Genomic DNA, 45,347 nt, shown 5'->3' with positions numbered 1-45,347 from the left:
TTGATCCCGCCCTCGCGGTAGTGCAGGTCGGTGTGGCAGACCCCGCACGCCTGGATGTCGACGACCGCCTCACCCGGGCCGGGGTCGGGCACGATGATCGTCTCGACGGTGACCGGAGCACCCTTGCCGCGGGCGACGACGCCCCTCACCTGGTGGGCCATGGTGATCTCCTCTCGTGGGGGTGTGCGGACGGGGCGCAGCGGCCTGTCTGAAGGGCCCGCCGCGGGCCGGTGCGCGGTGCGGCAGCGAGGTCCTCCCGCGGCACCCCTTGACCCTGTCCCGCGCCAACCCTACGGTGTTGCACGACTGATATACCAGTCTTAGTCACTGTTTCATGACAGAAGGGACTGCGGCATGGTCCTCCAGGTTGACCGGGCCCCTGTGGCCCCCGTCGCGGACCGCGTGCTCGACCGGTCGCTGGCCGACACCGACCCGGAGGTGTCCGCCGCGATCTCCGCCGAGCTGACCCGGCAGCAGACCACGCTGGAGATGATCGCCAGCGAGAACTCCGCGCCGGTGGCCGTCATGCAGGCCCAGGGTTCGGTGTTGACCAACAAGTACGCCGAGGGCTACCCGGGTCGGCGCTACTACGGCGGCTGCGAGCACGTCGACGTCGTGGAGCAGCTGGCCATCGACCGGCTCAAGGCGCTGTTCGGCGCCGAGTACGCCAACGTGCAGCCGCACTCGGGCGCGCAGGCCAACGCCGCGGCGATGTCGGCCCTGCTGGAGCCCGGCGACACCATCCTGGGGCTCGACCTGGCCCACGGGGGTCACCTGACCCACGGGATGAAGCTCAACTTCTCCGGCAAGCTCTACGACGTCGCCGCCTACCACGTGGGCCGTGAGGACCACCGGGTCGACATGGCCGAGGTGGAGGAGCTGGCGCGGGAACGGCGGCCCAAGCTCATCGTCGCCGGCTGGTCGGCCTACCCCCGCCACCTGGACTTCCCCGAGTTCCGCCGGATCGCCGACGAGGTCGGGGCCCACCTGATGGTGGACATGGCGCACTTCGCCGGACTCGTCGCCGCCGGGCTGCACCCCTCGCCGGTGCCGCACGCGCACGTGGTCACCTCCACCACTCACAAGACCCTGGGCGGACCGCGCGGTGGGGTCATCCTGGCCACCGCGGACCTGGCGAAGAAGTTCAACTCGTCGGTCTTCCCGGGCCAGCAGGGGGGACCCCTGGAGCACGTGATCGCCGCCAAGGCGGTGGCCTTCAAGCTGGCCGGGGAGCCGGCCTTCCGCGAGCGCCAGGAGCGCACCCTCGCCGGCGCCAGGATCCTGGCCGACCGGTTGCTGGCCGCCGACTCCCGCGCGGCGGGCATCGACGTGGTCAGTGGCGGGACCGACGTCCACCTCGTCCTGGTGGACCTGCGGGAGTCGGCGCTCGACGGCCGGCAGGCCGAGGACCGGCTGCACTCGATCGGCATCACCGTCAACCGCAACGCCGTGCCCTTCGACCCGCGCCCGCCGATGGTCAGCTCCGGGGTGCGCATCGGTACGCCTGCGCTGGCCGCGCGTGGCTTCGACCTCGACGACTTCGCCGAGGTGTCCGACGTGATCGCGGCCGCGCTGCGGCCCACGGCGGCCGACGAGGAGCTCGCCGGACTCCGCGCGCGGGTGACCCGGCTGGCCGCCCGGCACCCGCTCTACCCCGACCTGACGGAGGACCTGCGATGAGCCCCCGCACGCCCGGCGCGGACCTGCCGGAGCACCCGGACGCCCTGTGGCGCGACGCCGAGCCGAAGCGCTCCTACGACGTGGTGATCGTCGGCGGCGGCGGGCACGGCCTGGCCACCGCGCACTACCTCGCCAAGAACCACGGCATCACCGACGTCGCGGTGCTGGAGAAGGGCTGGCTGGCCGGAGGCAACATGGCCCGCAACACCACGATCATCCGGTCCAACTACCTGTGGGACGAGAGCTCGGCCATCTACGAGCACGCGCTGAAGCTGTGGGAGGGGCTCGAGGAGGACCTCGGCTACCCGATCCTGTTCAGCCAGCGCGGCGTGCTCAACCTCGCCCACACGCTGCAGGACGTCCGCGACAGCGTGCGCAGGGTCGAGGCCAACAAGCTCAACGGCGTCGACGCCGAGTGGCTGGAGCCCGACGAGGTCCGCAAGATCTGCCCGGTCGTCAACACGTCGACCGACATCCGCTACCCCGTCCTGGGGGCGACGTACCAGCCGCGGGCCGGCATCGCCAAGCACGACTACGTGGCCTGGGGCTTCGCCCGCCGGGCCGACGAGGCCGGCATCGACCTCATCCAGGACTGCGAGGTCACGGGGTTCGTCACCGACGGCAACCGGGTCACCGGGGTGCAGACCACCCGCGGCACCATCGGCGCCGGCCGGGTCGCCCTGTGCGCGGCCGGCCACACCTCCGTGCTCACCGATCTGCTCGGCATCCGCGTGCCGGTGCAGAGCCACCCGCTGCAGGCGCTGGTCTCCGAACTGCTCGAGCCGGTGCACCCGACCGTGGTCATGTCCAACGCCGTGCACGTGTACGTCTCCCAGGCGCACAAGGGCGAGCTGGTCATGGGCGCCGGTGTCGACTCCTACAACGGCTACGGCCAGCGCGGCGCCTTCCACGTCATCGAGCGTCAGATGGCCGCCGCCGTCGAACTGTTCCCGGTGTTCGCGCGGGCGCACCTGTTGCGCACGTGGGGCGGCATCGTCGACGTCAGCCCCGACGCCTCGCCGATCGTGGGCCGCACGCCCTACGACAACCTCTACCTCAACTGCGGCTGGGGCACCGGTGGCTTCAAGGCCACGCCCGGCATCGGCTGGGCCCTCGCGCACACCATCGCCCACGACGAGCCCCACCCGTCCGTGGCGCCCTTCACCCTCGACCGCTTCGTCACCGGCGCGCTCGTCGACGAGCACGGCGCGGCCGCCGTGGCCCACTGAGACCCGGGGAGTCCTCCGTGCAACTCATCGCATGCCCGTGGTGCGGCCCCCGCGAGGAGGTCGAGTTCTCCTACGGCGGCCAGGCCCACGTCGCCTACCCGGACGACCCCGGGGCCCTCTCCGACGAGGAGTGGGCGCACTACGTCTTCTTCCGCGAGAACCCCAGGGGCCGCTTCGCCGAGCGCTGGAACCACAGTGCCGGCTGCCGCCGCTGGTTCAACGCGATCCGGGACACCGCCACCTACCGCTTCGAGCGCGTCTACCGCCTCGACGACCCCAAGCCGGGCGTGACCGAGCTCGCGCGGTCGCGCGAGGAGAGGACAGCCCCGTGACGAGCACCTCCCGCACGGCCGAGGGCGGCCGCATCGACCGCGCCACCCTCCTCGAGTTCACCTTCGACGGGCAGGCCCTCACCGGCCACCCCGGTGACACCCTGGCCTCGGCGCTGCTCGCCAACGGCCGGCACCAGGTCGCCACCAGCATCAAGCTGGGCCGGCCCCGCGGCATCGCCGCGGCCTGGGCCGAGGACCCGGGCGGCCTCGTGCAGGTCGAGGAGCCCTTCCCCGAGCCGATGCTGCTGGCCAGCACGCTGGAGCTGTACGACGGGCTGGTCGCCCACGGGCTGCCGGGGCAGGGCCGCCTCGCCGACGTCCCCGACTCCGCCCGCTACGACGCGGTCCACTCCCACGTCGACGTGCTGGTCGTCGGCGCCGGTCCCACGGGGCTGGCCGCCGCACTCACCGCTGCCCGCGCCGGGGCCCGCGTCGCGCTCGTGGACGAGCAGTCCGAGGCCGGCGGCTCCCTGCTGTCTGGCACCGATCGGCTCGACGGCGCCCCGGCGCCGGACTGGGTCGCCGCGGCGGTCGCCGAGCTGGCCGGCTCCCCGGAGGTGCTGCACCTGCAGCGCACCACCGCCTTCGGCAGCTACGACGACGGCTTCGTCCTGGCCCTCGAGCGCCGGACCGACCACCTCGGCACGGCCGCGCCCAAGCACCTGTCCCGCCAGCGGGTGTGGCGGTTCCGAGCCCGCTCGGTCGTCGTCGCGACGGGGGCGCACGAGCGCCCGGTCGTCTTCGCCGACAACGACCGTCCGGGCACCATGCTCGCCGGTGCCGCCCGGACGTTCCTGAACCGCTACGGCGTGCTGCCCGGCCGCGAGGCGGTCGTCTTCACCACCAACGACAGCGCCTACGACGCCGCGCTCGACCTGTCCCGCGCGGGCGTGCGGGTGCAGGCGGTCGTCGACGCCCGGCCGGAGGGCTCGCCGCGCCGGCGCGAGGAGTGCGAGCAGGCAGGCATCCGCGTCCTGTCCGGTGCCGTCGTGACCGGCACGCAGGGCGTCGACCGGGTCACGCACGCCCTCGTCGCCCCGTTCGCGGACGGCGAGGTCGGCGCCGCCAGCGCGATCGGCTGCGACCTGCTCCTGGTCAGCGGGGGCTGGAACCCCGCGGTGCACCTGTTCAGCCAGTCCCGCGGCCGGCTTCGCTACGACGAGACGCTGGGGGCCTTCCTGCCCGGTGAGGAGCTCGAGGGCCTGTCGGTCGCCGGCTCCGCCGCGGGCGTGCTCGACCTGGCCGGGTGCCTCGCCGACGGGCAGCGCGTGGCCCGAGCGGCGCTGTCGGCCCTGGGGATCGAGCCGGCGGGCGAGGACCGGCTGCCCTCCGCGCCGGCGCCCGCCGCCCTCGCCGCGCCGCTGGTGCTGTGGCGGGTGCCGGACACCACCGGCGCCGAGGGGAGCACCTCCTTCGTCGACCTGCAGCGCGACGCGACGGTCGCCGACATCGTCCGCGCGGTCGGCGCCGGCCTGCGCTCGATCGAGCACGTCAAGCGGTACACGACGATCGGGACGGCGCATGACCAGGGCAGGACCTCGGGCGTCCTCACCTCGGGGATCGTCGCCGAGCTGCTCGGCGTCCCGGTGCAGGACACCGGGACGACGACGTTCCGGCCGCCCTACACCCCGGTCGCCTTCGCCGCGCTGGCCGGCCGGGACCGCGGTCGGCTCTTCGACCCCGAGCGGGTCACCGCCCTGCACGACTGGCACGCAGCGGCGGGGGCGGTCTTCGAGGACGTCGGACAGTGGAAGCGGCCCCGCTACTACCCGCAGCCCGGGGAGGACATGGAGGCCGCCGTCCTCCGGGAGTGCGCTGCGGCCCGGACCGGCGTCGGGATCCTCGACGGCTCCACCCTCGGCAAGATCGACGTCCAGGGCCCGGACGCCGCCGTCCTCCTGGACCGGCTCTACACCAACCTGATGAGCAGCCTGAAGGTCGGCTCGGTCCGCTACGGCGTCATGTGCGGCGTCGACGGCATGGTCATCGACGACGGCACCGTGCTGCGCCTGGCCGAGGACCGCTTCCTCGTCCTCACCACCACCGGCGGCGCGGCGAAGGTCCTCGACTGGATGGAGGAGTGGGCCCAGACCGAGTGGCCGGACCTGCGGGTCCACTGCACCTCGGTCACCGAGCAGTGGGTCACCTTCCCCGTCGTCGGTCCCCGCTCCCGCGACGTCGTCGGCGCCGTGTTCCCCGGCGTGGACGTCACCAACGAGGCCTTCCCGTTCATGACCTGGCGGGACACCACCCTCGAGGGCGTGCCCGTCCGGCTGGCGCGGATCAGCTTCTCCGGCGAGCTGGCCTTCGAGGTCTACGTCAACCCCTGGTACGCGGTCGCGGTGTGGGAGCGGCTGCTCGAGGCCGGCCGCCCGTACGGCATCACGCCCTACGGCACGGAGACCATGCACGTCCTCCGCGCCGAGAAGGGCTACCCGATCATCGGGCAGGACACCGACGGCACGGTCACCCCGCACGACCTCGGCATGGCCTGGGCGGTGTCGAAGAAGAAGCCGGACTTCGTCGGCAAGCGGAGCTTCTCGCGGCAGGCCAACGCCGACCCGCTGCGCAAGCAGCTGGTCGGGCTGCTGCCCCTGGACCGGCAGACCGTGCTGCCGGAGGGCTCGCAGATCGTCGAGTTCCGCGCCGACGGCCAGCTGCCACCGCCGCCGGTCCCGATGCTCGGCCACGTCACCTCCAGCTACCGCAGCGCCGAGCTCGAGCGCCCGTTCGCCCTCGCCCTGGTCAAGGGCGGCCGGGAGCGCATCGGCCAGACCGTCCACGTCCCCGTCAACGGCACCCTCGTCCCGGTCGAGGTCACCGGCTCGGTGCTGGTCGATCCGGAAGGAGCCCGTCGCGATGGCTGAGCTGCTGCGCACGCACCCGCTCGAGGCGTGGAGCAGCGCCTTCGAGCGCCTGCCCGACACCGTCGGCATCGCCGCCGAACCGTTCGTCGCGATGGTCGACGTCCGGCTCGGCACCGTCGGCGCCGAGGCGGCGGCGGCGCTGGGCGTCGACCTGCCGACGGCTCCCAACACCTGGGTGCCGACCGGTACCGGGCGCGCCGTCTGGCTCGGCCCCGACGAGTGGCTGCTCACCAGCACCACCGAGTCCCCGGAGGACCTCGAGGCCCGGGTCCGCGCCGCCGTCCGGCCGCTCGGTGGGTCCGCGACCGACGTCTCCGCGCAGCGGATCGGCCTCCGGCTGACCGGTGCCCGGGTGCGCGACGTCCTGGCCAAGGGCTGCTCGATCGACCTGCACCCGCGGGTGTTCGGCCGGGGGAGCAGCGCGCAGACCACGCTGGGCCAGGCGGGCGTCGTCCTGCTGGGCCTGTCCGACACCGGCGACGACCTCGTCGTCCTCGTCCGTTCGTCCTTCGCCGGCTACCTCGCCGACTGGCTGCTCGACGCGGCCCTCGAGTTCACGACCACCCCCACCCACGACCGCTGATGAAGGACCCCTCTGCCCCCCCGCCCCTCACAGGCTCGCGGCGGGACCCTGCAGAGGGGCCGACCGTGATCTTCTAGCAGTCAGGAGCAGAGCAATGTCCAGCACCCCTCGTGTGGTCATCATCGGAGCGGGGATCGTCGGCGCCAACCTGGCCGACGAGCTGACCGCCCGTGGCTGGGACCGCGTCACCGTGGTCGACCAGGGGCCCCTCCCGCTGACCGGGGGGTCCACGTCGCACGCGCCCGGGCTGGTCTTCCAGACCAACCCCTCCAAGACGATGACCGCCTTCGCGAGCTACACCGTCGAGAAGCTGCTGAGCATCGACGTCGACGGCGCCTGGTGCTTCAACCAGGTCGGCGGCCTCGAGGTGGCCACCACGCCGGAGCGGCTCGCCGACCTGCACCGCAAGCAGGGCTGGGCCACCTCCTGGGGTGTCGAGGCGCAGGTGGTCGACGTCGACGAGTGCGTGCGTCTGCACCCCCTGGTCGACCGTGACCGGATCCTCGGCGGCCTGCACATCCCCTCCGACGGCCTGGCCAAGGCGTCCCGGGCGGTCGTCGCCCTGGCCCGCCGCGCCGAGGCGCGGGGCGCCCGCTTCCAGGGCTCGACCCGGGTGACCGGCATCGAGGAGGCCGGCGGCCGGGTCACCGGCGTCCGCACCCCGGACGGCGTCATCCCCGCCGACCTCGTCGTCTCCTGCGCCGGTTTCTGGGGCCAGGAGCTCGGCGCCATGGTCGGGATGGACGTCCCCCTGCTCCCGCTGGCCCACCAGTTCGTCTGGACCGGCCAGGTGCCCGACCTCGTCGGCCGCAACGACGAGCTCAGCGAGGCGAGCTTGCCCATCCTGCGTCACCAGGACCAGGACCTCTACTACCGGGAGCGCGCCGACCGCCTCGGGATCGGCTCCTACGCCCACCGGCCGATGCCCGTGGACCTGCGCGAGCTGCCCCAGGGCGACGGCGTCCGGGAGTCGTCGATGCCCTCCATGCTGCCCTTCACCGAGGAGGACTTCGCGCCGGCCTGGGAGCAGAGCCAGCTGCTGCTGCCCTCGCTGCGCTCGTCGAAGATCGACAACGGCTTCAACGGGGTCTTCTCGTTCACGCCGGACGGCGGCCCGCTGATCGGGGAGTCGCGGGACGTGGCCGGCTTCTGGATCGCCGAGGCGGTCTGGGTGACCCACTCGGCCGGGGTGGCCCGCTCGGTGGCCCAGCTCCTCGTCGACGGCCGCAGCGAGGTCGACCTGCACGGCTGCGACGTGCACCGCTTCGAGGACGTCCAGCTCGCGCCGGAGTACGTCAGGGAGACCTCGCAGCAGAACTTCGTCGAGGTCTACGACGTGGTCCACCCGCTGCAGCCGCGGCTGTCCCCGCGCGACCTGCGGGTCAGCCCCTTCCACGCGCGGCAGCAGGAACTCGGCGCGGTCTTCCTCGAGGCCGCCGGCTGGGAGCGGCCGCACTGGTACGAGGCCAACGCCGCCCTGGTGGACGAGCTGCCCGCGGAGTGGGTGCCGCCGGAGCGCGACGCGTGGGCCGGGCAGTTCTGGTCCCCGATCGCGGCGGCCGAGGCGTGGCGGACCCGCACCGCCGTGGCCCTGTACGACATGACGCCGCTCAAGCGGCTCGAGGTCAGCGGCCCCGGGGCCCTCGACCTCCTGCAGCGGCTGACGACGGGCGAGATGGACAAGTCGGTCGGGTCGGTGACCTACACGCTGGCCCTCGACGAGGCCGGCGGCATCCGCAGCGACCTCACCGTCGCCCGGCTGGGCGAGCAGCTGTTCCAGATCGGGGCCAACGGTCCGCTCGACCTCGACCACCTCCTCCGCGAGGCGCCGGACGACGGCAGCGTGCAGGTCCGCGACGTCACCGGCGGCACCTGCTGCATCGGCCTGTGGGGCCCGCGGGCCCGCGACCTGGTGCAGCGGGTCAGCGCCGACGACTTCACCAACGACGGGCTGAGGTACTTCCGCGCCAAGCGCGCCCGGATCGGCGGCGTGCCGGTGACGGCGATGCGGCTGTCCTACGTCGGCGAGCTCGGCTGGGAGATCTACACCAGCGCCGACAACGGCCGGCGGCTGTGGGACGTGCTGTGGCGCGCCGGCCAGGACCTCGGCGTCATCGCCGCGGGCCGAGCCGCCTTCAACAGCCTCCGGCTGGAGAAGGGCTACCGCGCCTGGGGTCACGACATGACCACCGAGCACGACCCCTACGAGGCCGGTCTCGGCTTCGCCGTCCGCAGGCAGAAGGCGGCCGACTTCGTCGGGAGAGAGGCCCTCGCCGGGAAGGGGGAGGACACGGTGGACCGCCGGCTGTCCTGCCTGACGATCGACGACGGGCGCAGCGTCGTCCTCGGCCACGAGCCGGTCCTCGTCGACGGCCGTCCGGCCGGATACGTGACCAGCGCGGCCTTCGGGCACACCGTCGGCCGGCCGGTCGCCTACGCCTGGCTGCCGGCCTCGGCGACCGTCGGGACGAGGGTCGAGATCGAGTACTTCGGCACCCGCATCCCCGCCACCGTCGCCGCCGAACCGCTCGTCGACCCCGAGATGACCCGGATCCGAGGCTGAGGTGCCGGTGGACCGCCGCGGCCGTCCCCGCGCTCCTGCAGCACACGGTCGCCTCCGCGCGCGGTCGGTGGGTCGGAGGACCCGATGACGGGCACGGCGGTGGCGGCCCCCACGATCGCGGGCAGCGGCCACTCGACCCACCCCCTCAACCGGGTCCTCCGCGCCGGCCGGCCCCTGGTCTGCGGCATCCTCAACGTCACGCCTGACTCCTTCTCCGACGGGGGGCTGTTCGACGACCTCGAACGGGCCGTCGAGCACGGCCGCCGGCTGGCGGCCGAGGGCGCCGACCTCATCGACGTCGGCGGCGAGTCGACCCGGCCGGGGTCGCGTCCGCCGACCCTCGCCGAGGAGCTCGACCGCGTCGTCCCGGTGGTCGAGGCCCTCACGCGGCAGGTCCCCGTGCCGCTGTCGGTGGACACCTCCCGGCCGGAGGTGATGAGAGCGGCGGTGGCCGCCGGCGCGAGCATGGTCAACGACGTCCGAGCGCTCCGGCGGCCGGGTGCCCTGGAGGCCGCGGCGCGGCTGGGCGTACCGGTGTGCCTCATGCACATGCAGCGCTCGCCGGAGACCATGCAGGCGGACCCGCGCTACCGGGACGTCGTCCCCGAGGTGCGCGCCTTCCTCGCCGCCCGCATCGCTGCCTGTCTCGACGCCGGCGTCCGCCCCGAGCACGTCGTGGTCGACCCGGGGTTCGGGTTCGGCAAGACGCTGGCGCACAACGTCGCGCTGCTCGCGTCGCTCGACGCGTTCACCGGCCTGGGGGTGCCGGTCATGGTGGGGCTGTCCCGCAAGTCGGTGCTCGGCCAGCTGACCGGACGGAGCGTGGGGGACCGGCTGCCCGGCTCACTGGCCGCGGCGCTCGTCGCGGTCCAGCGCGGAGCGTCCGTGCTGCGCGTGCACGACGTCGCGGCCACGCGCGACGTCCTGGCGGTCCTGGACGCCGTCGACGCGGCCTGCCGGCCCTGAGGGGGTCCCCTAGATCACCTCGCGGATCGTCCTCTCGAAGCCGAGGACGTGCTCGCGGGCGAGGTCGTCGGCCCGGTCGGCGTCGCCGGCGGCGATCGCCCGCAGCAGCTCCACGTGTTCCCGGACGTGCACGTCGACCGTGGGGAGCCGATCGAGGAACAGGCAGAAGATCCGCGTCGCCAGGTTGTCGTAGCGGATCAAGACGTCCTCCAGGTGCGGGTTCCCCGCGGCCCGGTAGATCGCCCGGTGCACGGCGAGGTCCCAGCGCATGAGCTCGGTCCGGTCGACCCGGGTGACGTCGAGCTGCTCGATGTGCGCGGCCAGCTCCTCGAGGTCCGGCTGCGCCGTCCGGGGAGCGCGTTCGGCGGCCCGGCGGGCGGCCAGCGGCTCCAGCTGGGCGCGGATGTCGGAGATGTGCGCCAGGTCGGAGATGTCCATGCCCGTGGCGAACGTGCCGCGCCGCGGGTAGGACACCACGAGCCGGTCGCCCTCCAGCCGCTTGAGCGCCTCGCGGACCGGTGTCCGGCCCACGCCCAGGTCCTTGGCCAGCTCGTCGTCGTCGATCGGGTCGCCCGGACGGATGTCGAGCATGATCAGCCGGTCCCTGATCGCCACGTAGGCCCTGTCCGCCAGGGACGTGGCGGCCGACGGGTCGAGGTCCAGGGGAGCGAGGGTCACCAACAGATCGTACGGGTTGGTGGCCAACAGGTCTTGCCTCGTCAGAGGGATCGACATACCGTCACCATACATCTGATATACCAATCGTGTACCTCGTTCGCCGTTGGCGTGCGACCCGGCAGCGGGAGAGGGAGGCACCGGTGACCATCAGCGCCTTCGACCTGTTCACGGTGGGCATCGGCCCGTCCAGCTCCCACACCGTCGGGCCCATGCGGGCCGCCGCTTGCTTCGTCACGCGACTGTCCGAGGAGGGGCTGCTCGGGCAGGTGGCCGGCGTCCGGTGCGAGCTGTTCGGCTCGCTCGGTGCGACCGGGCGCGGCCACGGCAGCGTCCCGGCCGTCGTCCTCGGCCTGGAGGGGGAGCAGCCCGACGTCGTCGACCCGCTCGCGGCCCGGCCGCGGGTCGAGGCCATCCGCCGGGAGGGCGAGCTGCGACTGGCCGGCGAGCACCCGATCGCCTTCTCGGTGGACGACGACGTCGTGCTCCACCGGCGCAGACGGCTGCAGTTCCACAGCAATGGGATGCTCTTCACGGCGCTCGACCCCGACGGTGCCGAACTGCGCCGCCGCAAGTACTACTCGGTGGGCGGCGGCTTCGTCCTCGACGAGGACGAGGCCGGCACCCCGGTGGTCGTCGAGGACCCCACGCCGGTGCGCCACCCCTTCCGCACCGGCGAGGAGTTGCTGGCCCGCACCCGCGAGACCGGGCTGCGGATCAGCGACGTGATGCTGGCCAACGAGCTCGCGTGGCGCAGCGAGGCCGAGGTCCGCGCCGGCCTGCTGCACATCTGGTCGGTGATGCAGGAGTGCGTGGAGCGCGGCACCCGGACCACCGGCGTCCTGCCCGGCGGGCTGAGGGTCCGCCGGCGCGCGGCCGCTCTGCACGCCCAGCTGGCGAGCCACCCGGACGAGGGCGACCCGCTGCGCGCCATGGAGTGGGTGACCCTCTACGCCCTGGCGGTCAACGAGGAGAACGCCGCCGGCGGGCGGGTGGTCACCGCGCCGACCAACGGCGCCGCCGGCATCGTGCCCGCGGTCCTGCACTACTACCGCGACTTCGTCGACTCCTGCTCGGAGGACGGGGTGGTGCGGTTCCTGCTCACCGCTGCGGCGATCGGCCTGCTGTTCAAGGAGAACGCCTCCATCTCCGGAGCCGAGGTGGGCTGCCAGGGCGAGGTCGGGTCGGCCTGCTCAATGGCGGCCGCCGGCCTGGCCGAGGTCCTCGGGGGGACGCCGGAGCAGGTGGAGAACGCCGCCGAGATCGGCATCGAGCACAACCTCGGCCTCACCTGCGACCCGGTCGGCGGGCTGGTGCAGATCCCCTGCATCGAGCGCAACGCGGTCGGCTCGGTCAAGGCCATCACCGCGGCCCGGATGGCCGTGCGCGGGGACGGCCGGCACCACGTCCCGCTGGACAAGGCCATCAAGACGATGCGCGAGACCGGCGCGGACATGAAGGACAAGTACAAGGAGACCGCCCGTGGCGGGCTGGCGCTCAACATCGTCGAGTGCTGAGGAGGCACCCGTGTCGCACCCCTTCACCCTCACGTTGAGCTGCCAGGAGCGCCCGGGCATCGTCCACGCGGTCAGCTCGTTCCTGTTCGAGCACGGCTGCGACATCGTCGAGCACCAGCAGTTCGACGACGCCGTGCGGGGCCAGTTGTTCCTGCGGACGGCGTTCGTCTGCTCGCAGGACACCGATGCCGCCCGGCTGTCGGCGGACTTCGCGGCGGTGGCCGACGAGTTCGGGATGTCCTACCAGGTCTGCGGCGACCAGCCGCAGCGCGTGCTCGTCATGGTCTCCAAGCTCGGCCACTGCCTCAACGACCTGGTCTTCCGCTGGCGGGCCGGCAGCCTCGGCGCCGAGCTGGTCGCCGTGGTCTCCAACCACGAGGACCTGCGCCCGATGGCGGAGGCGGCAGGGCTGCCGTTCCACCACGTGCCCGTGACGCCGGGGACCAAGCGGGAGGCCGAGGAGCGGCTGCTCGAGCTGGTCGACGAGCACCGCGCCGACCTGGTCGTGCTCGCCCGGTACATGCAGGTCCTCTCCGACGAGGCCTGCGTCGCCCTCCACGGCCGGGCGATCAACATCCACCACTCGTTCCTGCCCGGCTTCAAGGGCGCCAAGCCCTACCACCAGGCCTTCGACCGCGGCGTGAAGCTGGTCGGCGCGACCGCCCACTACGTGACCCCCGACCTCGACGAGGGGCCGATCATCGAGCAGGAGGTCATCCGCATCGACCACACCTACGACCCGCGCGCCCTGGCCACGGTGGGCCAGGACGCCGAGGCCCTGGCGCTGTCCCGGGCGGTGCGCTGGCACGGCGAGCGGCGGGTGCTGCTCAACGGCTCCAGCACGGTCGTCTTCCGGTGAACCGGCCGCTGGGCGTCTGACGCCGACCGCGAGCGGGCGGTGCCCGGAGTCGGTCACACCGCCCTGGGTGGCGTCACGGTCGCGATGAGGTGCGAGACCGCCCCGGCTCGGGTCCGGTCGGGCCGGACCGCAGGGTCACCCGGGGGCGTCGGCTCCGTCCGGGCCGCGCCCCTCGCTCTCCGGCCGCGGTCCCGAGGCCCGGGTGTCGCCGCGTTCGAGACGCTGACGGATCGCCGCGACGTTGAGCGCCAGGTCCTCGAGCGCCTCGACCGCGCGCGTGGCGAGCGCGAACGTGAGGTTCTCGCGTTGCTGCTCGGCGCTGGGCTCGCGGCCGCCCTGGGTGAGCTCGGAGCCCTCCCGCGGACGACGCGTCGCCTCCGCCCACGGGTCGTCGTCGCTGCGCGGACCGCCGAAGAGTTCGCGCAGCATCCGCTGCGCCAGCTCGAGGAACTCGCCGGGGTCGGGCCGGTCGGTCGCCATGGTCCCCTCCGCTCGTGTCACGCACGTCCCACGGAGCGGGGCCGGCCGTCCGCAGCGACGCGACCAACCTACGACCGCATCGCCGGCTCGTCAGCCCGTCCGCCACGGCCGGAGCTTGTGGGGGTTGCGCACCGCCCAGATGTGCTGCACGTAGCCACCCGCGACGTCGAACGCCAGCACGGCCACGGTCGCACCGTGCTCCTGGACGACGAGACCGGCCTGACCGTTGACCGTCCGCTCCAGCACGCTCAGGCCGGGTGACCGCTCCAGGATGCCGACGAGGAGGCGCGCGGTGTCCGCGGCGCCTCGGATCGGACGGAGCGCGGCGCTGACGACGCCACCGCCGTCGGCGATCGTCGTGGCACCGGGATCGAGGAGACCGACGAGGGCGTCGATGTCCTTGGCCTCCCACGCGTCCTTGAAGCGCCGGACGACCTCGGCCTGCTGGGTCGCCGGGGTCGCGGCGACCCGCGCTGCGCGGGTGCGGCGGCGAGCCGACGAGGCCAACTGACGGCATGCCGCCGGCGTGCGGCCGACGATCTCGGCCACGTCGGCGAAGGGGTAGCCGAAGACGTCGTGCAGGACGAGGGTGACGCGCTCGGCCGGGGTCATCGACTCGAGCACGACCAGGAAGGCCATGGTGATCGACTCGTCGAGGGTGACGCGGTCGGCCGGGTCGACCGAGGTGGCCACTGGGCGCCCGGCCATCCACTCGGTGCGGTCGGGCACCGGCTCGGGGATCCACTCGCCGACGTAGCGCTCCCGCCGGGCCCGTGCCGAACCGAGCAGGTCCAGGCAGGCGCGACTGGTCACCGTCGTCAGCCAGGCGCCGGGGGACTCGATGGCGTCCTGCTGGTGCCGGGACATGGCGTACCAGCGGGCGTAGGCCTCCTGGACGACGTCCTCCGCCTCGGCAAGGGAGCCCAGGAGCCGGTACGCGACGGCGATCAACCGGCGCCGCTCACCCAGGAGCACGCCGAGGGTCGGGTCGGACCGCTCGCCGCCCGGGCCCGCTGCGGTGGTCATGGTGCCGAGACCTCCCGTCGTGTCCGCCTCACCCTCCGACGACCCAGCCCTGCCGGATGTGAGGTCGCAGTCCCGCCTCACATCCGGGCGGGCTGGGTCGTCGGACCGGTGGAGGAGTTGGCAACGACCCGCGGAGGGGGATGTCGTCGTGGAACCGGTGAAGGTCGCCGTCGTCTACTACAGCGCCACAGGGACCGTCCAGGCCCTGGCACGAGCCGTCGCCGAGGGCGCGGAGAAGGCCGGTGCCGACGTGCGCCTCCGCAGGGTCGCCGAACACGCCGCACCGGAGGCGATCGGCGCCGACCCGGCCCGGGCCGCGCAGCCGGAGGGCGCCGCCGACGTGGCCCCGGCCGGCCTGGCGGACCTGGCCTGGGCCGACGCGGTGCTGCTCAGCACGCCCACCCGGTTCGGCAACCCGGCCAGCCAGCTCCTGGCGTTCCTCGACACCACCGGCAGGCTGTGGCGGGAGGGCGAGCTCGCCGACAAGGTGTACTCGGCCTTCACCGCCAGCACCACTGCCCACGGTGGGCAGGAGTCCACCCTCCTGACGCTGGGGACCGCCTTCTGTCACTGGGGCGGCATCATCGTGCCCCCGGGCTACACCGACCCCGTCCAGTTCCGGTCGGGCAACCCCTACGGCACCTCGCACGTGTCCGGGAACGGTCCACCCGACGACGTGGCCCTGGAGGCGGCCCGTCACCAGGCCCGGCGCGTCGTCGAGACCGCGGCCGCGCTCAAGGCCGGCCGCGCCGCCTGACCCGGCCGGCCCCCGGCCGCCGGACGGGACGCGAGTCGTGCCGGTGGTCGACGACGGCCATGATCGACGGGTGATCGACACCGAACTGCCGACGGCGCCGCCGGCCGACGAGCTGACCCGCGGGTTCGCCGCCTGCCTGGCCTCGGTGACCGAGGTGCCCGTGACCGAGCTGCCCCTGCCCGCCGGCGGCCTGCACGCGGCCCTCGGCGCCTGGCGGGCCTGGCTGGCCGGACACGGCTCCGGCCTGGTGCCGATCGCCGACCCCGTGCGATTCCAGTGGGCCGGGTGGTGGATCGCCGTGGTGGACGCCGCGGACGCCGGCCGGACCGGCGCACCCCAGGTCGCCGTCCTGGCCTTCGGCACGCCGCCGGGCGTCGTGCTCAGCCCGCAGGACCCCGCGCTCCTCGGCCGGGCCACCGCGGACCTGCCCCTCGCCGCCGCCTACGCGGTCGCCTCCCTCGACCCGGTGCTGCGGCCGGTGCCGGCCGTCCCCGGCCTGCACGGCACCGTCGAGGAACTGGCCGTCGCACCGGCCGCCGAGGCGCCGATGCAGCTGGTCGAGGTCGCCCGGGTCCGCGCCGGCCGGGGCCTGGACGGCGACCGGTACGCCGCCGGCGCCGGCACCTTCAGCCCCCGTGCCGACCACCGACCCGGCTACGACCTGACCCTGATGGCCGCGGAGGTCCTCGACGACCTGGCTGCGGCCGGATCCGCCGTCGACTTCGCCGCCACCCGGCGCAACGTCCTCACCCGCGGCCTGGACGTCAACGCGCTGGTCGGCCGCACCTTCCGCATCGGCGACGTGCTCTGCGAGGGCCGTCGGCTGTGCGAGCCCTGCATCCACCTGGACCGGCTCAGCGGGCCGGGCCTGCTGCGGCCGCTGATCCACCGGGGCGGCCTGCGCGTCGACGTCCTCACCGACGGGGAGATCCGGCGGGGGGCGCCGATCCGGCCCGCCTGACCCCCCGCCGAGGGGAGGCCGCGGGTCAGGCCGGCGTCCCGGGGGTCGGGGACCCGGCCAGCCACGCGGCGCCCTCCTCGTACAGACGCCGCACCGCGTCCCCGGTCAACCCGGGCAGCCCGCGCTTGACGGTGAAGCCGGCCTTGGTCTGCAGGTAGCCCAGGTACCGGTAGCCGACGGGGAAGGAGTCGAGCAGCTCGCGGTCCACGTCCAGCGTCGCGGCCGGGTCGACCACGTCGAGCCGGTCCTTCTCGTAGACGGGCTGGCGCCGGACGATCTTCCACTCGCCGTCCAGCCTGCTCAGGAAGTCGTAGAACCGGCCGGTGCACAGGACGTCGACCTCGACGCCGTCGACCTCGGCACGCTGGTTGATGGTCACCTTGGTCTGCGCGACGGCGCGGTCGCCGGTGATGTCGGCGGAGTGGCCACCGAGGAAGTGCAGGATGCTGACCCCGTTCTCGAAGCCGGTCCGGCTCACCGCGATGAACTCCCGCGCGGGGCCCTGGAACCAGGTGGCGCTCATCCAGCCCTGCTCGGGGTGCCAGACGGTGGCGAAGCGGTCCCAGTCCCCGGCGTCCCGCCAGATCGCCCAGTTCTCGACGAGTCGGCGGATCTCCTGGCGGTCCTGCTCCTCAGCGCTCATGGGCCCATCCTCGGGTCCCCGACGGCCACCTGCGACGTCGCGGAGGGGTCGGTGCTACCGGGCCACGCGCAGCGCCCGGGCGGGGGAGGTGGGGACGTCGGCCGCGGCCGAACCCCCGGGCAGCAGGACGAGCGCGGGACGGGTGCCGGCGCGGGGGCCGCCGAGCCGGACCCGGAGGGACGTGTTCGCGTAGCCGGCGGGCAGCCGGTCGCACTCGTCGCCGGCGGTCCGCGGCGCCGCGGGAGCGGCAGGGGTCTGCGCCAGGTGGACGTAGAGGATGCCGTCCGCGGGGTCGTAGATCCTCATCTCGTCCTCGCCTCCTCCCCGGACCCGCCGGCGTGGGAGCCGCGTTCTGCGGTGCGGACACCGGCGGTGTGATCCGGACGAGGACAGCGTGCACCCGGGGTACGACAGGAACCCGACCGCTCACCCGACGGCGAGGGGGTGCCACGGACCCGTCCAGGGCCGGCGGCTGTACTGCAGCTCCAGCCGGCCCGGACGGACCGCGATGAGCTCACCGAAGACGGTCGCGAACACCAGGCCGTCCCGCTCGTGGCGGACCACCAGGGCGCCCGGGTCGTCCCGTGGGGGCTCCTCCTCGACGAGCCGCCGCCAGCCGTCGGGGGAGTCGGCGTCGGTGAACAGCGGCAGGAACCGGTCGGCCTTGCGGTCCTCGGGACCACCGGAGGTGACCATCCAGGTGCCCGGCGGGTGCTCGGTCGTCGTCAGCCGCTCGCCGTCGAAGTCCCACGTGGTCAGCCGGTCCGGCGCGGCCAGGACGAGCAGGAAGCTCGCCATCCCGGCGAGGTCGACCGTGTCGAGCCAGTCGACGCCGCGCTCGGCGCCCAGCAGGGGCAGCACGCCGCGGCTCGGTGCGCCCGGGTCGGCGTCCCGCTTCTGCGGCCGGTTGAGCACCAGGGCGGTGACCCCGGTCCCGACCCGGGTCGCGCACCACGTCCCGCCCGCGACGCGGTCGCGGCCGCCGACGAGGTCGGGGTGCTCCGGCCACCACCGCCCGGGGTCGTCGAACTCCCGGGTGGTCAGCTCGTCCCGGAGGGCGAGGATCCGCACGGCCGCGCCCGGAGCCCACCGGACGACCACCGTGCACATGCCGCCGATCGTGCCAGCCGGGCGGGAGCGCGGTTCAGGGGACGCCGGACGGCCCGGGCCATCGACCGGGTGAGCAGCCCGGCCGCGGTGGCCGCGGCGGCAGCGATCGCGGTCCGGAGCAGACGGTCCTTCACGGCGGCCTCCTCGTGCGGTGGTGAGCCCGGCCCGGCGAAGGGAGTGTGGCCCCTCCTCCCGAACCGGTCGACAGGGTCCGGTGTGACGGGCGGACGGCGACCGCAGAAAAGCCAGGAAACCTGTACATCTGGCGCGGCCACTGTCAGGGTGGTCCACATCACACGGCCGAGGCCGGGCGCCGTCCCGGCGGAGTGAGGTGGACATGAGCAGGTGGGGGACCCGGCTGACGGTGGTGGCAGGTGCCGTCGCACTGGTCGGTGCCGGAGCGTCGGGAGCGGTGGCGAGCGCCGCTCCGCCGGTGCAGCCAGAGCTGCCGCCCGGGGAGTACACCGGGGTGCTGGCGAGCGGAGGGGACTGGCTGGCGCACGTGCCGCAGGAGTGGAACGGGACCGTCGTCCTGTTCGCGCACGGCTTCGGCCGGATGACCGCCCAGGACGCGCCCGACGAGGAGACCCGGCAGGCACTGCTCGAGCGGGGGTACGCCCTGGTGGGGTCGTCCTACTCCGGGCCGTCGCTGTGGGCGCTGGAGTCCGCGGTCGACGACCAGTTCGCCGCCCTGGCGGCGTTCGAGGAGCGGCTCGGCGTCGAGCCGGAGCGGACGATCGCCTTCGGCCGGTCCATGGGTGGTCTGGTCAGTGCCCGGCAGGCCGAGGACCCCCGGGGCGAGATCGACGGCGTCCTCACCACCTGCGGGATCGTGGCCGGCGCGCTCAACCTCAACAACTACCAGCTCGACGGGGTGTACGCGCTGTCCTCCCTGCTGGCGCCCGGGCAGGACATCCCGCTGGTCCGGTACGAGAGCGTGGAGCAGGCGGCGCGGGCGGCCGACGACCTCATCGCGGCGGTCACCGCGGCGCAGGGGACGCCCGAGGGCCGGGCCCGGATCGCGCTCGCCGCCGCGTACCTCAACATGGCCACCTGGACCACGGGCGAGGCCCCCGCGGACCCGGGGGACCCGGCCGCCGAGGAGGCGCAGCAGTTCGAGGCCCTCGTCGCCGGCGGCGGGCTCGAGCGGTACGTGACCGGTCGGCAGCAGATCGAGCTGGTGGCCGGCGGCAACAGCGCCTACAACGCCGGTGTCGACTACCGGGAGCTGCTCGCGAGCAGCCCACGCGCCGGCCAGGTGCGGGCGCTGTACGAGGAGGCGGGGCTGGACCTGGACGCCGACCTGGACGCCCTGACCCGGGACGCCGACATCGAGGCCGACCCGGACGCCGTGGCCGACCTGACCCGCTCGTCGATGGTGACCGGCGAGCTGGAGGTGCCGCAGCTGGCCATCCACACCGTCGCCGACGAGCTGGTGCCGGTGGAGCACGAGGACTGGTACGCCGAGCAGGTGCACCGGGCCGGCGACACCCGGCTGCTGCGCCAGGCCTACGTCGAGGGGCCCGGCCACTGCGAGTTCCGGCCGGCCGAGCACGTCGCCGCACTGCAGGCCCTCGAGGAGCGGCTCGACACCGGCCGCTGGCGGGACGTGGCCACGCCGGCGAGCCTGAACGCGGCAGCCGACGCCCTCGAGCTCGGGACCCCCGCGCGGTTCGCCGAGTTCGACCCGTCCCGGCTGGTCGGCGGCCTCGGGGAGCCCGGGCGCGACCGCTAGCCCGCGGGGGAGCGGCCGCCGGCCGGGTCGGCCGACGACCCCGGCCGGCGGCCCCCCTCAGCGGCGCGGCGAGTGGTCCAGGGCGGTGCGGCAGAGCAGGACGTAGCGGCGGAGGTCCTCGGCCTGGGCCGGGGTCAGCGGGGCGACCATCCTGGTCTCGAGGTCGCCCACGGCGTCCCGGAACCGGTCGAGGAGCTCCCGGCCGCGGTCGGTGATGCGCAGGACCCGGCGCCGCCGGTCGCCCGGGTCCGGGATCCGGGACACCAGGCCGCGCTCCTCGAGGACGGCGACCATGTCCGCGGCGCTCTGGTCGGTGACGAACGAGTTGCGGGCCAGCTCCGCGGTGCTCAGGTCCGCGGAGTGCTCCAGCACGGTCAGCGCCGTGTACTGCAGCGGGGTGATGGCGGCCGGACGGAGGACCTCGTCCAGCCGGGCGCGCACGGCCTGCTCCAGCTGCTTGACCAGGTAGAGCGTGGACGGGCGCGGCTCGTCGTCCGCGACCGGTCCGGGTGTCGTGCGCACCCCGTCATCTTGGCCCAGGACGGGCGTCCGACGTCCCCACGCGCGGTCGGGCCTGGATCAGCCCTCCGCCGCCCGCGCGTCGGCCACCACGCCGTACCACTGGGTGGTGCTCGGCTCGGCCTCGAGCTCGCTCAGCCGGGTGCGCTGGTCGAGGAAGGCGGGGTCCTCGTGCCACGCCTCCCAGTCCTCGCGGCTGCGCCAGGTGCCGACGATGACCCGCGTGTGCTCCTCGCCCTCGGGGGTGAGCAGCTGCCCGGAGACCCACCCCGGCCGGTCGTGCGCGGACTCGAACCGCTCGCGGACCGCCGCGTCCCAGTCCTGCTCCGCGCCCGCGCGCAGCCGGGTCGTCGTCACCACTGTCATCATCGCCGCGTTCCTCCCTCAGGCGGGGACCTTCTCGTGCACCACGGTGCCCGCGAAGTAGGTGCGCAGCACCTGGGTGCGGTGGATCTCGGCGACGTCGATCTGGAACAGGTCCCGGTCCAGCACGATGAGGTCCGCGCAGTAGCCGACGGCCAGGCGGCCGACCTCGTCCCCGAGGCCCATGGCAGCCGCCGGGTTGGTGGTGAACGCCGAGATCGCCTCCTCGAGCGTCAGCGCCTGACCCGGGTTGAGCGCCCCGGGGACGTCGGGGTCGGGGTTGCGTCGCGTCACCAGCGTCTGCAGCCCCGTCCAGGGGTCGGGGGTCGGGGCGGCGCAGGGCCAGTCCGACCCCGCGGCGACGACGGCACCGGCGTCCACGAGGTCGCGGACCGGCCAGCTGGCCGCGACGACCTCCTCGGGCACCTGGGCCGCGATGCTGTCCTGGATGATGCTCGGGTACCAGATGTAGGGCGACAGGTCGGCCACGACGTCGAGCGCGGCGAACCGCGGGACGTCGTCGGGGTGCACGTACTCGGTGTGCGCGATCTGCAGCCGGATCCCGGGACCGCGGGAGGCGCGCAGCCGCTCGGCCGCGTCGAGCACCCGGCGCACCGAGGCGTCCCCGGTGGCGTGCAGCTTGGCGCCCAGCCCGAGGTCGCTGCAGCGTTCGAGCTGCGCGACGAGGTCCTCCAGCGTCCAGAGGCTCTCGACGGTCTGCGGTTCCTCGCCGTGGGTGCACTTGTACGGGGACAGCAGCGCCGTCGTCCGGGTCATCGGGACGCCGTCGAGGACGACCTTGACGAAGTCCGGCCGGACCAGCTCCCCCCGCAGCGGGGCCACGGCCGTGATGAGCTCCTCGCCGACCGTGCCCTCCTCGATGAACGGCCGCACGGGCGTGGAGAGCACGACCCGGGCGGTGAGCTCCCCGGCCGCCTCGAGGGCGGCCAGTGCCCGCGCCGGGCCGGCCATGGTGGCGGCCTCCTGGGCGGCCGTGATCCCGAAGCCGTTGAGGATCCCGACGGCCGTCCTGACCGCCGTCCGCACGCGCGCCTCGAGGTCCTCCACCGAGCGGGCGAACGCGCCCTCCGCCATGCCCGAGGCCAGCTCGTGCAGGACGCCGGTGAGCCGGCCGCGGCTGTCGCGGACGTAGGAGCCGCCCTCCGGGTCGGGGGAGTCGGCCGTGACGCCCATCAGCTCCAGGGCCCGGGAGCTCACCCACCGGTTGTGCATGCTGTCGTCCCGCAGCAGCACGGGGCGGCCACCGCTGGCCTCGTCCAGCCGGGCGAGGGTGTCGGCGTCGGTGATGCCGTCCATCGTCGTGCTGCCGATGATCCCGCCGACGACCCAGGCGTCCGGGTCGAGCTCGCGGGCCCAGTCGCGGACCTTGCCGAGGATCTCCTCGACCCCGTCGGTCGGCAGCAGCGGGAGCTCGAAGGCGGCCTGGCTGCCGCCGAGGTTGAGGTGCACGTGCCCGTCGACGAGGCCCGGCATCACCATCTCGCCGGCCAGCTCGTGCACCTCGGTGTCCGGGCCCACGGCGGCGGCCACCTCCTCCGCCGTCCCGACGGCGACGATGCGGCCGCCGCGCACCGCCAGGGCCTCCGCCCAGGGCCGGGCCGGGTCCTGGGTCCACACCCGGCCGCCGGTGACCACGAGGTCCGCCGGTGTCGTCGCCTGCTCCATCGGTTCCTCCTCGTGGCCGCCGTCGGCAGGCATTCCAGCAGGCCGGACGCGCCCGTGTCACCCGTTCGGGCGGTGTCGGGCCATCGGCGGCGGCGCGTCCGGGCCATCGGCGGCGGCGCGCCCGGACTATCGCCGGCGGCGCGCCTTGACCCGGTACATGAGCAGGTCGGCGGTCGCGACGAGGTCGTCGGCCCGGGTGCCGGGCACCCCGACGGCGTAGCCGGTGCTGACCGTGACGGTGAGGCTCGAGTCCCCGACGGCGACGGGCTCGCGCATCCGGTCGGCGACGGCGTCGGCCAGCTCCTGCAGCTGCCGCTCGTCGGCGCCCGGGCGGACGACCACCAGCTCGTCACCGCCGAAGCGGGCGACCACGTCGCAGGGGCCGGCGACCTGCTGCAGCCGGCCGGTGACCTCCCTGAGGATCTGGTCGCCCACCGCGTGACCGTGCACGTCGTTGACGGTCTTGAAGTCGTCGAGATCGCAGAACAGCAGGCCGCAGCCCACACCGGTGTCGGCGTCGAGGAGGTCGGCGAGCACGTCGAAGAGGACCCCGCGGGTCCGTGCGCCGGTCAGCGTGTCCGTCATGGCGCGGGTCCGGAGGGCCTCCTCCCGGGAGCGCTCGTCGGTGACGTCGATGCCGACGGTCGCGATGGCGAACGGCGCGCCCGTCCGGTCGCGGAGGACGTTGTTCTGCATGGCGATGCGCCGGCGGGTGCCGTCGCCGGTGAGCCAGTCGCCCTCCTGTGGGTGGGCCCGGCCCTCCTCGAGGGCGGTCGTGACGGCGTGCACGGCCAGCAGCACGTGCTCGGGCACCACGTAGACGTCGCAGAAGTGACGGCCCAGGAGCTCGGCCTCCGAGCAGCCGGTGAAGCGCTGGAGCGCCGGGTTGGCGTGCAGGAGACGACCGTCCCGCCCGATGACCGCGACGAGGGCGTCGGTGACCTCGACGACGGCCCGGGAGAGGTCCGCGGCGACGTCGGCACTCGACGCGGTCGCCGTCGCGACGTGTCCGTCCATGACCCCGCTCTCCGTCCCGGTCGTGCCGTCCACACGACCCCTCCCTCCTGCGTCGACCGGCTGCGCGCCGACCTTGGGGGAGGCGGACCCGGGGGTCACCACGTCGGGTGATGGTCCTCGATCGGGCACGGCCACGCCCTGGCAGGACGCGCGCCGCGTCCCGTGGTAGGCACCTGACACGGCCGAGATGGGGAGGCGACGTGCAGGCGGTGGTCTACGAGCGCACCGGTGGACCCGAGGTGATGACGGTCCGGGACGTACCCGACCCCGAACCGCGCGACGGTCAGGTGCTGGTGGACGTCGAGGCCGTGGGCGTCAACTTCCGGGACGTCTACGAGCGCGAGGGCCGGCCGCCCTACGGCGGGGACCTGCCCGCGATCGTCGGCGTGGAGGGGGCGGGCACCGTCGTCGGCACGGGGGAGCGGGTCGCCTGGCTCGACGTCGCCGGCAGCTACGCCACCCGGGTGGCCGCCCCCCGCGACAAGCTGGTGCCGGTGCCCGACGGGGTCGCCGCGGACGTCGCCGCTGCCGTGATGCTGCAGGGCTGCACCGCCCAGTACCTGGTCGCCGACTCCTACCCGGTCGCCGAGGGCGACTGGGCGGTCGTGCACAGCGCGGCCGGCGGTGTGGGTCTGCTGCTCACGCAGATGGTGCGTGCCCGCGGCGGTCACGTGCTGGCCACGACCTCGACCGAGGAGAAGGCCGAGCAGGCGCGGGCGGCCGGGGCAGACGACGTCGTCGTCGGGTACGACGGGTTCCCCGAGCGGGTCCGCGAGCTCTCCGGGGGGCAGGGCGCGGCGGTCGTCTACGACGGCGTCGGCCGGACGACGTTCGCCGCGGGGCTGACCGCGCTGCGGCCCACGGGGCGGATGGTCCTGTACGGCGCCGCCAGCGGGCAGCCCGAGCCGCTGCAGCTGCAGCAGCTGGCCGCCCACGGGTCGCTGTACGTGCAGCGGCCGACCCTGGGGACCTACACGCGCACCCCGCAGATGCTGCGCGAGCGGGCCGGCGCCGTGCTCGACCTGGTCGCGGCCGGCCGGCTCGACGTCCACGTCGGTGACCGGTACCCGTTGGCCGACGTCCGGCGGGCGCACGAGGACCTCGAGGCCCGGCGGACCACCGGCAAGCTGCTGCTGGTGCCCTGACGTCCTCGCGCCGTTGCGGACGGGATCCGACCGGATCCGGTCCTACGGTGCCCGGCATGGACACCGTCGCGCTCATCCGGCCCCCTGGCCTGGTCGCCAGCCCGTTCTTCAGCCACGTCGCGGTGGTCCCGCCGGGGGCCACGACCGTCTACGTCGGCGGCCAGAACGCGGTCGACGCCGACGGCCGCCTGGTGGGCGGTGACGACGTCGCGGCCCAGACGACGCGGGCCGTCGCCAACGTGCAGACGGCGCTCGCCGCGGCCGGAGCCACCTTCGCCGACGTCGTCAGCTGGTCGGTGCTCATCGTCGAGGGCGCCGACCTGCAGGCCGGCGCCGCCGCGGCGAGCGCGGCCCTCGACCCGGACCGCGACCCGCCGCTGATCACCGTCGCCCGGGTCGCCGGCCTGGCCGTCCCCGGTGCCCTGGTGGAGATCTCCGTGGTCGCGGCGGTGACGCCGTGAGCGGCGACCGGGCGCCGGTGGGCCTCACCCGGGACGCCGGCTGGGAGATCGGTGTGTCCCGGACCGTCGACCTGCCCGTCGATCAGGTGTGGGCCTTCCTGACCTCTGCGGAGGGGACGCGCATCTGGCTCGGCCCCGGGGTGGAGCGTCTCGACCAGCGGGCGCAGGCCTACGAGACCGCGGACGGGACGGTGGGACAGGTGCGCAGCGTCCGTCCCGGCGACCGCATCCGGCTGACCTGGCACCCCGAGGGCTGGGACCACGACAGCACCGTCCAGGTCACCGTCACGTCGAACGGCCGGGGCGGGACGGCGGTCCGGTTCCACCAGGAGCGGCTGACCAGTGCGCAGGAGCGTGAGGAGCAGCGCGCCCACTGGCGGGCGGTCATGGCCGCTCTGGTCGATGCCCTGGAGCGCCGGGCGTAGGGGTGGGCCTGGCGCCACCGCCGTCCGACCCGCCGTCCGCACCGCCTGCTGCGACGCCAGGGCGTGCCGCCGCGACCCGGTCAGCTGCACCCACGACCTCTCGGGCCGGCCCGGCCTCGGGGCGCCCGGTGCGGCCGACGGCTACCGGCCCTCGACCCCGCTGGACCGGCTCCTGCGAGCACGGGACCGTCGCTGCGGTTCCCCGGCTGCCGCCGCCCGGTGGCCACCGGCGAACTGGACCACCGGGTCCGGTGTCCCGACGGGCCCACGGCCGGGGCGACCTGCCCGGGTTCTGCACCGGCGACCACCGCGGCGAGCACCAGGCTCCCGGCTGGTCCCACGACCTCGACCCCGACGGCACCCTGACCGTCACCACTCCCACGGGACTGACCGCGGTCACCACGCCATCCCCGTTCGGACGGGTCGGTGGGGCGCGGCGCCGGCGTCAGCGCACAGCCGCGACGCGGTCGGCGACGAGTGCGGCGACCTGCTCGGGGCGGGAAGCGGCCGGGCTGTGCCCGGAGGGCCACTCCAGGCGGCGGGTGGCGCGGTGCGCCATCGCCCGCTGGTGCTCCGGGTGCACGACCTCGTCGGCCGTGCAGACCACGTACGTCGAGGGCACCGTCCGCCAGGCGATCTCCTCCGGCACGCCGCGGAAGACCCTCCGTGAGACCGGGCGCAGCCGGCCGGCCGCCGCCGCGGCCACGTCGTCCGGTGCACCGCCGTACAGCAGCCGCGGACCCAGGTCGGGGTCCAGGCCCACCTCGTCGCCGGAGACCCGCAGCGCCTCGCCGAGCCGGGTGTCGGGCAGGCCCTGTCCGGCCCGGGTCCGGCTCACCGACTCGCCCTCGTCGAGCAGGAACGCCGCCACGTACACGAGCTCCCGGACGAGCGGGTGGGCACCGGCGCCGGTGATCACCGCACCGCCGTAGGAGTGCCCGACGAGCACCGCCGGACGCCCGAACCGGTCGATCGCCTCCCGCGTCACGCGGGTGTCCTCGGCCAGGCCGGTGAGCGGCAGGTCGACCGCGACGCTGGCGACGCCCCGCTGGTCGAGCGCGGCGCGGACGGCGTCCCAGCACCACGCGCCGTGCCAGAGCCCGTGCACCAGCACCGCGCCAGGGGTCGTCGTCTCCACCAGCGCAGTCTGGCGGGCGCCCCACGACGACGGCGGTGCGGGGCGTCGCTCGCGCCGGTGGGTGTTGCCGCGCGGCGCCCTCGGCGGAATGCTGGCCGCGCCCCGAGATCCCGCAGCGCTCCGCCGCCGCCGTCCTCGTCCGGACCCCCTGGCGCGCTGACCCGGCCTCCGGGGGCGTCTCCGCGCCGTACCGATCGACGTACGAGGGGGATGGGATGGACCGTCGCCGCCACCTGTTCGGCACCTCCGCCGCCGTACTCACCGCGCTCCTGGTCGTCGCGGCACCCCCGGTCCTCGCGGCTCCGCCGCCCGACCAGCCGCCCGTCGTCGACACGGAGGCGGGCGCGGTACAGGGCGCCCGGGCCGAGGGTGTGGAGAGCTTCCTCGGCATCCCGTATGCCGCCCCGCCCGTCGCGGACCTGCGCTGGCGTCCGCCGCAGCCGGCCGCACCGTGGGAGGGCGTGCGGCCCGCCGAGCAGTACGGCAACCGCTGCCCCGCTGCGGAGAGCACGAACGGCCCGCGCTCGGAGACCGAGGACTGCCTGTTCGCCAACGTGCAGCGCCCCGCCGGCACCACGGCCGACGACGGCCTGCCGGTCTACGTGTTCGTGCACGGCGGCGGCTTCCGCAACGGCAGTTCCAACCAGCACGACATGACGGAGCTCGTCGCGCTGACCGGGATCGTCGGGGTGACCATGAACTACCGCCTCGGGGCCCTCGGCTTCCTCGGGCACCCGGCGTTGACCGCGGAGCAGGGGGAGTCCGGCAACTACGGGCTGATGGACCAGCAGGCGGCGCTGCGCTGGGTCCGGCAGAACATCGCGGCCTTCGGTGGCGACCCGGACCGGGTGACGATCGGCGGCGAGTCCGCCGGCGGCTTCTCGGTCTGCACGCACCTGGTCGCCCCGGGATCCCGCGGCTCGTTCGCCGCCGCGATGATCCAGAGCGGGTCGTGCCCGAGCCGTACCCAGGAGGAGGCGGACGCCGGCGGACAGGACGTCGCGGCATCGGTGGGGTGCGCCGACCCGGCCACCGCGGTGGCCTGCCTCCGAGCGGAGCCGGTGGGGGAGTTGGTCGACGCACCGATGCCGGTCGTCCCTCCGGTCCGCGGCACCCCCTTCCTCCCCGCGGACCCGCGCGTCGCGGTCACCACAGGGGACTTCGCGCAGGTCCCGGTCGTCATCGGCGCCAACCTCGACGAGGGGCGGACCTTCGCGGCCGAGTTCATCGGGTGGACCAGGGAGCAGTACGAGGCGTGGGTCCGCGAGACCTTCGCCGAGGCCACCGATGCCGTCCTGTCCCGGTACCCGTGGCCGGCCCAGGCCGACGAGTTTACCCCCGCCTACCTCGCGGGTGCGATCTGGACCGACGCCGGCCTCGCCGCCGGCATCGGCGGCTGCCCGAACCGGGCACTGACCCGCGACCTCGCCGAGCACGTGCCCACCTGGGCGTACGAGTTCGCCGCCCGCAGCGGGCCCGGCCTCCGGCCGATCCCCGGCTACGAGTGGGGCGCCGGCCACGCCGCGGAACTGGCGTACCTGTGGCCCAGCTTCGACAACGGCACCCCCATCGCCCCGACGTTCGACGCCGCGGAACAGCAGCTCGCGACGGAGATGAAGCAGTACTGGGGCGCGTTCGTGCACTCCGGCGACCCCGCCGTCCCCGGCCAGGCGGACTGGCCCGAGTACGGCGCGGCCCAGGGCACGCTGTCCCTGCAGCCCGGCGGTCGGAGCACCGTGGTCACCGACGCCGCCCTGGCCGACGAACACCAGTGCGCGTTCTGGGACACGCTGCCCGTCGGGTGACCCGCGGACGGCCGGACGGGCCTCGGTGGCCCGTCCGGCCGGACGGCGACGATCAGAACGGCTGGTCGCCGGCGGTGGGTTCGGCGGCACCGGTGAGGTGCTCGGCGAAGGCGGGCAGGTCCAGCTGCCCGTTGCCGGACAGCCCGAGGACCAGGACCCCCTCCTCGCCCGTGGCCGCCCGGCGCCGGGCCTCGGCGACCGTGCCGGCGATGGCGTGACAGGACTCCGGCGCCGGGACCAGTCCCTCGGTGCGGGCGAACAGCACGCCGGCGTCGAACGCCTCGCGCTGGTCGACCGCCTGCGGGGTGATCAGCCCGAGCTCCACGGCGTGGCTGACCATCGGGGCCATCCCGTGGTAGCGCAACCCACCCGCGTGGATCGGGTCCGGGACGAAGTCGCGGCCCAGCGTGTGCATCTTCATCAACGGGGTCAGCCCCGCGACGTCGCCGTGGTCGTACTCGTACCGCCCCTGCGTGAGGGACGGGCACGCCGACGGCTCGACGGCCACCACCCGGGTGTCGGTGCGGCCGCCCAGCTTCTCCCGCAGGAACGGGAACGACAGCCCGGCCAGGTTCGACCCGCCACCCGCACAGCCGAAGACGACGTCGGCCTGCGCCTCGCCGAACACCTCCAGCTGCCGCAGCGCCTCCTCCCCGATGACGGTCTGGTGCAGCAGCACGTGGTTGAGCACGCTGCCCAGCGCGTAGCGGGCCTCGGGGTCGGGCGCCGCGGACTCCACCGCCTCGCTCACCGCCATGCCCAGGCTGCCGGTCGTGCCGGGGAAGCGCTCCAGGAAGCCGCGGCCGGCCTCGGTCAGCTCCGAGGGGCTGGGGTGGACGACGCCGCCGAAGGTCTGCATGAGCATCCGCCGGTAGGGCTTGCTGTCGTAGGAGGCGCGCACCTGCCACACCTCGCACTGCAGGTCGAACAGCGCGCTCGCGAACGACAGCGCGCTGCCCCACTGGCCGGCGCCGGTCTCGGTGGTCAGCCGCCGCACCCCCTCGGCCGCGTTGTAGTACGCCTGCGCGACCGCGGTGTTGGGCTTGTGGCTGCCGACGGGGCTGACGCCCTCGTACTTGTAGTAGATCCGCGCCGGGGTGCCCAGCGCCCGCTCGAGGCGGTGCGCCCGGTACAGCGGCGAGGGCCGCCACAGCCGGTACACCTCGCGGACCGGCTCGGGGATCGGCACGAACCGCTCGGCGGTCATCTCCTGCTCGATCAGCGCCGCCGGGAACAGCGGCGCCATGTCCTCGGGCGCCAGGGGCTGTCCCGTGCCGGGGTGCAGGTACGGCGGCATCGGCGCCGGCAGGTCGGCGGCCAGGTTGTACCAGTGCGTGGGCAGGTCCGCCTCGGCCAGCACGGCCTTGGTCAGCGGACGGTCCTGGTCGCGGACGTCGGTGCTCGTCATGAGGTGCTCTCCTCCAGGGGAACGGCCCGCCGGGCCGTCCGGAGAGGAGCTCCTCGGACCATCCGGCGGGGGACGGTCCGAGCGCGGGTCAGCGGGCCGGGGTCGTCCTCGACGACCTGGCCCACCAGCACGCGCGACGGCTCACGGCCGCCACCGTAGCCCGGGCCGGCGGACCCCCGTCAACCGCCCTCCGTCCGGGCCTTCTCATCTGATGAGAGGCGGGTGGGCCGCCGCGGTGAGCGCGGTCACGCTGGCTGCGTCAGCCGGTGACGCGCACCGGACGCGAGGTGCCGGATCCCACCTGACCAGCGAGGAGTGCCATGCAGAGCAGCGGTGCGGCGGTCGGCCTCCGCCTGGAGGTCGTCCGCCGGGAGGTCGTGGCGGACGGCGTGGTGGCGCTCGACCTGCGCGACCCGTCCGGCGCCGACCTGCCGGCGTGGTCGCCGGGGGCGCACATCGACCTGGAGCTCACGCCGGACCTCGTCCGGCAGTACTCGCTCTGCGGCGACCCGGCCGACCGGTCGGTGTGGCGGATCGGCGTGCTGTGCGAGCCCGAGAGCCGGGGCGGCTCCTCGTACGTCCACGACAAGCTGCACGAGGGCGTCCTCGTCGACGTCCGCGGCCCCCGGAACAACTTCGAGCTGGTCCCCGCGCCGCGGTACCTGTTCATCGCCGGTGGGGTCGGGATCACCCCGCTGGTCCCGATGCTCGCCGCCGCCACCGCGGCGGGCGCGGACTGGGAACTGCACTACGGCGGCCGCACCCTGGGCTCGATGGCCTTCCGCGCCGCGCTCACCGAGGCCCACGGCGCCCGCGTCACCCTCCACCCCCAGGACCAGGTCGGTCTTCTCGACCTCGACCGGCTGCTCGGCGTCCCGCGGCCGGACACGTTGGTCTACTGCTGCGGCCCCGAGCCGCTGCTGCAGGCGGTCGAGCAGCGCTGCGCCGGCTGGCCGGAGGACGCCCTGCACCTGGAGCGCTTCAGCCCTCGGGAGCAGGGCGAGCCCGTGCTGCAGGAGACCTTCGAGGTGGAGCTCGCCCAGAGCGGGCTGACCCTCCTGGTACCCCCGGACCGGTCGGTCCTCGACGTCGTCGAGGCCGCCGGCGTCCCCGTGCTCTCCTCGTGCCAGGAGGGCACCTGCGGCACCTGCGAGACCCCGGTGCTCGACGGCGTGGTCGACCACCGCGACAGCCTGCTGACCCCCGCCGAACAGGCGGCCAACGACACGATGTTCATCTGCGTGTCCCGGGCCGCCTGCCCCCGTCTCGTCCTCGACCTCTGAGACCCAGGAGAACCCCGATGACCGTGGACAGCCTGCCCGCCACCGACGTCCCCGTCCTCGACGACGACCCGTTCGGCACCGACGTGCTGACCGACCCCTACGACTTCCACCGCCGGCTGCGCGATGCCGGGCCGGTGGTGTTCCTGTCCCGGTACGGCATCTACGCGATGGGCCGGTTCGAGGAGGTCTCCGCATCGCTGCGGGACTGGGAGATCTTCGTGTCCAGCCGGGGCGCGGGGCTGGCCGACTTCGCCAAGGAGGAGCCGTGGCGGCCGCCGAGCCTGCTGCTCGAGGCCGACCCGCCCGACCACACCGTCGTCCGGACGGCGATGAACGGCGTCATCTCCCCGCGGACCGTGCGGGTGCTCCGGGAGCGGTTCGCCGCACCCGCGACGGAGATCGCCGAGCGGCTGGTCGCGCAGGGCACCTTCGACGCGGTCGCCGACCTGGCCGAGGTCTACCCGCTGCGGGTGTTCCCCGACGCCGTCGGCCTGCCCGAGGAGGGCCGGGAGAACCTGCTCCCGTACGGCGGGCTGGCGTTCAACGCCTTCGGCCCCGACAACGAGCTGCGCCGCAACGCCCTGGCCACCGCGGCTCCCGTGCAGGCCTGGATCTGGGAGCAGTGCCAGCGGGAGAACCTCGCCCCCGGCGGCTTCGGCGAGCAGATCTGGGCGGCCGCCGACCGCGGTGAGATCACCGCCGAGCAGGCGCCGATGCTGGTCCGCTCGCTGCTCACCGCCGGGGTGGACACGACCGTCTACGGCATCGCCAACACCGTCTACGCGCTGTCGCGGTACCCGGAGCAGTGGGCGCAGCTGCACGCCCAGCCGGCCAAGGCCAAGTTCGCCTTCGACGAGGCGCTGCGCTGGGAGTCCCCGGTGCAGACCTTCTTCCGCACCACCTCCCGGGACGTCGAGGTCGCCGGCACGCACATCCCCGAGGGGACCAAGGTGCTGCTGTTCCTCGGGTCGGCCAACCGCGACCCGCGGCACTGGGGTGAGGACGCGGAGACCCTCGACGTCAACCGCCGCGCCGCCGGCCACGTCGCCTTCGGCATGGGCATCCACCAGTGCGTCGGCCAGCCGCTCGCCCGCCTGGAGACCGAGCTGGTGCTCACCGCGCTGGCCGAGCGGGCCCGCACCCTGGAGCCGGCCGGCGAGCCCACCCCGAAACTGAACAACACCCTCAAGGGCTGGGGCAGCGTGCCGGTCCGCGTCACCCCCGCCTGACCTCCGCGGCGGCCGGCCTCACCCGGCCAGGACGGCCTCGACCCGGCCGGCCGCCGCGAGCAGGGCGCCGTCCTCGCCGGGCAGGGACTCCAGCGAGACGCCGATCGGCAGGCCGGTGGCCGTCGCGCCGGCCGGCAGGGAGATCGACGGCATCCCGGCGGTCGACCCCGGCCCGGTGTTGCGGATCGTCGTGAGGAAGACCGGCACCTGCCGGCCGCCCAGCTCCGTGGTGTCGTCGTCCCCGATCGGCGGTGCGGGCAGCGGCACGGTGGGGTAGACGAGGGCGTCGAGCCGGACGCCGTCCTCCGGGCACAGCGCGGCGGTGTAGGCGGCCCGCAGCCGGTCACGGACGGCGAGGTTGGACCGGTAGACCTCCTCGGTGACCGAGCCCCCGGCCGCGAGCTCCAGGGCGCCGCGGACGTCGGGGGAGGCCACCTGGGCCATGACGTCGGCCAGGGTCAGCCGGCGCTCCGGCCCGGGCAGCGTCGCCAGGTAGGCCGGCAGCTCGCGGGCGACCTCGAAGAAGACGATCAGGAAGCCGCACTCGGCGTCCAGCTCGTGCGCGTCGGCCACGCAGACCTCGACCAGCTCGATCCCGGCGTCGGCGAGCCGGTCCAGCGCCCGCTGCGCGACGGCGGCGACCTCGGGGTGCAGGTCGTCGTAGAAGCCGATCCGGGGGACGCCGAGCCGCAGCGGCCGGTCCTCGCCGGGAGCGGTGGGCCGCCCGGTGACGAGTTCGTCGACGAGGGCTGCGTCGGCGACGCTCGTCGCCAGGACGCCGGCGGTGTCCCGGGTGCTGGAGATCGGCACCGTGCGTCCGGTGCCCCAGCGCCCGACCGTCGGCCGGAAGCCCACCAGACCGCAGTGTGCCGCCGGCACCCGCACCGACCCGCCGGTGTCGGTGCCCAGGGCGATCGGCACCACGCCGGTCGCGACGGCGACCGCCGAGCCGCCGGAGGAGCCCCCGGCCGAGCGGCTCGGGTCGTGGGGGTTGCGCACCGGGCCGAAGGCGGCGTTGTTGCTCGTGATGCCCAGCGCCAGCTCGTGCAGGTTGGTCTTGCCGATGACCGCGGCTCCCGCGGCCCGCAGCCGCTCGACGGCCTGCTGGTCCCGGCCCGGCCGGGACTCCCGGAGCGCCGGGGTGCCGCCGCTGGTGGGCAGGTCGTGGGTGTCCAGGTTGTCCTTCACCGCCAGCGGGACTCCGGCGAGCGGCCCGGAGCCGCCCGCCGCATCGTCGGCGACGGTGGTGAAGGCACCGAGCCCGGCGACCTCTCGTGCCCGCGCCAGGCTGTCGGCGACCACCTCCCGGGCGGAGGAGTCCGCGATGCGCTGCCGGACGTCGCCGAGCCCCGTGGGCTGCAGGGTCGTCATGTCGTTGCCCTCCCCGAGCGTGGGTGACCACCACGGGGTGCTCCCGTGGCCGGTGTGCGACTCCGCGTAGCGACCCTCCGGGCGCCGCTGCCTCGGCGACACCCGAGGTGCCGCGCGCCTCCGCCACCACGGCTTTCGGAAGTGACGCAATGTGCCATGGGCCGAGCCGTGGTGCCCGAGCACGTGCTGTGGGCCGTTCCGTCGCGAGCGGCCGACGAGTGGCTGGCGCTGACCCGCGCACTGGAGCGAGCCGGCACCGTGGCCTGCCAGACGGGCGACCCGTCCCCCTGGTGGCCCGAGCGGGGGAGGGCGGCACGGCAGCACGAGACCGCGCTGGCCGCCTGCCGCCGGTGCCCCGCCGTCGCGCCGTGCCTGGCGTACGCCCTGGCGGCCGACGAGCGCTTCGGCATCTGGGGCGGCAGCCTGCCGGAGGAGCGGAGGGCCAGACGGTGGGCGCAGGCCTGACCCCGGCGACGGTCGCCGGAGCCCGGTACGGCGGTCAGGGCCGGCGGCCCAGGTCGCCGGCCTCGTCGGGGTGCTCGTGGAGGTACTGCTCGTGCGCCTCGGCGACCCGCAGGTTGGCGCCCCGGGTCTCCCCGGCGACGGTCACCGCGGCGAAGGAGATCACGCAGAGCACCATGATGTAGATGCCGATCGACCCCGACCAACCGGTCGACTGGATGAGGACCTCGGCGATCATCGGGGCGAAGGCGCCGCCCAGGATCGCGCCGAGGGCGTAGCCGATCGAGACCCCGGAGTAGCGCACCGCGACGGGGAACATCTCCGCGTACATCGCCGACATCGGCCCGTAGGACAGCCCCAGCCCGACGGTCAGCAGGAACAGCGCGATCCCGTAGAGCCAGATGTTGCCGGTGTCGATGAGCAGGAACAGCGGGATCATCCAGACGAACACGAGGGCGTAGCCGATCTGGAAGGTCCGCACCCGGCCGATCCGGTCGGAGAGGGCGCCGCCGTACATGGTGAACACCAGCCAGCCGAAGGACGCCAGCGTGGTCGCCAGCAGCACCGACTCCCGCGGCATCCCCAGGGCCCCGCTGGCGTAGGCGATGAAGAAGGCGATCAGCAGGTAACCCGCGGCGTTGTTCGCGACGAAGATCAGCGCGGCGAGGACGACCTCCTTGGTGTTGCCCCGGAAGAGGTCGCGCAGCGGCGCCGAGGACTCCTTCCTCCGCAGCCGCATCTCCCGGAAGACCGGGCTCTCCTCGACGGCGCGGCGGATGAGGTAGCCGATGACGATCAGCACCACCGAGAAGAGGAACGGGATCCGCCAGCCCCAGCTCTCGAACTGCTCCGGCGTCAGCACCGTGCTGAGCAACCACAGCACACCGGTCGCCAGGATCATGCCGACCGGCACGCCGATCTGCGGGTAGGCCCCGAACAGGCCGCGGCGGTGGACCGGCGCGTGCTCGACCGACATGAGCGCCGCGCCGCCCCACTCCCCGCCGGCGGAGAAGCCCTGCAGGATGCGGAGCAGGATCAGCAGGGCCGGGGCGGCCAGCCCGATCTGCGCGTAGGTCGGCAGCAGGCCGATCAGGGCGGTCGCCGCACCCATCAGCACGAGGGTGAAGACCAGCATCCGCTTGCGGCCCAGGCGGTCGCCGAGCCGCCCCGCGACGATCGCGCCCAGCGGGCGGAACAGGAAGCTGATCCCGATGGTGGCCAGCGAGATGATCGTGGCCAGCCCCGGCGAGTCCTCGCTGACCGGCGCGAGGAAGAGCGGGGCGAGCACCAGGCCCGCGGCCTGGGCGTAGATGAAGAAGTCGTACCACTCGATGGTGGTGCCGGCGAGGGTGGCGGCGAGGACCTTGCGTTCCTCGGTCGTCATCCGCTCGCGCGTGGATCCCGCCGTGCCCGCCGCAGCTGACATCCCGCCGCCCCCTGGAGCTCGATACTGACCGAGTGGTCAGTTATTTTGGCGAACTCTAGCGGCGGTGTGGCCCAGCGCACAACGATGCATTGCCGAACTAACGGCTCTCCGCGGGCGTCCGCTGCTGCGCGGCCCGGGCGCGGGCACGCGCCTGCTCGCCGATGCGGTCCTCCAGGGCCTCCTCGCTGAGGACCGCCTGGACCGTCGTCCCGCGCCCGAGCTCGCGGCCGTCGGCGGCGACGGCGGTGCACTCGCAGGTCAGCCGGTTGCCGCGCACCTCGACACAGCGGGCGGTGACCCGGAGTGCCTCGCCCACCCAGCTGGGCCCGAGGTGCTCGACCGACACCGAGCGGCCGATGCCGGCCTCGCCCGGCTCGAGGTGGCGCAGCAGCAGCTTGCGGCCGGCCTCCTCGAAGTGCTTGGCCATCGTGTAGGTCGCGTACACCTGGTGGACCGGCCCCAGCTCGTCGAAGCGGACGGTCATCTCCGGGGTGACCACGACGTCGAGCTCGGCCGCCGCGCCGACGGGGACCGGGATCACGCGGGCACCCAGCGGGCGGGCCGCTTCTCGCGGAAGGCGGCGATCCCCTCCTGGCCCTCCTCGCCGGCGAAGAACCGGGCCGAGAGGGCCAGCAGGTCGGGGAACCGGTCGGCCAGCGGCCCGCTCCGCGCCGCGCGCAGCAGCCGCTTGGTCTCCGCCAGGGCCAGGGGCGCGCCCTTGCCGAGGGCCGTCACCTGCTCGGCCACGCAGGTGTCCACCTCGTCGTCCGGGACGACGAGGTCCACCAGGCCGCCGGCCAGTGCCGCGGACGCGTCGAACACCTCGCCGGTCAGCATCAGCCGGTGGACGGCGTTGGGCACCATCCGCGGCAGGCAGACCGCCGAGATGACGGCCGGCACGACGCCGATGCGGACCTCGGTGAAGGCGAAGGTCGCCGACGTCCCGGCGACCACCACGTCGCAGGCCGCCAGCAGGCCGACGCCACCTGCCCGGGCGGGGCCGCGGACGGTGGCCACCACGGGCTTGGGGGAGTCCCAGATCGTCTCGAGCAGGGCCGGGAACTCGTTGACCCCCTGGTCCTCCGCGGCGCCGCCGGCGGCCTCGGCGAGGTCCATGCCGGAGCAGAACACCCGGCCGGTGTGGTCGAGCACGACGACCCGGACCGCGTCGTCGGCCAGCGCGTCGGCCAGCGCCGACCGCAGCTGGGCGCGCATCGCCCGCGACAGCGCGTTGCGGTTGGCCGGGGAGTCCAGCGTCAGGGTGGCCACGCCACTGCCGACGTCGACCCGCAGCACCCGATCGGCGCTCATGCGTCGAAGTCCACCGTGACGGTGTCCGAGAGCGGCACTGTCTGGCAGGTGAGCACGTACCCCGCCTCGACCTCCCGGGGCTCGAGGGCGTAGTTCCGCCGCATCTCCACCTCGCCCTCGGTGACCCGCGCCCGGCAGGTGCCGCACACCCCGCCCTTGCAGGCGAAGGGCAGGTCACCGCGCACCCGCTGGGCCGAGTCGAGGACGGGCACGTCTCGGGGGAGGGCCAGGGTGGTGGTCCGCCCGTCGAGGACGACGGTCACCTCGCTGCTCGGCCCGGTGACGGTCTCCTCGTCTCCGCGGACCGGCTCCGGGGGGACGTCGTCGACGTAGAACAGCTCCTGGTGGACCTTCTCGGCCGGGACGCCGAGCTCGGCCAGCACCTCGCGGGCGTCGCTGACCATCCCGTGCGGGCCGCACAGCCACCAGTGGTCGACGTGCTCGGCGTCCACCAGGTTGTCGATCAGCGTCCGCAGCCGCGCGCCGTCGAGCCGGCCGCTGGTCAGGTCCGCGTCCCGCGGCTCGCGGGAGAGGACGTGCACCAGCTGCAGCCGGGTGCCGTAGCGGTCCTTCAGGTCGGCGAGCTCGTCGGCGAACATGACGGTGTTGGTGCGCCGGTTGCCGTAGAAGACGGTGACGGTGGACTCCCCGTCGCGCAGCACGCTGGAGGCGAGGGAGAGGGCCGGGGTGATGCCCGAGCCGGCGACGACGAAGACGTGGTCGGCGGGCACCGACAGGTCGGCGGTGAAGGTGCCCGACGGCGGCAGCACCTCGATCCGGTCGCCCGGGCGCACCGAGTGCACCAGGTAGGAGGAGAAGAACCCGCCGGGCACCTCCCGGACGCCCACGCGCGGCGCGGCGCCCACGGGCGCGCAGATGGAGTACGAGCGGCGCTCGTCGCGCTCGCCGTCCACCCGGCGCAGGGTCAGGGCCTGGCCCGGCTTGAAGGCGTAGTCCTCGGCCAGCTCCGGGGGGACGTCGAAGGTCACCGCGACCGCGTCGTCGGTGAGCTGCTCGACGCGGGCCACCGTGAGCGGGTGGAACTGCGGCCGACGCCGCGCGGGGGCCTCGGTGGTGGTCACTCAGATCTCCTTGACGTGCTCGAACGGCTCCCGGCAGCTGCGGCAGCGGCGCAGCGCCTTGCAGGCGGTCGCGCTGAACTCGCTCAGCTCCTCGGTGTCCGGGGAGCCGCACACCGGGCAGGCGGCGGTGCGGCGGGTCGGCCCGAGTTGCAGCGGCACCGGGCCCGCGGGGCGGGCCGGGGCCCTCCCGGGCGGCGCGATGCCACCGGCGGCCAGCTTGCGGCGGCCCTCGTCGCTGATCCAGTCGGTGCTCCAGGCGGGGGAGAGCACGGTGCGGACGTCGACGTCGGGGAAGCCGGCCCGGTGCAGGGCGTGCAGCAGGTCGGCGCGCATCGTGCCCATCGCCGGGCAGCCGGAGTAGGTGGGGGTGATCTCGACGACGACGGTGCCGTCCTCGACCCGGACGTCGCGGAGGACGCCGAGGTCGGCGAGGGTCAGCATCGGCAGCTCGGGGTCGGTCACCGTCTCGGCGACCGACCGGGGATCGGTCGTGACCGTCACGGCGGTCACCACGTGGCGGCCGGGTGCTGGCGGGCCAGGCCCTGCAGGGTGTCGAGCAGCTCGGGGAGCTCCGCGGTGTGCCGGCCGGTGCGGCCTCGGGGCGGGGCGTCGGCCGGCCAGGCCGGCACCCGCAGCGTCGCCCGGTCGAGCACCTGCGTGAGCACGGAGACGACCTCCTCGCGGACGTCGGCCGGGTCGACCGCGACGCCGGCCGCGGTGAGCCGGGCCTCGACGTCCGTGGCGGTGAACAGGTCGTCCAGCAGCGGCCAGACGGCGTCGGCGCCGGCCTGGGCGCGGCGGTGGGACTCCTCGGTGCCGTCGCCGAGGCGCAGCACCCAGCGGGCGGCGTGGTCGCGGTGGTAGGCCAGCTCGTTGACGCCCTTGGCCGCGATGGCCGCGACCACCGGGTCCCGGGACTCCCGCAGCCGGGTGAAGACCGCGAGCCGGACGGTGGCGGCGGCGAGGAGCCGGACCATCGTCTGCGCGAAGTCGCCGTTCGGCGCCTCGACCAGGTCGGTGTTGCGGAACTCGTCGGGGTCGCGGAAGTAGGCCAGGGCGTCCTCGTCAGGGATGGTCTCGGTGGCCTTCTCGCGCGAGCGGCCGAGCACGCCCACCGACCCGGCGCGGGCCAGCAGCAGCCGGGCCTGACCGAGCAGGTCGAGGGCGACGTTGGCGATCGCCACCTCCTCCTCGAGCTCCGGCGCCGCGGTGATCCACTGGGTCAGCCGTTGGGCCAGCACGAGGGCGTCGTCGCCGAGCATCAGGCAGTACTCGCCCAGGTCGGCCGGGTCGATGCCCTCGGGCACGGTGGTGTCGACGCCGGCCAGCGGCTCGTCGAAGCCGGTGCCGAACGCCCAGTGCCCCTCGCCGCCGTGGGCGTGGTCGAGCGCCTCGTAGACGGTCTCTTCGTGCGCCATGTCTCTCCTACCGGAGTGCGCGGAGCGAGGTTCCCTCGTCTCTCGCACTCCGCTACATGTGGGGGACGTCCTCGGGGATCTCGTAGAACGTCGGGTGGCGGTAGACCTTGTCGCCGCTCGGGGCGAACATCGGGTCCTTCTCGTCGGGGCTCGACGCGGTGATGTGGGCGGCCTTGACCACCCAGATGCTCACGCCCTCGTTGCGCCGGGTGTACAGGTCGCGCGCCGCGTGCACGGCCATCTCGTCGTCCGGCGCGTGCAGCGACCCGACGTGCACGTGGTTGATCCCGCGCTTGCCGCGCACGAAGACCTCGTAGAGCGGCCAGTCCCGCCGGCTGGTCGCCGGCCTGGTCTCGACCGGCACCTCGGGCCCGGTGGGGACGGCGCCGTGCCCACCCTCGGCGGTCACGTCGCCCGTCGGCTCGACTCCGCCCTCGTCCCGCTCCTCGGTCGCCGGCGCTCCCTGCGATGCTCGCTCGGGCGTCGTCCTCCCGTCGCTCATGCCCGCGCTCCCTCGTGCTTGGCGGCGTACGCGGTGGCGGCCTCGGTGACCCAGGCGTTGTCGTCGCGGGCGGCCCGGCGGCGGGCGAGGCGCTCGGCGTTGCGCGGGCCGTCGCCGCTGATGACGCGCTTGAACTCGGCCCAGTCGATCCGGCCGAACCGGTAGTGGCCGCTCTCCTCGTCCCACGCGAGCTCGGGGTCGGGCAGCGTGACGCCGAGGAACTCCGCCTGCGGCACCGACATGTCCACGTAGCGCTGGCGGAGCTCGTCGTTGCTGTGCCGCTTGATGCCCCACGCCATCGACTGCGCCGAGTTGGGGCTGTCGTCGTCCGGCGGGCCGAACATCATCAGCGACGGCCACCACCAGCGGTCGACGGCGTCCTGCACCATCGCCCGCTGCTCGGCCGTGCCGCGCATCATCGTCATCAGCAGCTCGTAGCCCTGCCGCTGGTGGAAGGACTCCTCCTTGCAGATGCGGATCATCGCCCGGGCGTAGGGCCCGTAGGAGGAGCGGCACAGCGGCACCTGGTTGCAGATCGCCGCCCCGTCGACGAACCAGCCGATGACGCCGACGTCGGCGTAGGTCAGCGTCGGGTAGTTGAAGATCGAGCTGTACTTCTGCCGGCCCTCGATGAGCTTGTCGGTGAGGTCGGCCCGGTCGGCGCCGAGGGTCTCCGCCGCGGAGTACAGGTACATGCCGTGGCCGGCCTCGTCCTGCACCTTGGCCAGCAGGATCGCCTTGCGCCGCAGGCTCGGGGCGGCGAGCAGCCAGTCGCCCTCCGGCTGCATCCCGATGATCTCCGAGTGCGCGTGCTGGGCGATCTGCCGGATCAGGGTCTTGCGGTACCCCTCGGGCATCCAGTCCCGCGGCTCGATCCGGTGCTCGGCGGCGATCGTGGCGTCGAAGTGCGCCTGCAGCGCGGCCTCGTCGGCCGCGGGCCGTTCCAGGGTGGGCGCGGACATCTCATCCCCTCGGGTGCGACGTCGATCGTCAATTACTGACCAGTTGGTCGGTAATGAGTCTGCCCGACCGCGACCCACGGCACAAGTCCACGCCCGGACTTCTTCCGCGGGCCTTGACAGGCGGAGGCGGGAGGAGTTCATTACCTGACCAACTGGTCGGTATTTGGGTGAGACCTGCCCGCCGACCGCCCGGCGAGGACGCTGCGACCACGGAGGCATCGGCCATGACGGCTGCGACCAGCGAGACCACCCGGCGCCTGGGAGAGGCACCCGACCCGGCGATCCTCGACCCGGCGGAGCGGCTGTCCGTCGACGAGCTCCGGGCCCAGCAGCTCGAGCGGCTGCAGTGGACGCTGCGTCACGCGTACGAGAACGTGCCGCACTACCGGGCCGCCTTCGACGCGGCCGGCGTGCACCCCGACGACTGCCGGGAGCTGGCCGACCTGGCGCGGTTCCCCACCACCAGCAAGGCCGACCTGCGCGACAACTACCCGTTCGGCATGTTCGCCGTCCCGCAGGAGCAGGTGCGCCGCGTGCACGCCTCCTCCGGCACCACCGGCCGGCCGACCGTCGTCGGCTACACCGAGCGGGACATCGACACCTGGGCCACGGTGATGGCCCGCTCGATCCGCGCGGCCGGCGGCCGGCCGGGCGACCGGCTGCACAACGCCTACGGCTACGGCCTGTTCACCGGTGGGCTGGGCGCCCACTACGGCGCCGAGAAACTCGGCTGCACGGTCATCCCCGTGTCGGGCGGGATGACGCCGCGGCAGGTCCAGCTGATCAGCGACTTCGAGCCGCGGGTGATCATGGTGACGCCGTCGTACATGCTCACCGTCATCGACGAGTTCGAGAAGCAGGGCCTGGACCCGAAGGCCAGCTCCCTGGAGATCGGCATCTTCGGCGCCGAGCCGTGGACCGAGCAGATGCGCCGGGAGATGGAGGAGCGGCTCGACATCCACGCCGTCGACATCTACGGCCTGTCGGAGGTCATGGGCCCCGGCGTCGCGCAGGAGTGCGTGGAGACCAAGGACGGCCTGCACATCTGGGAGGACCACTTCTACCCGGAGGTCATCGACCCGCTCACCGGCGAGGTGCTGCCCGAGGGCGAGCAGGGCGAGCTGGTCTTCACCTCCCTCACCAAGGAGGCCATGCCGGTCATCCGCTACCGCACCCGCGACCTCACCCGCCTGTTGCCCGGGACGGCGCGGCCCGGGATGCGGCGGATGGAGAAGGTCACCGGCCGCACCGACGACATGATCATCCTGCGCGGGGTGAACCTCTTCCCGACCCAGATCGAGGAGATCGTGCTGCGCACGCCGGGCCTCTCGCCGCACTTCGCGCTGGAGCTGACCACGCGCGGCCGGATGGACCACCTCACCTGCCGGATCGAGGCCCGCCCCGACTGCCCGCCCGAGCGCCGTCCCGAGGCCGCCGCCGAGGTCGCGAAGGGGGTCAAGGACACCGTCGGCTGCAGCATCGAGGTGCTGGTCGTGGACCCGGAGACCCTGGCGCGCTCGGTGGGGAAGCTCAAGCGGCTGCACGACCTCCGGGAGCGTGCGTGACCTCCACCGCCGATCCCGCCCGGGTACGCCGCGGCCGGCCCGGCCACTCGCTGGACTCCCTGCTGGACGTCGCCGTCGCGGTGTTCAACGAGCGCGGCTACGACGCCACCAGCATGGACGAGCTCGCCACCCGGCTGGGCATCACCAAGTCGGCGATCTACCACCACGTGTCCAGCAAGGTCGAGCTGCTGCGGATGGCGCTCGACCGCGCCCTCGACGCGCTGTTCGCCGTCACCGAGGAGCCGGCCGCGACCAGCGGGCCGGCCATCGACCGGCTCGAGCACGTCGTCCGCGGGTCGGTCCGGGTGCTCACCGCGGAGCTGCCGTTCGTCACCCTCCTGCTGCGGGTGCGCGGCAACTCCCCGGTCGAGCAGGAGGCGCTCGAGCGTCGTCGCCGGTTCGACCGGATCGTCACCGACCTGGTCCGCGCCGCGGAGGAGGAGGGCGACGTCCGCCCGGACGTCGACCCGGCCGTCACCAGCCGCCTGCTCTTCGGCGCCGTGAACTCCCTGACCGAGTGGTACCGCCCCGACCGCGGCCTGGACGCGACGGCCGTGGCCGACGCGCTCGTCGCCATCACCTTCCAGGGCCTGCGCGCCCGGCCGTCCTGACCACCCCGGGAGACCTGCGATGACCGCACCCCTGCTCGAGAGCTACGTGGCCGGCCGGTGGTACGCCGCCCCGGACGACGGGACGCCGATCGCCGACGCGGTCACCGGCGAGACCGTCGTCCGCGTCAGCAGCACCAGCCTCGACGTGCCCGCGATGCTCCACCACGCCCGCACCGTCGGCGGACCGGCGCTCCGGGAGCTGACCTTCCACCAGCGCGCCGCGCTGCTCAAGCAGCTGGGCCTGCGGCTCATGGCCCACAAGGACGCGTTCTACGCGCTGTCCCGCCGCACCGGCGCCACCGACCGTGACAGCGCCGTCGACGTCGACGGCGGGTTCGGGACGCTGCTGTCGTACGCGTCGAAGGGCCGCCGCGAGCTGCCCGACGACACCGTCGTCCTCGACGGGCCCATCGAGCCGCTGGGCCGGGGCGGCACCTTCGCCGGCCAGCACCTCTACACCCCGATGCGGGGCGTCGCGGTGCAGGTCAACGCCTTCAACTTCCCGGTGTGGGGCTTCCTGGAGAAGCTGGCGCCGGCCTTCCTCGCCGGTGTCCCGACCGTCGTCAAGCCGGCCAGCCAGACCGCCTACCTCACCGAGGCGGTGGTCCGGACGATCGTCGAGTCGGGCCTGCTGCCCGAGGGGTCGGTCCAGCTGCTCGCCGGCAGTGCGGCCGGGCTCCTCGACGGCCTGGCCGGGCAGGACCTGGTCTTCTTCACCGGATCGGCCGCGACCGCCCGCAAGCTGCGCAGCTCGCCGGCCGTGGTCGCCCACTCGGTGCGCTTCAACGCCGAGGCCGACTCGCTCAACTGCTCGGTGCTCGGCCCCGACGCCACGCCAGGCACCCCGGAGTTCGAGCTCTTCGTGGAGCAGCTGGTCACCGAGATGACGGTGAAGGCCGGCCAGAAGTGCACCGCGATCCGCCGGGCGTTCGTGCCGCGCCCCCTGGTGGACGACGTCGTCGAGGCGACCCGGGACCGGCTGGCGGAGGTCGTGGTCGGTGCACCCGGCGCCGAGGGGGTGCGGATGGGGGCGCTGGCCAGCCTCGACCAGCGCGAGGAGGTCCTCCGCTCGCTCAAGGCGCTGCGCGGCGTCGCCGAGCTGGTCGCCGGAGACCCGGAGCACTTCGAGGTCGTCGGGGCCGACCGCGACCGCGGCGCGTTCCTGCCCCCGATGCTCCTGCGCTGCGACGACCTGGCCGCCGCCGAGCCGCACGACGTCGAGGCGTTCGGCCCGGTCAGCACGGTCCTGCCCTACGACGGTGTGGAGCAGGCCGTGGAGCTGGCCGCCCGCGGGCAGGGCAGCCTGGTCGGCTCGGTGGTGACCCACGACGAGCAGTTCGCGCGGGAGTTCGTGCTGGGTGCCGCGCACGCGCACGGCCGGATCCTGGTGCTCGACCGGGACGACGCGAGGGAGAACACCGGTCACGGCTCCCCGCTGCCGGTGCTGGTCCACGGGGGTCCCGGCCGCGCCGGTGGCGGCGAGGAGCTCGGCGGCATCCGCGGCGTCCTGCACCACATGCAGCGCACCGCGGTGCAGGCCTCGCCGGACGTGCTCACCGCGGTCGGCGGCCGCTGGGTGACCGGGGCGCGGCGGAACGACGACGGCGTGCACCCGTTCCGCAAGTCGCTGGCGCAACTGCGGATCGGCGACTCGGTGACCGCCGGCCCGCGGGCGGTGACGCTCGAGGACATCGAGCACTTCGCCGAGTTCACCGGCGACACCTTCTACGCGCACATGGACGAGGAGGCCGCGGCGGCCAACCCGCTGTTCGGTGGCCGGGTCGCCCACGGCTACCTGGTCGTCTCGTGGGCGGCGGGGCTGTTCGTCGACCCCGCGCCGGGGCCGGTGCTGGCCAACTACGGCGTGGACGACCTGCGGTTCCTCACCCCGGTCAAGCCGGGGGAGGAGCTGACCGTCACGCTCACCTGCAAGCAGATCACCCCGCGCGGCGGCGCCGACCACGGCGAGGTCCGCTGGGACGCGGTCGTCGTCGACAGCGCGGGCAAGCCCGTGGCGACCTACGACGTCCTCACGATGGTCGCCAAGACCTGGCCGTCATCTGCCTGAGCCGCAGCGGGGGGGGGGGGGGGGGGGGGGGGGGGGGGGGGGGGGGGGGGCGGGGGGGGGGGGGGGGGGGGGGGGGGGGGGCGGGGGGGGGGGGGGGGGGGGGGGGG

The 45,347-nt window shown here is 74.3% G+C and carries 42 protein-coding genes and 1 pseudogene; 22 read left to right on the top strand and 21 right to left on the bottom strand.

Going from position 1 to position 45,347, the window contains the following annotated elements:
* The first annotated feature begins 354 nt into the window (after positions 1-354).
* From glyA to folP, 7 genes are all read left to right on the top strand, one after another.
* Positions 355-1,680 carry a serine hydroxymethyltransferase gene (glyA, locus tag ACI79I_RS22880; protein ID WP_456994619.1) on the top strand — a complete coding sequence of 442 codons (1,326 nt, stop codon included), beginning with the start codon at positions 355-357 and terminating at the stop codon, positions 1,678-1,680.
* Complete coding sequence (locus ACI79I_RS22875) at positions 1,677-2,909, top strand: sarcosine oxidase subunit beta family protein (RefSeq protein ID WP_456994618.1); 1,233 nt, start codon at positions 1,677-1,679, stop codon at positions 2,907-2,909. Before glyA ends, ACI79I_RS22875 begins: the two co-directional genes overlap by 4 nt.
* Before the next feature lie 17 nt (positions 2,910-2,926).
* Complete coding sequence (locus ACI79I_RS22870) at positions 2,927-3,241, top strand: sarcosine oxidase subunit delta (protein ID WP_456994617.1); 315 nt, start codon at positions 2,927-2,929, stop codon at positions 3,239-3,241.
* On the top strand, positions 3,238-6,108 hold the full coding sequence (locus ACI79I_RS22865; RefSeq protein WP_456994616.1) for a 2Fe-2S iron-sulfur cluster-binding protein: 2,871 nt from the start codon (positions 3,238-3,240) through the stop codon (positions 6,106-6,108). Before ACI79I_RS22870 ends, ACI79I_RS22865 begins: the two co-directional genes overlap by 4 nt.
* Positions 6,101-6,691, top strand: a complete 591-nt coding sequence (locus ACI79I_RS22860) for a sarcosine oxidase subunit gamma (RefSeq protein ID WP_456994615.1) — start codon at positions 6,101-6,103, stop codon at positions 6,689-6,691. The genes ACI79I_RS22865 and ACI79I_RS22860 overlap by 8 nt, the downstream gene beginning before the upstream one ends.
* Positions 6,692-6,785: 94 nt before the next feature.
* A complete protein-coding gene (locus tag ACI79I_RS22855; RefSeq protein WP_456994614.1) occupies positions 6,786-9,254 on the top strand; it encodes a GcvT family protein in 2,469 nt (822 codons plus the stop codon).
* Between the two features lie 84 nt (positions 9,255-9,338).
* Positions 9,339-10,220, top strand: coding sequence for a dihydropteroate synthase (gene folP, locus ACI79I_RS22850; RefSeq protein ID WP_456994613.1), 882 nt, complete (start codon positions 9,339-9,341; stop codon positions 10,218-10,220).
* 9 nt (positions 10,221-10,229) lie between these two features.
* Here the strand turns inward: folP and ACI79I_RS22845 are convergent, their stop codons facing one another.
* Positions 10,230-10,898, bottom strand: coding sequence for a GntR family transcriptional regulator (locus ACI79I_RS22845; RefSeq protein WP_456994612.1), 669 nt, complete (start codon positions 10,896-10,898; stop codon positions 10,230-10,232).
* 140 nt (positions 10,899-11,038) lie between these two features.
* Here ACI79I_RS22845 and ACI79I_RS22840 point away from each other — a divergent pair, with 140 nt between their 5' ends.
* Together ACI79I_RS22840 and purU are read left to right on the top strand one after the other, a co-directional pair.
* Positions 11,039-12,412, top strand: coding sequence for an L-serine ammonia-lyase (locus ACI79I_RS22840; RefSeq protein WP_456994611.1), 1,374 nt, complete (start codon positions 11,039-11,041; stop codon positions 12,410-12,412).
* Between the two features lie 10 nt (positions 12,413-12,422).
* The gene (gene purU / locus ACI79I_RS22835; protein WP_456994610.1) at positions 12,423-13,271 is read left to right on the top strand and encodes a formyltetrahydrofolate deformylase; all 849 of its coding nucleotides are present in this window, start codon (positions 12,423-12,425) and stop codon (positions 13,269-13,271) included.
* 135 nt (positions 13,272-13,406) lie between these two features.
* Here purU and ACI79I_RS22830 read toward each other — a convergent pair whose 3' ends face one another.
* Together ACI79I_RS22830 and sigJ are read right to left on the bottom strand one after the other, a co-directional pair.
* The gene (locus ACI79I_RS22830; protein WP_456994609.1) at positions 13,407-13,751 is read right to left on the bottom strand and encodes a hypothetical protein; all 345 of its coding nucleotides are present in this window, start codon (positions 13,749-13,751) and stop codon (positions 13,407-13,409) included.
* Positions 13,752-13,841: 90 nt separating this feature from the next.
* Positions 13,842-14,777 (bottom strand): RNA polymerase sigma factor SigJ, encoded by a 936-nt coding sequence (gene sigJ, locus ACI79I_RS22825; RefSeq protein WP_456994608.1) that lies wholly within the window; start codon positions 14,775-14,777, stop codon positions 13,842-13,844.
* Between the two features lie 148 nt (positions 14,778-14,925).
* Here sigJ and wrbA point away from each other — a divergent pair, with 148 nt between their 5' ends.
* Both wrbA and ACI79I_RS22815 read left to right on the top strand, forming a co-directional pair.
* Positions 14,926-15,534 (top strand): NAD(P)H:quinone oxidoreductase, encoded by a 609-nt coding sequence (gene wrbA, locus ACI79I_RS22820; RefSeq protein ID WP_456994607.1) that lies wholly within the window; start codon positions 14,926-14,928, stop codon positions 15,532-15,534.
* 70 nt (positions 15,535-15,604) lie between these two features.
* Positions 15,605-16,495 carry an MOSC domain-containing protein gene (locus ACI79I_RS22815; protein WP_456994606.1) on the top strand — a complete coding sequence of 297 codons (891 nt, stop codon included), beginning with the start codon at positions 15,605-15,607 and terminating at the stop codon, positions 16,493-16,495.
* 25 nt (positions 16,496-16,520) lie between these two features.
* Here ACI79I_RS22815 and ACI79I_RS22810 read toward each other — a convergent pair whose 3' ends face one another.
* The 3 genes from ACI79I_RS22810 to ACI79I_RS22800 all read right to left on the bottom strand — a co-directional run bounded on the left by ACI79I_RS22810 (position 16,521) and on the right by ACI79I_RS22800 (position 18,248).
* Entirely contained in the window at positions 16,521-17,138 is a 618-nt protein-coding gene (locus ACI79I_RS22810) for a nuclear transport factor 2 family protein (RefSeq protein WP_456994605.1), read from the bottom strand.
* 54 nt (positions 17,139-17,192) lie between these two features.
* Positions 17,193-17,444 carry a hypothetical protein gene (locus ACI79I_RS22805; RefSeq protein ID WP_456994604.1) on the bottom strand — a complete coding sequence of 84 codons (252 nt, stop codon included), beginning with the start codon at positions 17,442-17,444 and terminating at the stop codon, positions 17,193-17,195.
* Positions 17,445-17,564: 120 nt separating this feature from the next.
* On the bottom strand, positions 17,565-18,248 hold the full coding sequence (locus ACI79I_RS22800) for an NRDE family protein (RefSeq protein WP_456994603.1): 684 nt from the start codon (positions 18,246-18,248) through the stop codon (positions 17,565-17,567).
* A 337-nt stretch (positions 18,249-18,585) separates the two neighbouring features.
* On the opposite strand from ACI79I_RS22800, the gene ACI79I_RS22795 reads away from it, so the two are divergent.
* Positions 18,586-19,983, top strand: a complete 1,398-nt coding sequence (locus ACI79I_RS22795) for a hypothetical protein (protein WP_456994602.1) — start codon at positions 18,586-18,588, stop codon at positions 19,981-19,983.
* 57 nt (positions 19,984-20,040) lie between these two features.
* On the opposite strand, the gene ACI79I_RS22790 is transcribed toward ACI79I_RS22795, so the two are convergent.
* From ACI79I_RS22790 to ACI79I_RS22775, 4 genes are all read right to left on the bottom strand, one after another.
* Entirely contained in the window at positions 20,041-20,505 is a 465-nt protein-coding gene (locus ACI79I_RS22790) for a MarR family winged helix-turn-helix transcriptional regulator (protein ID WP_456994601.1), read from the bottom strand.
* A 57-nt stretch (positions 20,506-20,562) separates the two neighbouring features.
* Positions 20,563-20,859, bottom strand: coding sequence for an antibiotic biosynthesis monooxygenase family protein (locus tag ACI79I_RS22785; RefSeq protein ID WP_456994600.1), 297 nt, complete (start codon positions 20,857-20,859; stop codon positions 20,563-20,565).
* 27 nt (positions 20,860-20,886) lie between these two features.
* Positions 20,887-22,551 carry an amidohydrolase gene (locus ACI79I_RS22780; RefSeq protein WP_456994599.1) on the bottom strand — a complete coding sequence of 555 codons (1,665 nt, stop codon included), beginning with the start codon at positions 22,549-22,551 and terminating at the stop codon, positions 20,887-20,889.
* Positions 22,552-22,677: 126 nt separating this feature from the next.
* Positions 22,678-23,568 carry a diguanylate cyclase domain-containing protein gene (locus ACI79I_RS22775; protein ID WP_456994598.1) on the bottom strand — a complete coding sequence of 297 codons (891 nt, stop codon included), beginning with the start codon at positions 23,566-23,568 and terminating at the stop codon, positions 22,678-22,680.
* A gap of 200 nt (positions 23,569-23,768) precedes the next feature.
* Between ACI79I_RS22775 and ACI79I_RS22770 the strand changes: the two genes are divergently transcribed.
* From ACI79I_RS22770 to ACI79I_RS22760, 3 genes are read left to right on the top strand one after another with little or no spacing between them, the layout of a single operon-like run.
* Positions 23,769-24,713: a quinone oxidoreductase family protein gene (locus tag ACI79I_RS22770; RefSeq protein ID WP_456994597.1), complete on the top strand. Its 945-nt coding sequence runs from the start codon at positions 23,769-23,771 to the stop codon at positions 24,711-24,713.
* A 56-nt stretch (positions 24,714-24,769) separates the two neighbouring features.
* Positions 24,770-25,174: a RidA family protein gene (locus tag ACI79I_RS22765; protein ID WP_456994596.1), complete on the top strand. Its 405-nt coding sequence runs from the start codon at positions 24,770-24,772 to the stop codon at positions 25,172-25,174.
* Positions 25,171-25,599: an SRPBCC family protein gene (locus ACI79I_RS22760; protein WP_456994595.1), complete on the top strand. Its 429-nt coding sequence runs from the start codon at positions 25,171-25,173 to the stop codon at positions 25,597-25,599. The genes ACI79I_RS22765 and ACI79I_RS22760 overlap by 4 nt, the downstream gene beginning before the upstream one ends.
* A gap of 445 nt (positions 25,600-26,044) precedes the next feature.
* Here ACI79I_RS22760 and ACI79I_RS22755 read toward each other — a convergent pair whose 3' ends face one another.
* A complete protein-coding gene (locus ACI79I_RS22755; protein WP_456994594.1) occupies positions 26,045-26,737 on the bottom strand; it encodes an alpha/beta fold hydrolase in 693 nt (230 codons plus the stop codon).
* 215 nt (positions 26,738-26,952) lie between these two features.
* On the opposite strand from ACI79I_RS22755, the gene ACI79I_RS22750 reads away from it, so the two are divergent.
* The gene (locus ACI79I_RS22750) at positions 26,953-28,542 is read left to right on the top strand and encodes a carboxylesterase/lipase family protein (RefSeq protein ID WP_456994593.1); all 1,590 of its coding nucleotides are present in this window, start codon (positions 26,953-26,955) and stop codon (positions 28,540-28,542) included.
* Between the two features lie 52 nt (positions 28,543-28,594).
* On the opposite strand, the gene ACI79I_RS22745 is transcribed toward ACI79I_RS22750, so the two are convergent.
* A complete protein-coding gene (locus tag ACI79I_RS22745) occupies positions 28,595-29,950 on the bottom strand; it encodes a TrpB-like pyridoxal phosphate-dependent enzyme (RefSeq protein ID WP_456994592.1) in 1,356 nt (451 codons plus the stop codon).
* 377 nt (positions 29,951-30,327) lie between these two features.
* On the opposite strand from ACI79I_RS22745, the pseudogene ACI79I_RS22740 reads away from it, so the two are divergent.
* Both ACI79I_RS22740 and ACI79I_RS22735 read left to right on the top strand, forming a co-directional pair.
* A pseudogene (locus ACI79I_RS22740) lies at positions 30,328-31,233 on the top strand (PDR/VanB family oxidoreductase); the annotation flags it as partial.
* Positions 31,234-31,250: 17 nt separating this feature from the next.
* Positions 31,251-32,462 carry a cytochrome P450 gene (locus tag ACI79I_RS22735; protein ID WP_456994591.1) on the top strand — a complete coding sequence of 404 codons (1,212 nt, stop codon included), beginning with the start codon at positions 31,251-31,253 and terminating at the stop codon, positions 32,460-32,462.
* 18 nt (positions 32,463-32,480) lie between these two features.
* Here ACI79I_RS22735 and ACI79I_RS22730 read toward each other — a convergent pair whose 3' ends face one another.
* A complete protein-coding gene (locus tag ACI79I_RS22730) occupies positions 32,481-33,833 on the bottom strand; it encodes an amidase family protein (RefSeq protein ID WP_456994590.1) in 1,353 nt (450 codons plus the stop codon).
* Positions 33,834-33,989: 156 nt separating this feature from the next.
* Between ACI79I_RS22730 and ACI79I_RS22725 the strand changes: the two genes are divergently transcribed.
* Positions 33,990-34,298 (top strand): WhiB family transcriptional regulator, encoded by a 309-nt coding sequence (locus ACI79I_RS22725; RefSeq protein ID WP_456994589.1) that lies wholly within the window; start codon positions 33,990-33,992, stop codon positions 34,296-34,298.
* Between the two features lie 34 nt (positions 34,299-34,332).
* Here ACI79I_RS22725 and ACI79I_RS22720 read toward each other — a convergent pair whose 3' ends face one another.
* The 8 genes from ACI79I_RS22720 to paaA form a co-directional block, all read right to left on the bottom strand.
* On the bottom strand, positions 34,333-35,679 hold the full coding sequence (locus ACI79I_RS22720) for an MFS transporter (protein WP_456994588.1): 1,347 nt from the start codon (positions 35,677-35,679) through the stop codon (positions 34,333-34,335).
* A 139-nt stretch (positions 35,680-35,818) separates the two neighbouring features.
* A complete protein-coding gene (locus ACI79I_RS22715; protein WP_456994587.1) occupies positions 35,819-36,262 on the bottom strand; it encodes a thioesterase family protein in 444 nt (147 codons plus the stop codon).
* The gene (locus tag ACI79I_RS22710) at positions 36,259-37,032 is read right to left on the bottom strand and encodes an enoyl-CoA hydratase-related protein (RefSeq protein ID WP_456994586.1); all 774 of its coding nucleotides are present in this window, start codon (positions 37,030-37,032) and stop codon (positions 36,259-36,261) included. Before ACI79I_RS22710 ends, ACI79I_RS22715 begins: the two co-directional genes overlap by 4 nt.
* Positions 37,029-38,114: a 1,2-phenylacetyl-CoA epoxidase subunit PaaE gene (gene paaE, locus ACI79I_RS22705; RefSeq protein ID WP_456994585.1), complete on the bottom strand. Its 1,086-nt coding sequence runs from the start codon at positions 38,112-38,114 to the stop codon at positions 37,029-37,031. Before paaE ends, ACI79I_RS22710 begins: the two co-directional genes overlap by 4 nt.
* Complete coding sequence (gene paaD / locus ACI79I_RS22700) at positions 38,115-38,615, bottom strand: 1,2-phenylacetyl-CoA epoxidase subunit PaaD (RefSeq protein WP_456994584.1); 501 nt, start codon at positions 38,613-38,615, stop codon at positions 38,115-38,117. It abuts the gene before it with no gap.
* A gap of 5 nt (positions 38,616-38,620) precedes the next feature.
* Positions 38,621-39,532 carry a 1,2-phenylacetyl-CoA epoxidase subunit PaaC gene (gene paaC / locus ACI79I_RS22695; protein ID WP_456994583.1) on the bottom strand — a complete coding sequence of 304 codons (912 nt, stop codon included), beginning with the start codon at positions 39,530-39,532 and terminating at the stop codon, positions 38,621-38,623.
* Between the two features lie 52 nt (positions 39,533-39,584).
* Positions 39,585-40,034, bottom strand: a complete 450-nt coding sequence (gene paaB, locus ACI79I_RS22690; RefSeq protein ID WP_456994582.1) for a 1,2-phenylacetyl-CoA epoxidase subunit PaaB — start codon at positions 40,032-40,034, stop codon at positions 39,585-39,587.
* On the bottom strand, positions 40,031-40,996 hold the full coding sequence (paaA, locus tag ACI79I_RS22685) for a 1,2-phenylacetyl-CoA epoxidase subunit PaaA (protein ID WP_456994581.1): 966 nt from the start codon (positions 40,994-40,996) through the stop codon (positions 40,031-40,033). Before paaA ends, paaB begins: the two co-directional genes overlap by 4 nt.
* A 224-nt stretch (positions 40,997-41,220) precedes the next feature.
* Here paaA and paaK point away from each other — a divergent pair, with 224 nt between their 5' ends.
* Genes paaK through paaZ form a run of 3 tightly spaced genes read left to right on the top strand, consistent with a single transcriptional unit; the run spans position 41,221 to position 45,240 of the window.
* A complete protein-coding gene (gene paaK, locus ACI79I_RS22680) occupies positions 41,221-42,561 on the top strand; it encodes a phenylacetate--CoA ligase PaaK (protein WP_456994580.1) in 1,341 nt (446 codons plus the stop codon).
* Positions 42,558-43,172, top strand: coding sequence for a TetR/AcrR family transcriptional regulator (locus tag ACI79I_RS22675; RefSeq protein ID WP_456947240.1), 615 nt, complete (start codon positions 42,558-42,560; stop codon positions 43,170-43,172). Before paaK ends, ACI79I_RS22675 begins: the two co-directional genes overlap by 4 nt.
* Before the next feature lie 19 nt (positions 43,173-43,191).
* Positions 43,192-45,240 carry a phenylacetic acid degradation bifunctional protein PaaZ gene (paaZ, locus tag ACI79I_RS22670; RefSeq protein ID WP_456994579.1) on the top strand — a complete coding sequence of 683 codons (2,049 nt, stop codon included), beginning with the start codon at positions 43,192-43,194 and terminating at the stop codon, positions 45,238-45,240.
* Positions 45,241-45,347 lie beyond the last annotated feature (107 nt).

Source organism: Geodermatophilus sp. SYSU D01105, from assembly GCF_054050095.1.
The sequence above is the reverse complement of the archived record's forward strand: the minus strand, read 5'-3'. Positions and strand labels throughout refer to the sequence as shown.

Coding starts and splice junctions, on each gene's coding strand:
- folP (WP_456994613.1), top strand. CDS start 9,339: ATGACGGGCACGGCGGTGGCGGCCCCCACGATCGCGGGCAGCGGCCAC.
- ACI79I_RS22780 (WP_456994599.1), bottom strand. CDS start 22,551: ATGGAGCAGGCGACGACACCGGCGGACCTCGTGGTCACCGGCGGCCGG.
- ACI79I_RS22710 (WP_456994586.1), bottom strand. CDS start 37,032: ATGAGCGCCGATCGGGTGCTGCGGGTCGACGTCGGCAGTGGCGTGGCC.
- paaC (WP_456994583.1), bottom strand. CDS start 39,532: ATGGCGCACGAAGAGACCGTCTACGAGGCGCTCGACCACGCCCACGGC.
- sigJ (WP_456994608.1), bottom strand. CDS start 14,777: ATGACCACCGCAGCGGGCCCGGGCGGCGAGCGGTCCGACCCGACCCTC.
- ACI79I_RS22735 (WP_456994591.1), top strand. CDS start 31,251: ATGACCGTGGACAGCCTGCCCGCCACCGACGTCCCCGTCCTCGACGAC.
- ACI79I_RS22795 (WP_456994602.1), top strand. CDS start 18,586: ATGAGCAGGTGGGGGACCCGGCTGACGGTGGTGGCAGGTGCCGTCGCA.
- ACI79I_RS22860 (WP_456994615.1), top strand. CDS start 6,101: ATGGCTGAGCTGCTGCGCACGCACCCGCTCGAGGCGTGGAGCAGCGCC.
- ACI79I_RS22875 (WP_456994618.1), top strand. CDS start 1,677: ATGAGCCCCCGCACGCCCGGCGCGGACCTGCCGGAGCACCCGGACGCC.
- paaK (WP_456994580.1), top strand. CDS start 41,221: ATGACGGCTGCGACCAGCGAGACCACCCGGCGCCTGGGAGAGGCACCC.
- ACI79I_RS22855 (WP_456994614.1), top strand. CDS start 6,786: ATGTCCAGCACCCCTCGTGTGGTCATCATCGGAGCGGGGATCGTCGGC.
- ACI79I_RS22775 (WP_456994598.1), bottom strand. CDS start 23,568: ATGGACGGACACGTCGCGACGGCGACCGCGTCGAGTGCCGACGTCGCC.
- ACI79I_RS22810 (WP_456994605.1), bottom strand. CDS start 17,138: ATGAGCGCTGAGGAGCAGGACCGCCAGGAGATCCGCCGACTCGTCGAG.
- ACI79I_RS22830 (WP_456994609.1), bottom strand. CDS start 13,751: ATGGCGACCGACCGGCCCGACCCCGGCGAGTTCCTCGAGCTGGCGCAG.
- glyA (WP_456994619.1), top strand. CDS start 355: ATGGTCCTCCAGGTTGACCGGGCCCCTGTGGCCCCCGTCGCGGACCGC.
- paaZ (WP_456994579.1), top strand. CDS start 43,192: ATGACCGCACCCCTGCTCGAGAGCTACGTGGCCGGCCGGTGGTACGCC.
- ACI79I_RS22765 (WP_456994596.1), top strand. CDS start 24,770: ATGGACACCGTCGCGCTCATCCGGCCCCCTGGCCTGGTCGCCAGCCCG.
- paaB (WP_456994582.1), bottom strand. CDS start 40,034: ATGAGCGACGGGAGGACGACGCCCGAGCGAGCATCGCAGGGAGCGCCG.
- ACI79I_RS22730 (WP_456994590.1), bottom strand. CDS start 33,833: ATGACGACCCTGCAGCCCACGGGGCTCGGCGACGTCCGGCAGCGCATC.
- ACI79I_RS22720 (WP_456994588.1), bottom strand. CDS start 35,679: ATGACGACCGAGGAACGCAAGGTCCTCGCCGCCACCCTCGCCGGCACC.
- paaA (WP_456994581.1), bottom strand. CDS start 40,996: ATGTCCGCGCCCACCCTGGAACGGCCCGCGGCCGACGAGGCCGCGCTG.
- ACI79I_RS22725 (WP_456994589.1), top strand. CDS start 33,990: ATGGGCCGAGCCGTGGTGCCCGAGCACGTGCTGTGGGCCGTTCCGTCG.
- ACI79I_RS22750 (WP_456994593.1), top strand. CDS start 26,953: ATGGACCGTCGCCGCCACCTGTTCGGCACCTCCGCCGCCGTACTCACC.
- ACI79I_RS22745 (WP_456994592.1), bottom strand. CDS start 29,950: ATGACGAGCACCGACGTCCGCGACCAGGACCGTCCGCTGACCAAGGCC.
- ACI79I_RS22805 (WP_456994604.1), bottom strand. CDS start 17,444: ATGAGGATCTACGACCCCGCGGACGGCATCCTCTACGTCCACCTGGCG.
- ACI79I_RS22800 (WP_456994603.1), bottom strand. CDS start 18,248: ATGTGCACGGTGGTCGTCCGGTGGGCTCCGGGCGCGGCCGTGCGGATC.